Annotated in this window: 57 protein-coding genes (1 of these 57 only partly in view); 24 read left to right on the forward strand and 33 right to left on the reverse strand. The window is 72.9% G+C overall.

Features of this window, described 5'->3' with window-relative positions:
- Positions 1–299: 299 nt before the first annotated feature.
- Both ACGFZF_RS27065 and ACGFZF_RS27070 read right to left on the reverse strand, forming a co-directional pair.
- The gene (locus tag ACGFZF_RS27065; protein WP_393558215.1) at positions 300–1,775 is read right to left on the reverse strand and encodes a DUF3152 domain-containing protein; all 1,476 of its coding nucleotides are present in this window, start codon (positions 1,773–1,775) and stop codon (positions 300–302) included.
- A gap of 8 nt (positions 1,776–1,783) precedes the next feature.
- Positions 1,784–2,797 (reverse strand): alpha/beta fold hydrolase, encoded by a 1,014-nt coding sequence (locus ACGFZF_RS27070; protein ID WP_393558217.1) that lies wholly within the window; start codon positions 2,795–2,797, stop codon positions 1,784–1,786.
- A 136-nt stretch (positions 2,798–2,933) separates the two neighbouring features.
- Here ACGFZF_RS27070 and ACGFZF_RS27075 point away from each other — a divergent pair, with 136 nt between their 5' ends.
- The 4 genes from ACGFZF_RS27075 to ACGFZF_RS27090 all read left to right on the forward strand — a co-directional run bounded on the left by ACGFZF_RS27075 (position 2,934) and on the right by ACGFZF_RS27090 (position 4,753).
- Positions 2,934–3,152, forward strand: coding sequence for a hypothetical protein (locus ACGFZF_RS27075; RefSeq protein WP_393558219.1), 219 nt, complete (start codon positions 2,934–2,936; stop codon positions 3,150–3,152).
- A 146-nt stretch (positions 3,153–3,298) separates the two neighbouring features.
- A complete protein-coding gene (locus tag ACGFZF_RS27080; protein ID WP_393558221.1) occupies positions 3,299–3,958 on the forward strand; it encodes a TetR/AcrR family transcriptional regulator in 660 nt (219 codons plus the stop codon).
- 115 nt (positions 3,959–4,073) lie between these two features.
- Positions 4,074–4,301 carry a DUF3107 domain-containing protein gene (locus ACGFZF_RS27085; protein WP_147981101.1) on the forward strand — a complete coding sequence of 76 codons (228 nt, stop codon included), beginning with the start codon at positions 4,074–4,076 and terminating at the stop codon, positions 4,299–4,301.
- A 182-nt stretch (positions 4,302–4,483) separates the two neighbouring features.
- Positions 4,484–4,753: a hypothetical protein gene (locus ACGFZF_RS27090; protein WP_393558224.1), complete on the forward strand. Its 270-nt coding sequence runs from the start codon at positions 4,484–4,486 to the stop codon at positions 4,751–4,753.
- Between the two features lie 101 nt (positions 4,754–4,854).
- Here the strand turns inward: ACGFZF_RS27090 and ACGFZF_RS27095 are convergent, their stop codons facing one another.
- Complete coding sequence (locus ACGFZF_RS27095; protein WP_356606587.1) at positions 4,855–5,634, reverse strand: ferritin-like fold-containing protein; 780 nt, start codon at positions 5,632–5,634, stop codon at positions 4,855–4,857.
- A gap of 513 nt (positions 5,635–6,147) precedes the next feature.
- Between ACGFZF_RS27095 and ACGFZF_RS27100 the strand changes: the two genes are divergently transcribed.
- Together ACGFZF_RS27100 and ACGFZF_RS27105 are read left to right on the forward strand one after the other, a co-directional pair.
- Positions 6,148–8,340, forward strand: a complete 2,193-nt coding sequence (locus tag ACGFZF_RS27100; RefSeq protein ID WP_393558226.1) for a DEAD/DEAH box helicase — start codon at positions 6,148–6,150, stop codon at positions 8,338–8,340.
- Between the two features lie 98 nt (positions 8,341–8,438).
- On the forward strand, positions 8,439–9,296 hold the full coding sequence (locus ACGFZF_RS27105) for an alpha/beta fold hydrolase (protein WP_393558228.1): 858 nt from the start codon (positions 8,439–8,441) through the stop codon (positions 9,294–9,296).
- 45 nt (positions 9,297–9,341) lie between these two features.
- Here the strand turns inward: ACGFZF_RS27105 and ACGFZF_RS27110 are convergent, their stop codons facing one another.
- Positions 9,342–10,268 (reverse strand): NYN domain-containing protein, encoded by a 927-nt coding sequence (locus tag ACGFZF_RS27110; protein ID WP_393558230.1) that lies wholly within the window; start codon positions 10,266–10,268, stop codon positions 9,342–9,344.
- 174 nt (positions 10,269–10,442) lie between these two features.
- On the opposite strand from ACGFZF_RS27110, the gene ACGFZF_RS27115 reads away from it, so the two are divergent.
- Positions 10,443–10,595, forward strand: a complete 153-nt coding sequence (locus tag ACGFZF_RS27115; protein WP_318103221.1) for a hypothetical protein — start codon at positions 10,443–10,445, stop codon at positions 10,593–10,595.
- A 111-nt stretch (positions 10,596–10,706) separates the two neighbouring features.
- Here the strand turns inward: ACGFZF_RS27115 and ACGFZF_RS27120 are convergent, their stop codons facing one another.
- From ACGFZF_RS27120 to ACGFZF_RS27130, 3 genes are all read right to left on the reverse strand, one after another.
- The gene (locus ACGFZF_RS27120; RefSeq protein WP_356606578.1) at positions 10,707–11,312 is read right to left on the reverse strand and encodes a MarC family protein; all 606 of its coding nucleotides are present in this window, start codon (positions 11,310–11,312) and stop codon (positions 10,707–10,709) included.
- Between the two features lie 236 nt (positions 11,313–11,548).
- Positions 11,549–12,409 (reverse strand): PHP domain-containing protein, encoded by an 861-nt coding sequence (locus ACGFZF_RS27125; RefSeq protein ID WP_393558386.1) that lies wholly within the window; start codon positions 12,407–12,409, stop codon positions 11,549–11,551.
- Positions 12,410–12,642: 233 nt separating this feature from the next.
- Positions 12,643–13,281 carry a DUF6758 family protein gene (locus ACGFZF_RS27130; RefSeq protein ID WP_393558233.1) on the reverse strand — a complete coding sequence of 213 codons (639 nt, stop codon included), beginning with the start codon at positions 13,279–13,281 and terminating at the stop codon, positions 12,643–12,645.
- 303 nt (positions 13,282–13,584) lie between these two features.
- Here ACGFZF_RS27130 and ACGFZF_RS27135 point away from each other — a divergent pair, with 303 nt between their 5' ends.
- Positions 13,585–13,854 carry a hypothetical protein gene (locus ACGFZF_RS27135; protein ID WP_393558235.1) on the forward strand — a complete coding sequence of 90 codons (270 nt, stop codon included), beginning with the start codon at positions 13,585–13,587 and terminating at the stop codon, positions 13,852–13,854.
- A gap of 54 nt (positions 13,855–13,908) precedes the next feature.
- Here ACGFZF_RS27135 and ACGFZF_RS27140 read toward each other — a convergent pair whose 3' ends face one another.
- The gene (locus ACGFZF_RS27140) at positions 13,909–14,493 is read right to left on the reverse strand and encodes a suppressor of fused domain protein (protein ID WP_393558237.1); all 585 of its coding nucleotides are present in this window, start codon (positions 14,491–14,493) and stop codon (positions 13,909–13,911) included.
- Positions 14,494–14,903: 410 nt separating this feature from the next.
- Here ACGFZF_RS27140 and ACGFZF_RS27145 point away from each other — a divergent pair, with 410 nt between their 5' ends.
- Together ACGFZF_RS27145 and ACGFZF_RS27150 are read left to right on the forward strand one after the other, a co-directional pair.
- The gene (locus ACGFZF_RS27145) at positions 14,904–16,031 is read left to right on the forward strand and encodes a magnesium and cobalt transport protein CorA (protein WP_393558239.1); all 1,128 of its coding nucleotides are present in this window, start codon (positions 14,904–14,906) and stop codon (positions 16,029–16,031) included.
- Between the two features lie 113 nt (positions 16,032–16,144).
- A complete protein-coding gene (locus tag ACGFZF_RS27150; protein ID WP_393558241.1) occupies positions 16,145–16,654 on the forward strand; it encodes a hypothetical protein in 510 nt (169 codons plus the stop codon).
- 52 nt (positions 16,655–16,706) lie between these two features.
- Here the strand turns inward: ACGFZF_RS27150 and ACGFZF_RS27155 are convergent, their stop codons facing one another.
- Positions 16,707–17,465 (reverse strand): hypothetical protein, encoded by a 759-nt coding sequence (locus ACGFZF_RS27155; protein WP_393558243.1) that lies wholly within the window; start codon positions 17,463–17,465, stop codon positions 16,707–16,709.
- 208 nt (positions 17,466–17,673) lie between these two features.
- On the opposite strand from ACGFZF_RS27155, the gene ACGFZF_RS27160 reads away from it, so the two are divergent.
- From ACGFZF_RS27160 to ACGFZF_RS27170, 3 genes are read left to right on the forward strand one after another with little or no spacing between them, the layout of a single operon-like run.
- Positions 17,674–18,957, forward strand: coding sequence for a magnesium transporter MgtE N-terminal domain-containing protein (locus ACGFZF_RS27160; protein WP_393558245.1), 1,284 nt, complete (start codon positions 17,674–17,676; stop codon positions 18,955–18,957).
- The gene (locus tag ACGFZF_RS27165) at positions 18,947–19,510 is read left to right on the forward strand and encodes a DUF1003 domain-containing protein (protein WP_393558247.1); all 564 of its coding nucleotides are present in this window, start codon (positions 18,947–18,949) and stop codon (positions 19,508–19,510) included. Before ACGFZF_RS27160 ends, ACGFZF_RS27165 begins: the two co-directional genes overlap by 11 nt.
- A 44-nt stretch (positions 19,511–19,554) precedes the next feature.
- Complete coding sequence (locus ACGFZF_RS27170; protein WP_393558249.1) at positions 19,555–20,688, forward strand: Mrp/NBP35 family ATP-binding protein; 1,134 nt, start codon at positions 19,555–19,557, stop codon at positions 20,686–20,688.
- A 58-nt stretch (positions 20,689–20,746) separates the two neighbouring features.
- Here ACGFZF_RS27170 and ACGFZF_RS27175 read toward each other — a convergent pair whose 3' ends face one another.
- From ACGFZF_RS27175 to sigE, 5 genes are all read right to left on the reverse strand, one after another.
- The gene (locus ACGFZF_RS27175) at positions 20,747–21,376 is read right to left on the reverse strand and encodes a hypothetical protein (RefSeq protein WP_356606558.1); all 630 of its coding nucleotides are present in this window, start codon (positions 21,374–21,376) and stop codon (positions 20,747–20,749) included.
- A gap of 80 nt (positions 21,377–21,456) precedes the next feature.
- Entirely contained in the window at positions 21,457–21,903 is a 447-nt protein-coding gene (locus ACGFZF_RS27180) for a sec-independent translocase (protein ID WP_393558251.1), read from the reverse strand.
- A gap of 91 nt (positions 21,904–21,994) precedes the next feature.
- On the reverse strand, positions 21,995–23,740 hold the full coding sequence (locus tag ACGFZF_RS27185) for a trypsin-like peptidase domain-containing protein (RefSeq protein ID WP_393558253.1): 1,746 nt from the start codon (positions 23,738–23,740) through the stop codon (positions 21,995–21,997).
- A 76-nt stretch (positions 23,741–23,816) separates the two neighbouring features.
- Positions 23,817–24,794, reverse strand: coding sequence for an anti-sigma factor family protein (locus tag ACGFZF_RS27190; RefSeq protein ID WP_393558255.1), 978 nt, complete (start codon positions 24,792–24,794; stop codon positions 23,817–23,819).
- Positions 24,791–25,549 carry an RNA polymerase sigma factor SigE gene (sigE, locus tag ACGFZF_RS27195; RefSeq protein ID WP_393558257.1) on the reverse strand — a complete coding sequence of 253 codons (759 nt, stop codon included), beginning with the start codon at positions 25,547–25,549 and terminating at the stop codon, positions 24,791–24,793. The genes ACGFZF_RS27190 and sigE overlap by 4 nt, the downstream gene beginning before the upstream one ends.
- Positions 25,550–25,691: 142 nt before the next feature.
- Between sigE and ACGFZF_RS27200 the strand changes: the two genes are divergently transcribed.
- Positions 25,692–26,357 carry an O-methyltransferase gene (locus ACGFZF_RS27200; protein ID WP_147981079.1) on the forward strand — a complete coding sequence of 222 codons (666 nt, stop codon included), beginning with the start codon at positions 25,692–25,694 and terminating at the stop codon, positions 26,355–26,357.
- Positions 26,358–26,473: 116 nt separating this feature from the next.
- Here the strand turns inward: ACGFZF_RS27200 and ACGFZF_RS27205 are convergent, their stop codons facing one another.
- Positions 26,474–26,641, reverse strand: a complete 168-nt coding sequence (locus ACGFZF_RS27205) for a DUF3117 domain-containing protein (RefSeq protein WP_006346801.1) — start codon at positions 26,639–26,641, stop codon at positions 26,474–26,476.
- A gap of 290 nt (positions 26,642–26,931) precedes the next feature.
- On the opposite strand from ACGFZF_RS27205, the gene ACGFZF_RS27210 reads away from it, so the two are divergent.
- Entirely contained in the window at positions 26,932–27,735 is an 804-nt protein-coding gene (locus ACGFZF_RS27210; protein ID WP_393558260.1) for an enoyl-CoA hydratase/isomerase family protein, read from the forward strand.
- Between the two features lie 70 nt (positions 27,736–27,805).
- Here the strand turns inward: ACGFZF_RS27210 and ACGFZF_RS27215 are convergent, their stop codons facing one another.
- Together ACGFZF_RS27215 and ACGFZF_RS27220 are read right to left on the reverse strand one after the other, a co-directional pair.
- Positions 27,806–28,387 (reverse strand): DNA-3-methyladenine glycosylase I, encoded by a 582-nt coding sequence (locus tag ACGFZF_RS27215; protein WP_393558262.1) that lies wholly within the window; start codon positions 28,385–28,387, stop codon positions 27,806–27,808.
- On the reverse strand, positions 28,384–28,746 hold the full coding sequence (locus tag ACGFZF_RS27220; RefSeq protein ID WP_393558264.1) for a DivIVA domain-containing protein: 363 nt from the start codon (positions 28,744–28,746) through the stop codon (positions 28,384–28,386). Before ACGFZF_RS27220 ends, ACGFZF_RS27215 begins: the two co-directional genes overlap by 4 nt.
- Before the next feature lie 103 nt (positions 28,747–28,849).
- Between ACGFZF_RS27220 and folP the strand changes: the two genes are divergently transcribed.
- A complete protein-coding gene (gene folP, locus ACGFZF_RS27225) occupies positions 28,850–29,710 on the forward strand; it encodes a dihydropteroate synthase (RefSeq protein ID WP_393558266.1) in 861 nt (286 codons plus the stop codon).
- A gap of 129 nt (positions 29,711–29,839) precedes the next feature.
- Here folP and ACGFZF_RS27230 read toward each other — a convergent pair whose 3' ends face one another.
- Complete coding sequence (locus ACGFZF_RS27230; RefSeq protein ID WP_393558268.1) at positions 29,840–30,589, reverse strand: TIGR00730 family Rossman fold protein; 750 nt, start codon at positions 30,587–30,589, stop codon at positions 29,840–29,842.
- A gap of 90 nt (positions 30,590–30,679) precedes the next feature.
- Complete coding sequence (dapE, locus tag ACGFZF_RS27235; protein ID WP_393558270.1) at positions 30,680–31,771, reverse strand: succinyl-diaminopimelate desuccinylase; 1,092 nt, start codon at positions 31,769–31,771, stop codon at positions 30,680–30,682.
- 29 nt (positions 31,772–31,800) lie between these two features.
- On the opposite strand from dapE, the gene ACGFZF_RS27240 reads away from it, so the two are divergent.
- Together ACGFZF_RS27240 and ACGFZF_RS27245 are read left to right on the forward strand one after the other, a co-directional pair.
- Positions 31,801–32,763 carry a hypothetical protein gene (locus tag ACGFZF_RS27240; RefSeq protein WP_393558272.1) on the forward strand — a complete coding sequence of 321 codons (963 nt, stop codon included), beginning with the start codon at positions 31,801–31,803 and terminating at the stop codon, positions 32,761–32,763.
- Positions 32,764–33,346: 583 nt separating this feature from the next.
- A complete protein-coding gene (locus ACGFZF_RS27245) occupies positions 33,347–33,751 on the forward strand; it encodes an ATP-binding protein (protein WP_393558274.1) in 405 nt (134 codons plus the stop codon).
- Positions 33,752–33,817: 66 nt separating this feature from the next.
- Here the strand turns inward: ACGFZF_RS27245 and ACGFZF_RS27250 are convergent, their stop codons facing one another.
- Both ACGFZF_RS27250 and fdxA read right to left on the reverse strand, forming a co-directional pair.
- Positions 33,818–34,912, reverse strand: a complete 1,095-nt coding sequence (locus ACGFZF_RS27250; protein WP_393558276.1) for a bifunctional succinyldiaminopimelate transaminase/glutamate-prephenate aminotransferase — start codon at positions 34,910–34,912, stop codon at positions 33,818–33,820.
- Between the two features lie 124 nt (positions 34,913–35,036).
- On the reverse strand, positions 35,037–35,357 hold the full coding sequence (gene fdxA, locus ACGFZF_RS27255) for a ferredoxin (RefSeq protein WP_003985062.1): 321 nt from the start codon (positions 35,355–35,357) through the stop codon (positions 35,037–35,039).
- 112 nt (positions 35,358–35,469) lie between these two features.
- Here fdxA and ACGFZF_RS27260 point away from each other — a divergent pair, with 112 nt between their 5' ends.
- On the forward strand, positions 35,470–36,480 hold the full coding sequence (locus ACGFZF_RS27260) for a GNAT family N-acetyltransferase (RefSeq protein ID WP_393558278.1): 1,011 nt from the start codon (positions 35,470–35,472) through the stop codon (positions 36,478–36,480).
- Positions 36,477–37,295 (forward strand): tetratricopeptide repeat protein, encoded by an 819-nt coding sequence (locus tag ACGFZF_RS27265; protein ID WP_393558280.1) that lies wholly within the window; start codon positions 36,477–36,479, stop codon positions 37,293–37,295. Before ACGFZF_RS27260 ends, ACGFZF_RS27265 begins: the two co-directional genes overlap by 4 nt.
- 68 nt (positions 37,296–37,363) lie before the next feature.
- On the opposite strand, the gene ACGFZF_RS27270 is transcribed toward ACGFZF_RS27265, so the two are convergent.
- Both ACGFZF_RS27270 and ACGFZF_RS27275 read right to left on the reverse strand, forming a co-directional pair.
- The gene (locus ACGFZF_RS27270; protein WP_393558282.1) at positions 37,364–38,305 is read right to left on the reverse strand and encodes a hypothetical protein; all 942 of its coding nucleotides are present in this window, start codon (positions 38,303–38,305) and stop codon (positions 37,364–37,366) included.
- A 58-nt stretch (positions 38,306–38,363) separates the two neighbouring features.
- Positions 38,364–39,293, reverse strand: coding sequence for a phosphotransferase (locus ACGFZF_RS27275; protein WP_393558284.1), 930 nt, complete (start codon positions 39,291–39,293; stop codon positions 38,364–38,366).
- A 238-nt stretch (positions 39,294–39,531) separates the two neighbouring features.
- On the opposite strand from ACGFZF_RS27275, the gene ACGFZF_RS27280 reads away from it, so the two are divergent.
- From ACGFZF_RS27280 to ACGFZF_RS27290, 3 genes are all read left to right on the forward strand, one after another.
- Entirely contained in the window at positions 39,532–40,092 is a 561-nt protein-coding gene (locus ACGFZF_RS27280) for a TetR/AcrR family transcriptional regulator (protein WP_393558286.1), read from the forward strand.
- A 187-nt stretch (positions 40,093–40,279) separates the two neighbouring features.
- Entirely contained in the window at positions 40,280–40,504 is a 225-nt protein-coding gene (locus ACGFZF_RS27285; protein WP_393558288.1) for a hypothetical protein, read from the forward strand.
- A gap of 233 nt (positions 40,505–40,737) precedes the next feature.
- A complete protein-coding gene (locus tag ACGFZF_RS27290; protein ID WP_393558290.1) occupies positions 40,738–41,799 on the forward strand; it encodes a hypothetical protein in 1,062 nt (353 codons plus the stop codon).
- A gap of 1,332 nt (positions 41,800–43,131) precedes the next feature.
- On the opposite strand, the gene ACGFZF_RS27295 is transcribed toward ACGFZF_RS27290, so the two are convergent.
- The 4 genes from ACGFZF_RS27295 to ACGFZF_RS27310 all read right to left on the reverse strand — a co-directional run bounded on the left by ACGFZF_RS27295 (position 43,132) and on the right by ACGFZF_RS27310 (position 46,956).
- Positions 43,132–45,213, reverse strand: coding sequence for a hypothetical protein (locus ACGFZF_RS27295; RefSeq protein WP_393558292.1), 2,082 nt, complete (start codon positions 45,211–45,213; stop codon positions 43,132–43,134).
- Between the two features lie 173 nt (positions 45,214–45,386).
- Positions 45,387–45,815 carry a DUF6113 family protein gene (locus ACGFZF_RS27300; protein WP_393558294.1) on the reverse strand — a complete coding sequence of 143 codons (429 nt, stop codon included), beginning with the start codon at positions 45,813–45,815 and terminating at the stop codon, positions 45,387–45,389.
- On the reverse strand, positions 45,812–46,720 hold the full coding sequence (gene mshB, locus ACGFZF_RS27305; protein ID WP_393558296.1) for an N-acetyl-1-D-myo-inositol-2-amino-2-deoxy-alpha-D-glucopyranoside deacetylase: 909 nt from the start codon (positions 46,718–46,720) through the stop codon (positions 45,812–45,814). Before mshB ends, ACGFZF_RS27300 begins: the two co-directional genes overlap by 4 nt.
- 41 nt (positions 46,721–46,761) lie before the next feature.
- Entirely contained in the window at positions 46,762–46,956 is a 195-nt protein-coding gene (locus tag ACGFZF_RS27310; protein WP_137993529.1) for a hypothetical protein, read from the reverse strand.
- Positions 46,957–47,121: 165 nt separating this feature from the next.
- On the opposite strand from ACGFZF_RS27310, the gene ACGFZF_RS27315 reads away from it, so the two are divergent.
- Positions 47,122–49,296: a prolyl oligopeptidase family serine peptidase gene (locus ACGFZF_RS27315; protein ID WP_393558298.1), complete on the forward strand. Its 2,175-nt coding sequence runs from the start codon at positions 47,122–47,124 to the stop codon at positions 49,294–49,296.
- On the opposite strand, the gene ACGFZF_RS27320 is transcribed toward ACGFZF_RS27315, so the two are convergent.
- The 6 genes from ACGFZF_RS27320 to ACGFZF_RS27345 all read right to left on the reverse strand — a co-directional run.
- Entirely contained in the window at positions 49,273–50,214 is a 942-nt protein-coding gene (locus ACGFZF_RS27320; protein WP_393558300.1) for a hypothetical protein, read from the reverse strand. The two genes, ACGFZF_RS27315 and ACGFZF_RS27320, sit on opposite strands and share 24 nt — an antisense overlap.
- A gap of 333 nt (positions 50,215–50,547) precedes the next feature.
- A complete protein-coding gene (locus tag ACGFZF_RS27325) occupies positions 50,548–51,588 on the reverse strand; it encodes an ABC transporter ATP-binding protein (protein ID WP_393558302.1) in 1,041 nt (346 codons plus the stop codon).
- On the reverse strand, positions 51,581–52,564 hold the full coding sequence (locus ACGFZF_RS27330) for an ABC transporter ATP-binding protein (protein WP_393558304.1): 984 nt from the start codon (positions 52,562–52,564) through the stop codon (positions 51,581–51,583). Before ACGFZF_RS27330 ends, ACGFZF_RS27325 begins: the two co-directional genes overlap by 8 nt.
- Before the next feature lie 6 nt (positions 52,565–52,570).
- Positions 52,571–53,566, reverse strand: coding sequence for an ABC transporter permease (locus ACGFZF_RS27335; protein WP_356779022.1), 996 nt, complete (start codon positions 53,564–53,566; stop codon positions 52,571–52,573).
- The gene (locus ACGFZF_RS27340) at positions 53,559–54,482 is read right to left on the reverse strand and encodes an ABC transporter permease (protein ID WP_356606867.1); all 924 of its coding nucleotides are present in this window, start codon (positions 54,480–54,482) and stop codon (positions 53,559–53,561) included. Before ACGFZF_RS27340 ends, ACGFZF_RS27335 begins: the two co-directional genes overlap by 8 nt.
- 76 nt (positions 54,483–54,558) lie before the next feature.
- Position 54,559, reverse strand: a 1-nt sliver of a protein-coding gene (locus ACGFZF_RS27345; protein WP_393558307.1) for an ABC transporter substrate-binding protein. It continues 1,625 nt past the right edge of the window; just 1 of its 1,626 coding nucleotides falls inside the window; its start codon lies beyond the right edge, outside the window; the stop codon is cut by the window's right edge — 1 of its three bases falls inside, at position 54,559.

A 54,559-nucleotide genomic window follows, 5' to 3' on the forward strand; every position in this document is an offset into this window, starting at 1 on the left:
GCCGGCCAGCCCCGCTCGACCCCCCCCCGCCCCGCCGTGCCGGGGCCGGGGGGGGGGGGGGGGGCCCCCCCGGGCGGGGGGGGGGGGGGGGGCGGGCGGGGGGGGGGGGGGCGGGGGGGCCGCCCCGCCACCGGAAGGGGTGAATGCACGTAACTTTCCCCGCCCGATCGCGTTCCGTCGCGGTACGGGCCGAATCGTGCACGGAGAGTCAGGCTGCGGCCAGGTCCCGACGTCGCCGCCGGCACCCCGTCGCGGTCACGACGGGACGGCAGGACGCGGGGCGGGGCCGTGCGCCGGCCTCAACTACCGGGGTGGACCCAGGGGTTGGGGCGGCACTTGATGTCGTCGATGTCCAGCGACTTCGTCTGCTGCTGCATGACCGGGGCGAGCGCGCCCGGCGTCCGGCAGGTCACGTGGCTGTGGCCCAGCCGGTGTCCGACCTCGTGGTTGATGAGCATCTGGCGGTACGCGTGCATCGCCTTGTCGCCGAAGGTCTCCGAACCCTGGGCCCAGCGGTAGGCGTTGATCATGACCCGGGGGGTGGACGCGGAGTCGCAGGACACGTTGTCGACCGTGGTGTCCAGACCGGACTTCGCGCACCAGACGCCGGTGGTCCCGGGGCTCGCGAGGGTGATCACGAACTCGGGCTCCCCGCTGGAGATCCGCTCGAAGGTCATCTCGCCCTTGCCGGCCCAGCTCCGCCGGTCGTTGAGCGTCTTCTGCACGGCCTGCGCGAAGAGGGCGGGGTCGAGCCCGAGCCCCTTCTCCACGTCGACGCGGTAGCGGATCTTGCGCCCCTTGCCCGGCGCCTTGTCGAAGCCGCTCACGGCCTCGAACTCCCCCGAGCCCTTGAGCTTGGGGTCGATGGGGAACTGCCGGGTCATCAGCTGCTCGTAGGTGGGCGGCGCGGCCTGCACGGGAAGGGCGGGGGCCGTCCGCTCGTCGGAGCGCGAGGCGGGGCCTTCGTCCACGGTGCGGTCGGCGGGCTCCTCGGCCGCGTGGGCGAGGGGGCCGCCGGCGTCCCGGTCGGCGACCTGGCCGGCCACGACGACGGCGAGGACGGTGGTGACGGCGGCCGCGGCGATCCCGGTGAAGGCGCGTCCCTTGCCCCCGGTCCTGGCGGGCGGCGTCGGCGGGTCGAGCGGCTCGGGCGCGTCCTGGACCGGCGCGGCGAGCGGGTCCCCGGTGACGGTCTCGCGCCGGGGACCGGGGATGAAGGCGGACTGCGGTGTGGCGGTCCGGGGAGCGCCGGCCTGCCGGTCGCCGTAGCGCTCGGGCCGTTGTCGCGGCTCGAAGAAGTCGGGGTGACCGCCCCGTACGGAGGAGTCGGCGGGTTCGGGGTGGACCGGGGTGCCGTGTGTCGGCGTGTCCCACACGGGCCGCCCCGGCGCGCCCTGTCCGTACCCACCCGGTGCGGCGGGGCCCCGCCCCGCCGCGGGCTGCCCGTACGCGGGCCGCCTGCCCTGGTCCCGCCCGGCCGGGGCCGGTCGGTACGGGTCCGGGCGGTAGGGCTCCTGCCGGCGAGGGGCGTCCGTCCGCCCCGCCCCGTTCCCGGGGACCTCGCGGTAGACGCCGTCGCCGTACGAGCCCTCGCCGTAGGAGGTGTCGCCGTACGAGCCCTCGCGGTACGGATCCGTGCCGTACGCGTCCTGCCCGGGCGTCCGCCTGCGGCGCCCCGTCCCCGTCCCCGCCCCGGGCCCCGCCGTCTCCCGCGGTCCCGCGCCGCCCGTGGGGGCGGGCGCGGGAGAGGGTCCCTTGCGGCTGTGTCGTCCCACGGCCCGGATCAGCTCCCGCAACTGTCGTCTGTGGTGCGTTTGGTGTCCGCGGCCCGCGCCGCGTGTTCGGTGTCCTCGATCAGCTCCCGGACGGCCTGGGCGACCGTCTCCGGGTACTCCATCATGGCGACGTGCCCGGCGTCCGGAAGCGTCAGGAGCCGGGAGCCGCGGAACGCCGCCGCGGCCTTGCGCGCCATCCGGTAGGAGACGAGCTGGTCGCGGCCGCCGTAGACGAGGAGCGTCGGGGCGAGCACCCGCTCGGCCTGCCGCCACAGTCCGTGCTGGCCGCCGAGCGTGTACGCGTCGACGATGCCGCGCGAGGAGCGGGCCATCGCGTCCCAGAAGTAGGGGAGCTCCAGGCGCCGCTCCATCTCCTCCACCGCGTGCAGCAGCCCCTCGTCGGTGACCCGGCCGGGGTCTCCGTAACAGAGGGAGAGGACGCCGCGGACGCGCTGCTCCGGCGTCCAGTCCCGGGTGAGCCGGGAGAAGAGCGGGGCCACGCCCGGCAGCGCGAGCAGCGCCGTCGGCCAGGCGGTGCGCTGCGCGCGCAGCTCGGGCAGCGCCGGCGAGACCAGCGTCAGGGTCTTCACCAGGTCGGGCCGGACGGCGGCGACCCTGGTGGAGACGGCGCCGCCGAGCGAGTTGCCGATCAGGTGGACCGGGCCGCGGCCGGCGGAGTCCAGCAGCCGGATGACGGCGCGGGCGTGTCCGGTGACGGAGTAGTTGCCGTCGTCCGGCGGCGGCGAGTCGCCGAAGCCGGGCAGGTCGACGGCCTCTCCGTCGACGAGGTCCGAGAGCAGCGGCATCAGGGCCGACCAGTTCTGGGACGAGCCGCCGAGCCCGTGGACGTAGAGCGCGGGCGCGAGGCCGGGCGTGTCGCCGGGCCTGGCGCGCACGGTGAGCGTGAGTCCGGGCAGTGCCACGGAGCGCAGCTCCTCGCCTTCGGCGACCCGCACGGCGCGGGCGTGCGACGTGGCGGGGGCTGCGGCGGTCCGGGTTTCCGGCAGCTCGGTCGAGGACATGGCCGCAATATTACGAGACGATCACGCGGCGGCGCGTGTGTGTGGCGTCACAGGCTCGGGTGCGCCGCGGAAGGTGTGCTTCTAGGCTCGTAGGGGAGGGCCATCGGAGAGGACCCGCATGCCGGAAGGAACGCGCATGACTGTCGATCCGACCGAGCCGGACACATTCGCCGAAGAAGAAGAGGACGTCGTGCTCGACCAGGAAATCCCGGAAGCCGACGCGGCCGAGCAGCACACCGACCTCCAGCAGCGTGAGGACGAGGCGCGCACCCACGTCGAGCAGGACTCCGCGAACGAGGCGGACGCCTCGGAACAGGCCCGGGTGGTCAGCCTGGACGAAGACGACTACCGCTGATTTGTTCGGTTTAATCTTGAAGCGCCTATCGCCAGGCGCGTCCGGTCCGTGAAATTCTGCGTCCGCACCGCGCACAGCCGGGTTACCCAAAAGTACGATGGCGGCGCGGCGCCACAGCGCGCATGGATCGATTTTTGGGAGGCGGCGTGACAGCCATCGAGCAGACAGAGGCAGCACGCCCTCGGGGCACGCGCCTGCCGCGCCGCGCCCGACGGAACCAGCTGCTGGGCGCGGCCCAGGAGGTGTTCGTCGCGCAGGGGTACCACTCCGCCGCGATGGACGACATCGCGGAACGGGCGGGCGTCAGCAAGCCCGTGCTGTACCAGCACTTCCCCGGCAAGCTGGAGCTCTACCTGGCGCTGCTCGACCAGCACTGCGAGTCACTGCTCCAGGCGGTGCGCACCGCACTGGCCTCCACCTCGGACAACAAGCTCCGGGTCGCGGCGACGATGGACGCGTACTTCGCGTACGTGGAGGACGAGGGCGGCGCCTTCCGCCTCGTCTTCGAGTCCGACCTGACCAACGAGCCGGCCGTGCGCGAGCGCGTGGACCGGGTCAGCCTGCAGTGCGCCGAGGCCATCTGCGAGATCATCGCCGAGGACACCGACCTGTCCAAGGACGAGTCGATGCTGCTCGCCGTCGGACTCGGCGGCGTCTCGCAGGTCGTGGCGCGCTACTGGCTCTCCAGCGGGTCCTCGATCCCCCGCGACACGGCGGTGTCGCTGCTGACGTCGCTGGCCTGGCGCGGCATCGCCGGCTTCCCGCTGCACCCCACGGACGGACAGCCGATCACCGACGGCCACTGAGCCTGTTCGCTCCTGGCGTTCAGCGGCTGCACCGTACGTGTCCCCTCACCGGGCTAATGTGTGCAGCGTACGGCGCGGTGAACGCGCAACGCTGACCGTTCGGAGGGACATAGCCGTGGAGGTCAAGATCGGCGTGCAGCACGCACCCCGGGAGATCGTTCTGGAGAGCGGGCAGTCCGCCGAGGAGGTCGAGAGCGCCGTGGCCGACGCGCTGGCCGGCAAGGCGCAGCTGCTCAGCCTCACGGACGAGAAGGGCCGCAAGGTCCTGATCCCGGCCGAGAAGATCGCGTACGTCGAGCTCGGTGAGCCGGCCGTACGCCGGGTGGGCTTCGGCGCACTCTGAGACGTACGTCCTCGTGACGTGGATCGGCCCGGCGGACCTGTTCCGCCGGGCCTTTCGCGTGCCCTGCGGCCTCGGGGCCGGTCCACGTGCGGGCGTACCGGGAGGGTTGCTTTCCGGGCGCCCCGGGTAGGACGGCCTCAGACCGATTTGCCCGCCCCGCACCGCACGCGAGGTGATTCGCCGTGTTCCTGGAAGTCCTTGGCTCCGCTCTGCTCGGACTCGCCCTGGCCTGGGCGGCCGTGCACCGGTTGCCCGAACGCCTGCCCGCGCGCGGGGCCGTCCTCGTCACGGGAGCGCTCGGGGCCGTCTTCGGCGCCCTGGTGACCCACGGAGCACTGGGCCCCGGCCACGCCCTGGCCACCCTGATCGGCGCCGCGGCCGTCGCGACGGTCCTGCTGTCACTGCTGATCCGCCCGGAGTCGCGCCGGTTGCGCCGATCAGCGGCGGCGTGAACAGCGCCGCCGCCACCGCCGTCCCCGCGAGAACGCCGGGCCCCGCGGGGCCCGGCGCACCTGAGACCGGGACTCCCTCGCCGTGAGTCGCGCCGCTGGGATCAGGCGGCCAGGCCCAGTGCGGCCATCCGCTTGGTGTGGGCCTCGGTGATCCGGGAGAACATCCGGCCGACCTCGGCCAGGTCGAAGCCGGCGGCCATGCCGTCGACCCCGCCGACCAGCATCGTCGAGAGCGCGTCCCGCTCGGCCACCACGCGCTGCGCCTGGGAGAGCGCCTCGCCCATCAGCCGGCGCGCCCACAGCGCGAGCCGGCCGCCGACCCGCGGGTCGGCCTCGATCGCGGCGCGGACCTTCTCCACGGCGAAGTTGCCGTGACCCGTGTCGTCGAGGACCGACAGGACGAGGCGACGGGTGTCGGTGTCCAGACGGGCCGCGACCTCGCGGTAGAAGTCGCTGGCGATGGAGTCGCCGACGTAGGCCTTGACCAGGCCCTCCAGCCAGTCCGACGGGGCCGTCAGGCGGTGGAAGTCGTCGAGCGCCTTGGCGAACGGCTCCATCGCGGCCGTCGGCTCGGCGTCCACGGCGGCGAGGCGGTCCCGCAGCTGCTCGAAGTGGTGGAACTCGGCGGAGGCCATCTTCGCCAGCTCCGCCTTGTCCCCGAGGCTCGGAGCGAGCTTGGCGTCCTCGGCGAGCCGCTCGAAGGCCGCCAGCTCGCCGTAGGCCAGCGCGCCGAGCAGATCGACGACCGCGGCGCGGTACTGCGGCACGGCGGATGCCGTGGCCCAGTCCTGGGCGGCGATCCCGGTGGGCTCTCCGGCGGCGTTCTCAGCGGCGTTCTCGGTGCCGTTCCCGGCGTCCGTGGCGTTGTCAGGCGTCTCCATGAAGCGCACAATAGCCCGCCCTCAGGTCGGCGTACGGCCCTGGTCAGTCACTGTGACGGCGCCCTCATCGCGATTTCTCCCAACACACATGCGCGATTCCGGGGTACAGTGGTAATGCGCCTGCTGAGTATGCGGACATGCTTTCGCACGTTCGGACGTATCCGGTGGGCCATCTCATGAATGAGGATGCCCGGTCGGTGGCCCGATCGGCTCCGACCTGACAGCCCTCACCGCGCCCCCGCGGGAGGGTCCCTCAGCGGCACGACGCTCGAGCGACGGCAGTGGTCCCGCGCCACCCGGCTGTGATCGTCTCGATCCGGGATCTCCACGATCCGGGATCACGATCCGGCCGGAAGTGATCCGGCACGGTACGACCCCCAGCGTTCGCCTCGCGCCGCGTCTCACAGAAGAGGCAGCACCCTGACTACGACTTTCCGAGAGCTCGGGATCCTTCCCGAGACGGCCGAGGCGCTCGAAGCCGTCGGCATCGTGTCCCCCTTTCCCATCCAGGAGATGACCCTTCCGGTCGCCCTCTCCGGCACCGACGTCATCGGCCAGGCCAAGACCGGCACCGGCAAGACCCTCGGTTTCGGTCTTCCCCTCCTGGAGCGCGTCACCGTCCCCGCGGACGTCGAGGCCGGCCGGGCCAGGCCCGAGCAGCTGACCGACGCCCCGCAGGCCCTGGTCGTCGTCCCCACGCGCGAACTGTGCACCCAGGTCACCAACGACCTGCTGACCGCCGGCAAGGTCCGTAACGTCCGCGTGCTCGCCATCTACGGCGGCCGGGCGTACGAGCCCCAGGTCGAGGCGCTCAGGAAGGGCGTCGACGTCATCGTCGGCACCCCGGGCCGCCTGCTCGACCTGGCCGGCCAGCGCAAGCTGGACCTGTCCCACGTCAAGGCCCTCGTCCTGGACGAGGCCGACGAGATGCTCGACCTGGGCTTCCTGCCCGACGTCGAGAAGATCATGAACATGCTTCCGGCGAAGCGTCAGACCATGCTGTTCTCGGCCACCATGCCGGGCGCGGTCATCGGTCTGGCCCGCCGCTACATGTCGCAGCCGACGCACATCCGCGCCACCTCGCCCGACGGCGAGGGCGTGACCGTCGCCAACATCAAGCAGCACGTCTTCCGCGCGCACTCGATGGACAAGCCGGAGATGGTCTCCCGCATCCTGCAGGCCAACGGCCGCGGGCTCGCGATGATCTTCTGCCGTACGAAGCGCACGGCGGCCGACATCGCCGAGCAGCTGCAGCGTCGCGGCTTCGCCTCCGGCGCGGTCCACGGCGACCTCGGCCAGGGCGCTCGCGAGCAGGCGCTGCGCGCCTTCCGCAACGGCAAGGTCGACGTTCTCGTCTGCACCGACGTCGCCGCCCGCGGTATCGACGTCGAGGGCGTCACGCACGTCATCAACTACCAGTCGCCCGAGGACGAGAAGACGTTCCTCCACCGCGTCGGCCGCACCGGCCGCGCGGGCAACAAGGGCACGGCCGTGACCCTGGTCGACTGGGACGACATCCCGCGCTGGCAGCTCATCAACAAGGCGCTCGGGCTGGACTTCCACGAGCCGGTCGAGACGTACTCCAGCTCCCCGCACCTGTACGAGGAGCTGGACATCCCGGCGGGCACCAAGGGCGTCCTGCCCCGCGCCGAGCGGACCCGCGCGGGTCTGGGCGCCGAGGAGCTGGAGGACCTGGGCGAGCCCGGCGGACGCCGCGGCAAGAAGGCGGCCCCGGCCGTCGAGGAGAGCCCGGCCCGCACCCGCACGCCGCGCCAGCGGCGCCGTACCCGCAGCGGTTCCACGGTCGACGAGACCGCGGCCGAGACCACGGTCGTCGAGGCATCGGCTCCGGCCGCCGCCGCGGTCGCCCAGGAGCAGCCGTCGGAGACGCGCACCCCGCGCCGCCGTCGTCGTACCCGCTCCAGCGGCTCGGGCGCCGCGCCTGCCGCCGCCGCTCCGGCCGCGCAGGCTCCGGCCGCGCAGGCTCCGGCCGCGCAGGCGGCGCCGGTCAGGCAGGCCGTTCCGGCCGCCAAGGCCGCTCCGGTCGCCGCGGAGAAGGTCGAGGAGGCCCCGAAGGCTCCCCGCCGTCGCCGCGCCCGCATCATCCGGCCCGAGGCCGAGACCGTCACCTTCCAGACCCCGGAGAGCGCGGCGGCCGCGGCGGCCGCTGCCGCCGCTGCCACCACGGTGGTCGAGGCCCCCGTGGTCGTCGAGGAGGCGCCCAAGGTCCCGCGTCGCCGCACGGCCAGGAAGGCCGTCGCCGCCGAGGCCCCGGCCGCCGTCGAGACGGTCGAGGAGGCGCCGAAGGTCCCGCGTCGCCGCACGGCCAGGAAGGCCGCCGTGGCCGAGGCCCCGGCCGCCGTCGAGGCCCCGGCCGTCGCCGAGACCGTCGAGGAGGCCCCCAAGGCCCCCCGCCGCCGCACGGCCAAGAAGGCCGTCGCCGTCGCCGAGGCCCCGGCCGCCGTCGAGGCCCCGGCCGTCGCCGAGACCGTCGAGGAGGCCCCCAAGGCCCCCCGCCGCCGCACGACGAAGAAGGCCGTCGCCGAGGCGCCCGACGCCTCGGAGCCGAAGACGACCACGCGTCGCCGTACGGTCAAGAAGGCCACCGCCCCGGTCGAGGCCGGCGCGTCGGCCGAGCCGGCCGAGGCCCCCAAGGCCCCGCGTCGCCGCACGACGAAGAAGGCGGCGGCCCAGCCGGAGAGCTGACACCCCCCGGCAGCACCCGCGCAGCGGCCCACCCCCTCCCGGGGAGTGGGCCGCTGCCGCGTCCGGGCACGGCCGCTGCCTGCGGCTACGCTCCCCTTATGAGCAAGCCCCGGTCCCTGGAACTCCCGCCCCGCACCCGCGCCCGCCGGCTGCGGACCGCCCGCGGTGACTTCGCCGTCCTGGACACGGCGCCCCGGGGCGAGATCCGGGGGACGGCCCTCCTGCTGCCCGGCTACACCGGCAGCAAGGAGGACTTCCTGGCCCTGCTCGGGCCGCTGAGCGACGCCGGGTACCGCGCGGTGGCGGTCGACGGGCGCGGTCAGCACGAGAGCGCGGGGCCACGGCACCGGGGCGCGTACACCCGGCGGGCGCTCGCGCTCGACGTCGTCGCGCAGGCGGCGGCGCTCGGGGAGGGCCCGGTGCACCTGCTGGGGCACTCCTTCGGCGGGCTGGTGGCCCGCGCGGCCGCGTCGCTGGCGCCGGAGGCCTTCCGCTCGCTGACGCTGCTGTCCTCGGGGCCCGGCCGGGTCGCCCGACCGCAGCGGGTCCGGGTGCGCGCGCTGCGGGCCGCTCTGGCGCTGCTGTCCAAGGAGCGGGTCTGGCGGACGACGCGCTGGCTGGACAGCCGCGGCGAACAGCCGGGCGCGGGCGACCCGCCGGAGATCGTGCTCTTCCTGCGCCGCCGGTGGATGCGCACCCGGATCGTCCAACTGGCGGCCACCGGACGGCTGTTGAACCGGGACCCGGACGGCACCCTCCAACTCGCCGGGCTCGGGATGCCGTTGCACATCGCCTACGGGGACGAGGAGACCGTCTGGCCGGTGGAGGAGCTGGCCGCCGCCGCGCACCGCACGGGGGCCCGCCACACGGTGGTGACGGGCGCGGGCCACTCCCCCAACGTCTCGCACCCCCAGGAGCTGGCGGACCGCCTGACGGCGTTCTGGGACCTCTGCTGAGGGCCCTCCGGGCGGGCCCGGACGCCGGGCCGGCCCCTGCGGAGGTCAGAACTGGGCGCGGAGGTGCTGCCAGAAGCCGTCCCGCAGCGCCCGGCGCAGCACCGCGTGGCCCCGCAGGGAGCGGCTCAGCAGTTTCTCCCCCTCGATGAGCAGGTCCTGGTCGACCGGACCCGGCAGGTACGGGTGCCCCGGCAGCAGCTCGGCCAGCGCGTCCGGGCCGCGCTCGGCGAGCCAGGTGGCGGCGATCTGCGCACCGACGAAGCGGACCTCGTCGCGCGACGGGGGCGGCTCGCCCTCGTTCTCGTAGGTCGTGACGGGGCGGCGGGTGACGTAGGGGCGCCAGAAGTCGAGGTCGAAGGTGCGCTGGCTGTCGACCTCCCAGAGCAGCGGCTCGGCCTGGTTGCGCCCTTCGGATGCCTCGATGCCCCAGAGGTGGACGCGGGCGCCGTAGCCCTGGGCGGCCTCGACGGCCGAGACGAGGTCCTCGTCGCCGCCGACGAGGGCCGCGTCGCTGATGGCGCGGTGCCGGGCGAGGGACTCCAGGTCCGAGCGGATGAGGGAGTCGACGCCCTTCTGCTGGTTGTTGGCGTTCAGGTTGCCGAGGCGCACCTTGACGTCGGGCAGTTCGGCGATCGACTGCTGCTCGGCGGTGTGGATGCGGCGCCGGGCGCCGTCGTACCAGTACACGCGCAGCAGGCGGCTGTCCGCGAAGATCGTGCGGGCCTTGTCGATGAATGCCTCGATGAGCCCCTCGGCGTCGAGGTCGAAGGAGCGCCGGTCCTCGGTACCCGCCACCAGCAACCCGGCCGCAGCATAGACGTAACCTGCGTCGACGAAGATGGCGTGGGTCGAAGGGGTCTTGGCCACCTCGGCCAGCATCCGCTGGAGGAGCTCATTGGTGCGCTCCAGGCGGGCGCCGAGCTCGTGGACCGGGTCGCCGGACGGTGTCTGAGGGTTCTCTGCGTCGTTCATACGGGCCTCATTGTCCGCCGCCGCCGACCCTCCCGACAACGTCGCCTACCTGCTAGTAGTTAGGCATCCAAAAAATTTCCTTAGCGTAGGGAATGTTTGCAGGGTGCATCCCGTTGGACCCCTTGTAACGCAGTTCTCCATCAGGAGGATCAACTCAGACGAAGGGAGAAGCCCGTGCGCTTCGAAATCCTGCGACTCGACGACATCGACGGCACGCCCGTCGACCGGACCGTCGTGGACGCCGCCTCCGTCAACCGGATCGTGCAGCAGGCCGCTTCGATCGGTCAGCGCATCTGGATCCGCCCGGCAGACACCACGGCCTCGTAACGCCGTAGGGCCTGAGGGCACTCACTCACGCACCGCGCCCCCGCACGGACTCCGTCGCAACGGAATCCGTACGGGGGCGCAGTGGCGTCCGGGGGCCCGGGGGCCGGGACCCTAGGAGCCCTGGATCACCTGGGTGACGCCGTTGATGATCTGCTGCACAGCGATGGCCGACAGCATCATGCCGGCGAGCCGGGTCACCAGCACGACACCGCCGTCCTTGATGACGCGGATGATCACCAGCGAGTAGCGCATGGTCAGCCAGAGCACGACGTGCATGGCGGCGATGGCCGTCCAGACGGAGACCTGCGCGCCGACCCCGTCGGCGTGCTGCACCGCGAGGATCACCGACACGATGGCGCCCGGCCCGGCGAGCAGGGGCATCCCGAGGGGGACCAGCGCGACGTTGACGTCCTTGGTCTGCTTGGGCTCGTCGGTCTTGCCGGTGAGCAGGTCGAGCGCGATGAGCAGGAGCAGCAGTCCACCCGCGATCATCAGCGCGGGCACGGAGACGTGCAGGTAGTCGAGGATCTGCTGCCCGAGGATGCCGAAGACGGTGATGACACCGAAGGCCACGGCGACCGCCTGCCAGGCCATGCGGCGCTGGACCTTGGCGGGCCGGCCGGAGGTGAGGGCGAGGAAGATCGGGGTGATCCCGGGGGGATCCATGATCACAAAAAGGGTCAGAAAGAGCGAGCCGAAGACGGCGACGTCGAACACGGTGAGCCTTGCAAGTCGGGATGTACGAGGGGTGTGGGACTGGGGAGAGTCGCACGGGGCGGCACGATGCGGCGCGGCGCGTGCGTGACCACGCGGGCAGCCGTCCGCGACGAGAACGCCGCGGAGAGACCGACGGCGACCGTCCGTCGAGGAGGTGTTCCGTCGGGGTGACCGCCCTCAGCGAGGACTGGGGCCTGCCGATCAGTCCGGCACGATCGGCGAGGCGGCCCCTGGGGTCAGGCGCGTCCCCCGGCACCCGGAACCGGGAAGGCTCCGGCCGCGCGGCGGGTGATCTCGCCGTAGATCTCGGGGTCGGTGGTGTACTCGCCGAGCCGGCAGGTCTTGCGGCTGCCGTGGTAGTCGCTGGAGCCCGTGCCGAGCAGCCCGAGCTCGCGGGCGAGGCCGCGCAGCCGGGCGCGGGTGGGCTCGTCGTGGTCCATGTGGTCGATCTCGATGCCGTCGAGGCCGGCCGCGGCGAGCCGGGCGATGGCGGCCTCCGGCACGACCTCGCCGCGCTTGACGGCGAGCGGGTGCGCGAAGACGGTGACGCCGCCGGCCGCCTTGACGAGCCGGATCGCGTCGAACGGGTCGAGTTCGTGCTTCTCCACGTACGCCCGGCCGCCGTCGGCGAGCCACTGCTGCGTGAAGGCGCCGGAGACGTCGGGGACCACACCCAGTTCGACGAGGGCCTCGGCGATGTGCGGGCGGCCCACCGAGCCGTCCCCGGCGATGCGGGCGACCTGCTCCCAGGTCACGGGCACGCCCAGCTCCTGGAGCTTGCCGACCATCGCCTGCGCGCGGGGCACGCGGTCGTCCCGTACCAGCTCGCGCTCGGCGGCGAGTTCGGGCTCCTCGGGATCGAAGAGGTACGCCAGCATGTGCAGTCCGATGCCGTCGATCCGGCAGGACAGCTCGGCCCCGGTGACGAGCGTGAGCCCCTCGGGCAGCGCGGCGATCGCCTCGGCGTGACCGCGGGTGGTGTCGTGGTCGGTGAGGGCGACGACGTCGAGCCCGGCGGCGGCCGCGTTGCGGACCAGCTCGGCGGGGGTGTCCGTACCGTCCGACGCCGTGGAGTGGGTGTGCAGATCGATGCGCACGACGCGGTACTCCAGGGGGCTCGGAACGGACAAGGGGGCCGCTCCAGCATAACGGGCGTATCGAACACCCGGTCCCGTTCCGCGGACACCGGTGGCGATCACCCGGCGCCGTCCGGGGCGGGCACCCGGACCCGGCCGTCCGAATCCGATCGGCGGAGGCGGCCGGGTGCGCCGGTCACGCCCTCGGGGAGGGCGCCGCGCCCTCTCGCGCGGGGCCCACCGGAAGGCGCCCGTCAGCCGAGCAGACGGGGCGTCAGCGCCCCGCAGGGCAGCAGCTCGACCTCAGCTCCCGCGTCGCGCAGGTCGGTCAGCACCAGCTCGTCGTACATCAGCAGGCCCGACTGCTCCGGCCAGACGATCGCCCACAGCCAGAGGCCGCGCGCCTCGCCCGCGAAGACCGCGCGGTCGTGCGGGGTTCCGGTGACATGCCAGAGCGGGGTGGGGCGGCCGGCGGCGAGCACCTTGGTCTGCGGCGGTTTGTCGATGGAGATGCCCGCTCCGGGATCGGGGCCGTCGATCCCCGCGTAGCGCGCTCCGAGGCCCACGCCGAGCTCCTCGGCGATCAGCAGCAGCTCGCCGATGCCCCCGAGCGGGCCCGGCCCCGAGCAGGCGACGGCGGTCGCGCGTCCACCGCTGCGGTCGTCACCGGCATAGGCGACCCCGGTGAAGAGCCAGCCGACGGGCAGGGGCCACGGCATCCACACCGGCACCTGGGCCCGGTGCACGACGACACCGAGGGATTCGACGCTGGGCGGGATCACGGGTTGCATAGGGTGCACCGAGCCGTGCACGTCGCACTGCCAGGAATCGGCAAACAGTCCGGGCGCCCTGACCCGGCCACCGCACTTCGGGCAACTGGGTTCGCCCCTCATAGGGCCCAACGGTCCTACCCCGTCGCGCTCGCGTCAAGGACGATCACCCGTCCGGCCCGGACGGTTCACCCGCCGCAGTAGATGTATCCTGCATTTATTAGATCGCCTCACTTGTTCCGTGCACCGCACAACCATCCGTCGGACGCCGTGGCGGGCACGCCCGCGGCCGCCCCGTACCTCGCGCCGACGATCGAGGAGTGGGGCGGCACCCCGTCACGCCACCGAGGACGGGATGGAGGTGTTCGCCGGCTGAGGCCGCGTCATGGCCGGTTTGCCATGGCGGGCACGGGCAAAACGGAGCCCATGAGAGGCATCGACTCCGTCATAAGAACCATCGCGCACGTCCTCGCGGGCATCCTGGCCGTCTGGATCGTCATGGACCTGCTCGACGCCAACCGGGCGAACACCCTCGTCGACTGGTTCCACACCGCCGCCGACTGGCTCGCCGCCTGGTCGATCGGGCTCTTCGACGTCTCCCAGCACACCCTTCAGGTGCTGCTCGACTACGGCATCCCCGCGGTCGTCTACGTGGTCATCGCCGACCTCGTCGCCCGCAGGACCGTCGCGCGCTGACGTGGACCGGGGACCGTCGCGCCGACGGTCCCCGGTCCCGGGCCGTACGCGTCCTCAGTCCAGCGGCACGGACCCGCGCAGCGGATCGCGCAGGTCCGTGCCGCGGGCCAGCCAGCGCTCCTCCAGGGCCTTCGCTCCGTGCACCCGCTTCCAGGCCGCCTCGTTCGGCGTCATCGGCAGCAGCGGCAGGAAGCGGACCGGGTCCATCGGCTCGTCCAGCTCCAGGTCCTCCACCAGGCCGCCGGGCTCCGCGACGAGCACGGAGGTGAACGAGGCCCCCGGCCACAGGGGTTCACCCACGTCGAGCGAGGCCCCGGCGGCCACCACCACACCCTCCACCTGAGGCGTCGAGGCGAGGACCGCGAGCGGGCGCAGCACCTTGTCGGTGTCGGCGAGACCGCCGCGCACCGACAGCACCAGCTCCGCGCGCGGGCCCTTCACCGGGTCCGCGAGCGCCGCCGTCGGGTCGGCCATCGGTTGGGCGGACATCCCGAGCGTCGCGTAGCGCACCACGTCGCCGTCGGTGAAGCGCAGCACCTCGATCCGGTCCGTGCCGAGGAACGTCACCGCCGCCCGCGCGTCCGGTTCGCCGAGCGCCGTACGCAGCCGTGCCTCGACCAGAGCAAGAACTTCTCCCATGCAGTGAGCATAAAGCGCGTATGGAACGGGCAAAGGAAGGGATTGACCCTCAGTCGGCTGATAGTCTTGGCCGCTGGTCGGGACTCCCGACTACTCGTCATCCCCCAAGGGGGACCGGCTGGAGGAGGTGGGGCTGCGTGGATCGAAGTCGATCGGGCAGTACCAACCGCTCTTCCGCCCCGCACCCCGGCCCGGTGCATCTTTTCCGGTGACCTGAGGACCTTTCCCGTCCCCGTCACCCGGCTGCTCGCACGACGGAAGAGCATTTCGCCTTTGCCTGTCTGTAGCGAACGCCGTCACCGCGATCCCGCGGTGCCGCCCGCTTTGCGGACGTAGGACGTCAGGTCCACGCCCCCATTCCGGGCTGTGCCACGCATCGCCGACGGCTTCTCCGTGAAGGAGCATGCCGAATGTCGATGATCCGTGACCTGCGCGCCGCGGTCCGTCCCACCCTGCGGCCCAGCCTGCGCAAGACCCCCACCGTCTACACCGCCTACGACCCCACCCGCGACCCGTCCGCGTCCAGCGCGGTCGTCGACTGCGCCGTCTACCGCGACGGCCGCCGCGTGGACGACCGCGACTGCCTGACGCCGCGCGGCGCGATGCGCCAGGTGCGCGAGAGCGGCGGCTTCGCCTGGATCGGCCTGCACGAGCCGACCGAGGCCGAATTCGCGGGCATCGCGGCCGAGTTCGGGCTGCACCCGCTGGCCGTCGAGGACGCCGTGCACGCCCACCAGCGGCCCAAGCTGGAGCGGTACGACGACACCCTCTTCACCGTCTTCAAGACGATCCACTACGTCGAGCACGCCGAACTCACCGCCACCAGCGAGGTCGTGGAGACCGGCGAGGTGATGTGCTTCACCGGCCCGGACTTCGTCATCACCGTCCGGCACGGCGGCCAGGGCTCCCTGCGCAACCTCCGCCACCGCCTCCAGGGCGAGCCGGAACTGCTGGGCAAGGGCCCCTCGGCCGTGCTGCACGCCATCGCCGACCACGTCGTCGACGGCTACATCGCCGTCGCCGACGCCGTCGAGCTGGACATCGACCAGATCGAGATCGACGTCTTCTCGCCGCCGGCCAAGGGGTCGACGCGCGGCACGGACACCGGCCGGATCTACCAGCTCAAGCGCGAGGTGCTGGAGTTCAAGCGGGCCGTCACCCCGCTGCTGCGCCCGATGCAGCTGCTGAGCGAGCGGCCCATGCGGCTGGTCGACCCGGACATCCAGAAGTACTTCCGCGACGTCGCCGACCACCTGGCGCGCGTGCAGGAGCAGGTCGTCGGCTTCGACGAACTGCTCAACTCCATCCTCCAGGCCAACCTGGCGCAGGCGACCGTCGCGCAGAACGAGGACATGCGCAAGATCACCTCCTGGGCGGCGATCGTGGCCGTCCCGACGGCGGTCTGCGGCGTGTACGGCATGAACTTCGACCACATGCCGGAGCTCCACTGGAGGTACGGCTACCCGATGGTGCTGGTCGGCATCACGGCGATCTGTTTCACCATCCACCGCACGCTGAAGCGGAACGGCTGGCTGTAGGAGGTGTCCTGCCGATCACACCGTGGGCCCGGCCCGATCGGCAGGACACCTCCTGGCCCGCGTCGCGCCGGTCCGGCATCGTCCGCGAGGCGCCCGCTGGATAGGCTGCGGGCATGACGGAATCGCTGCTCGGCCCCGCGCTCGTCGAGGAGGCCACCAAGAAGTCCGGCCTCATCTGGGTCCGCGGCGAGGCCCCGGCCGCCCGGGCCCTGTGGCACGTCTGGTTCGACGGCGCCGCCCACGTCGTGGGCGACGGGCCCGGCGAGCAGCCCCTGCCCGGACTCGCGGCCGGTGCCACCGCCGAGGTGACCGTCCGCAGCAAGGACAAGGGCGGCCGGCTCGTCGCCTGGACCGCCGCAGTACGGGAGCTGCCCGCCGGCTCGCCCGAGTGGGACGCGGCGGTGGCCGAGCTGAAGGGCAAGCGCCTGAACGCGCCGGACGGCGAGGCCATGCCGGAGCGCTGGGCACGCGAGTGCCGGGTGCTGCGGCTGGAGCCGGTCGGCTCGACGACGGACCTGCCCGACGGCTCCCTGGCGGCCGTGCCGCAGCCCTCGGACGCGATCACCCGGCGGCCCGTACCGGCCGCGCTGCCCCGGCTGCTCCTGCGGCGCCGCAAGCGCTGACACCCCGCCCGCACGGCCCCGGGCCCGCCCGGGACGCCCGCGTGCCCGTGGTTCAGGTGCGGGGCAGCTGCTTGCCGTAGTCCAGCGTCTGCTCCTTGGCGGGGGCCTTCAGCGGGAAGTCCTTGTCCCACTCCGAGAGCACCACCACGCCCGCGCCGCCGCCCCGCGCGAAGCGGAGCGGGAACGGCGTGCCCTCCAGCGAGACGTCCAGCGTGCCGCCCTCGCCGTCCTCGCCGCCCTTGACCTTGACCGTCCGCAGGCCGCCGATCTTGTCCCGGTCGCCCTTGACGACGTCCCCGTGCAGGCCGATGAGCCCGTCGAGGAGCACGTCCATCTCGGTGAAGCCGCGCAGCTGCTTGTACGAGGGGTCGTCCTGCGGGATCTTCACGTACTTGTCGTCGAGCGTGTCGGCCGCCTCGGTGTCGGCGTCGCTCGGCGTCTCGGCCGCCTTGTCGTCGTGCGCCCAGAAGCCGGCGTCGGCCTTGAGGTAGAGCGTCTCGTCGATCCGCAGCAGTTCGAAGGTGCTGTTCTTCGTGGTGACCGAGCCGCTCGCGCCGTTCTGCTTGAGCCGCATGTTCAGCTTGTACGTGCCGCCCTTGCTGACCAGCGTCCCGGCCAGGCGCACCGCCTTCGCCGCGTCCGCCGCGGACTGCGCCTTCTCCTCGATGGCGGTCGCGGTCAGCTTCCCGACCCCGTTGGTGCCCTCGTCCGGGTCGGAGGCGCAGGCCGTGAGACCGGCCGCCAGCCCGGCGCAGAGCGCCACGGGCAGGACGACCCTGCGGATACGCGATGCCGGAGTACGAACGGTCACCTGCGCTGCCTCTCGTGTTCTTCGGGCCGGTGGGGGCGACCACGTCGGTGGGGGGACGGCAGCTCGCAGCGTACCCGGGGCGGTCACCGCCCCCTGCAGGCAGCCGTACGGGCGCTCTGCCGAAGCGGCACGGAGGGCCACGGGCTAGCCTGAATCCGGCATCCCCCGGCAATCACACCGATCCGGCGGCAGTGAGGAGGCGCAGGGCATGGCGGCAGGCGCCCCACGGATCTTCGTCTCGCATCTCGCCGGAGTCCCCGTCTTCGACCCCAACGGCGACCAGGTGGGCCGGGTCAGCGATCTCGTCGCCATGCTCCGGGTGGGCCGCCGGCCGCCGCGGCTGCTCGGCATGGTCGTCGAGATCCATCTCAGCCGCCGCCGGATCTTCCTGCCGATGACCCGGGTCACCGGCGTCGAGTCCGGCCAGGTCATCACCACGGGCGTGGTGAACATGCGCCGCTTCGAGCAGCGGCCCACGGAGCGGCTGGTCCTCGGCGAACTCCTGGACCGCCGGGTGAAGCTGGTGGGGCACGACGCGGACGGCGAGGAGGTCACCGTCCTCGACGTCGCGATCCAGCAGCTGCCGGCCCGCCGCGACTGGGAGATCGACAAGGTCTTCGTCCGGCGGGGCAAGGCCGGGGCGCTGCGCCGCAAGGGCGAGACGCTGACGGTGGAGTGGTCCGCGGTGACCGGCTTCTCCCTGGAGGAGCACGGGCAGGGCGCCGAGAGCCTGCTCGCCACCTTCGAGCGGCTGCGCCCCGCGGACCTGGCGAACGTGCTGCACCACCTCTCCCCCAAGCGGCGCGCCGAGGTGGCCGCCGCCCTCGACGACGACCGGCTCGCCGACGTCCTGGAGGAGCTGCCGGAGGACGACCAGATCGAGATCCTCGGCAAGCTGAAGGAGGAGCGGGCCGCCGACGTGCTGGAGGCGATGGATCCCGACGACGCGGCCGACCTGCTCTCGGAGCTGCCGGAGGAGGACAAGGAGCGCCTCCTGACCCTGATGCAGCCGGACGACGCCGCCGACGTGCGGCGGCTGATGGCGTACGAGGAACGGACCGCGGGCGGCCTGATGACCACCGAGCCGATCGTGCTGCGGGCCGACGCCACGGTCGCGGACGCACTGGCCCGGGTACGGCAGCAGGACCTCTCCCCCGCGCTGGCGGCGCAGGTGTACGTGTGCCGGCCCCCGGACGAGACGCCGACGGGCAAGTACCTGGGCACGGTGCACTTCCAGCGGCTGCTGCGGGACCCGCCGTTCACCCTGGTCGGTTCGCTGGTGGACAGCGACCTGCCGCCGCTCGCCCCGGACACGCCGCTGCCGGCGGTCACCAGCTATCTCGCCGCGTACAACATGGTCGCGGCGCCCGTCGTGGACGAGAGCGGTTCGCTGCTGGGGGCGGTCACCGTCGACGACGTCCTGGACCACCTGCTGCCGGAGGACTGGCGCGAGACGGAGTTCCACGTGGAGGGGGCGCCGCATGGCGGCTGAGCGCACGCAGGAGCGGGAGCGGACCGGCCCGCGCATCCGCCTCGACCTCCCGCGCGAGCGCCGGGCGAGGCTGCTGCCGGAGTACGACCCGGAGGCCTTCGGACGGCTCTCGGAGCGGATCGCCCGCTTCCTGGGGACCGGGCGTTTCCTCGTCTGGATGACCCTGACGATCATCGTCTGGGTGCTGTGGAACATCTTCGCGCCGACGTCGCTGCGGTTCGACGAGTACCCCTTCATCTTCCTGACCCTCGCGCTGTCGCTCCAGGCCTCCTACGCGGCACCGCTCATCCTGCTCGCCCAGAACCGGCAGGACGACCGGGACCGGGTGAACCTCGAACAGGACCGCAAGCAGAACGAGCGGTCGATCGCGGACACCGAGTACCTGACCCGGGAGGTCGCGGCCCTGCGGATGGGGCTCGGCGAGGTGGCCACCCGGGACTGGATCCGCTCCGAGCTGCAGGACCTGCTGAAGGAGATGGAGGAGCGCCGCGACGGGCACCGGGATCTATTCCCCCCGGGGGCCGACCACAGAAGTGACGTACCCGACCGCTGACGGGTCTTTCCGGGGTCGGTGGTCGGCGCCGTACCATCGTCGGTATGGCTACGGAAGACGCGGTGCGTGAAGCACTGGCGACGGTGAACGACCCCGAGATCAACAAACCGATCACCGAACTCGGCATGGTGAAGTCGGTGGAGATCGGATCCGACGGCAGGGTCGCCGTCACGGTCTATCTCACCGTCTCCGGCTGCCCGATGCGCGACACGATCACCCAGCGCGTCACGGACGCCGTCTCCCGGGTCGAAGGTGTCACCGGTGTCGACGTCTCGCTCGACGTGATGAGCGACGAGCAGCGCAAGGAACTGGCCACCGCCCTGCGCGGCACCACCGCCGAGCGCGAGGTGCCGTTCGCCAAGCCCGGCTCGCTGACCCGGGTGTACGCGGTCGCCTCCGGCAAGGGCGGCGTCGGCAAGTCCTCCGTGACGGTCAACCTCGCGGCCGCGATGGCCGCCGACGGGCTGAAGGTCGGCGTGGTCGACGCCGACATCTACGGCCACAGCGTGCCGCGCATGCTGGGCGCGGACGGCCGTCCGACGCAGGTCGAGAACATGATCATGCCGCCGTCCGCGAACGGCGTGAAGGTCATCTCCATCGGCATGTTCACCCCGGGCAACGCGCCGGTCGTCTGGCGCGGCCCGATGCTCCACCGCGCGCTGCAGCAGTTCCTCGCCGACGTGTACTGGGGCGACCTCGACGTGCTGCTCCTCGACCTGCCCCCGGGTACCGGCGACATCGCGATCTCGGTGGCCCAGCTGGTGCCGAACGCGGAGATCCTGGTCGTGACGACCCCGCAGCAGGCGGCGGCCGAGGTGGCCGAGCGGGCCGGATCCATCGCGGTCCAGACCCACCAGAAGATCGTCGGCGTGGTCGAGAACATGTCCGGGCTGCCGTGCCCGCACTGCGACGAGATGGTCGACGTGTTCGGCACGGGCGGTGGCCAGAAGGTCGCCGACGGCCTGACGAAGACCACGGGCGCCACGGTCCCGGTCCTCGGCTCGATCCCGATCGACGTCCGCCTGCGCGAAGGCGGCGACGAGGGCAGGCCGGTCGTGCTGACCGACCCCGAGTCCCCGGCGGGCGCCGCCCTCCGTGCCATCGCCGGCAAGCTCGGCGGCCGGGCGAGGGGCCTGTCGGGCATGAGCCTGGGCATCACCCCGCGCAACAAGTTCTGACCCGTCACACGGCGAAGGGCGCCCCTTCGGGGGCGCCCTTCGCCGTGTCGCGTGGCCGTCAGGCGTACGCGTCGAGGTCCTTGACCGCGGAGAACCCGAGACCGTAGGCGCTCATCCCGCGGCCGTACGCGCCGAGGTGGACACCGGCCTGCGTGGCGCCCGCGAGCACCCAGCCGAACTCGGACTCCCGGTAGTGGAAGGGCATCGGCACGCCGTCGACCGGCAGCGACAGGGTCGACCACTCCGGCCCGTCGAGGTCGTCCGCCAGCTCGAACGCGGTCTCCGTCTGCTGGTCCAGCCAGTCGTTGCGCAGACCGTGGTCCAGCTGCGCCGGCCACGTGTAGGCGAGCAGGCCCGAGCCGGCCAGCCAGGCCGCGGAGGAGACCGTGGTGGCGTCCAGCACCCCCGTGCCGTCGCCCGTGCGCCGTACCGGGCTCGCGGCGACCGTCACGACGACCGCGAAGCGCTCCTTCTCGGCGCCGCTCGCGTCGGACTTTATCGACGGCTCGTCGCCGTGCCCCATCGATCCGTGCTGGACGGTACCGTCCGCCGCCGTGCCGACCTGCATCAGCCAGCGCGCTCCGGCGAACGCGTCGTCAAGGCCGTACCAGGCGAAGGACGCCGCCAGATAGCCCTCGGCCGTGCGCCGGGACGCTGGACCCCCGTCCACCCGACTCGTCGTCTCCATCTCGGCCGCCTCCTCGATCCGTCATGCCCGCGTCGGCGGACAACAGATGGAGGATAGCCACCGGGTCGCACCCCGTGGTGTCAGGTCGCGTCGGAGTCGTACGGCGGGCGGTCGTCGCCGGCCGGCTTGTCCTGCTTCTTCAGCAGGTCGGGAGCGGCCGAACCGTTGACCGCCGCGGGTACGGAGGACGACGCCGACTCGCGGCCGTGCACCGCGTCGGCGACGTCGTTCATCTCCTTCTTGAGGTCGAAGCTGCCGCGCAGGTCCTTGAGTTCCCTGAGGTCCTCGTTGCCCTCCAGCTGCTTGCGCAGGAAGGTCTTCGGATTGAGGTCCTCGAACTCGAAGTCCTTGAACTCCGGACCGAGCTCGGTGCGGATGTCCTGCTTCGCGCTCTCGGAGAAGTCCCGGATCTTGCGGATGAAGCCCGAGACGTCCTGGATGACCTTCGGCAGCTTGTCCGGACCGAAGATGAGCACGGCGAGGACCACGAGCGTCACGAGCTCGAGTATGCCTAGGTCGTTGAACACCTTGCTGCTCCTCACGCGGGGTCCGGGGCCCGCTCCACGGTACCCGCCGAAACTGCCGGGCGGGTACCTCGTGGCGTCCGCGGAATGGCGCTCAGGTGCCCTGGGAGGAACCGAGCGTCAACGTCTTGGTCTGCTCTTTGCCGGCGCGGACCACGGTCAGCTCCAGCTTGTCGCCCGGACGGTGGGCGCGGATCTTCACGATCAGCTCCTCGCCGTTGTGGACCCGCTGGCCGTCGACCTTGGTGATGACGTCTCCGGGGCGGATGCCGGCCTTGGCGGCGGGGCCGCCCGGGGTGATCGAGGCGGAGCCGTCCTTGCCCTTCTCGCCGACCCGGGCGCCGTCGCCGCTGAACTGCATGTCGAGGCTCACACCGATGACGGGGTGGGTCGCCTTGCCGGTGTTGATGAGCTCCTCGGCCACGCGCTTGCCCTGGTTGATCGGGATGGCGAAGCCGAGGCCGATCGAGCCGGCCTGGCCTCCCTCGCCGCCCGTACCGCTGTCGGCGGCCCGGATGGCGCTGTTGATGCCGATGACCCGGGCCCGGGAGTCGACCAGCGGGCCGCCCGAGTTGCCCGGGTTTATCGGGGCGTCGGTCTGGAGGGCGTCGACATAGCTGACGTCGCTGCCGTCGCCCTTCTCGCCGCCGGCGGTGATCGGGCGCTCCTTGGCGCTGATGATGCCCGAGGTGACGGTGTTCTGGAGGTCGAAGGGCGCGCCGATGGCGACGACCGGATCGCCGACCCGGACGTCGTCGGAGTTCCCGAGCGGCAGCGGCTTGAGGTTCGAGACGCCGGTGACCTGGACGACGGCCAGGTCGTAGCCGGTGTCCTTGCCGATGAGCTTCGCGCTCGAGGTCTCGCCGCTGCTGAAGGTGACCGAGATGTCGCCGGCGGAGGAGGCCGCGTCGACCACGTGGTTGTTGGTCAGGATGTGGCCGCGGGTGTCGAGGACGAAGCCGGTGCCGGTGCCGGAGGAGCCGCCGCCGCTGACGTGGATGGTGACGACGCTGGGCAGGGCGCTGGCGGCGATCCCGGCGACGCTCTCGGGAGCGCGCACGGTGTCCCCGGATCCGGCCTGCGGCAGCTCGATGGTGGTGAGGCCGCCGTTGCGCTCGACGTAGGAGCCGATCACGCCGCCGAGGACGCCGGTGACGAGGGCGAAGGCCAGGACGCCGGCGAGCGCCAGGCCGCGGCTGCGTCGGCGGGGCTTGGCCTGCGGTTCGGCGACGACGCTGAGCGGGGCTCCGTGCGAGGTCCAGGGGTCGTACTGCACCCATTGCGCGGGCGTCTGCTGCGGCGCCGGCAGGGGCGCGGGTGCGTGCGGAGCGGGGCCGTGCGGCAACGGCTGCGTCTGCTGCTGCGGCGCCTGGGGGGCGGGTGCGTGCGGCTGGTGCGGCGGGGCGGGTGCGCCGTGGGCCGCGGAGGCGACCGGATGCTGCACGGGCGGGGCGGGCGCCCACGGCCCGGGACCGCCGTACGGCGGGGTCCGGTACTCGTCGGGCTCGTGCAGCGGCCGGGCCTGCTGCGGTACGGACGGGGTGACGGGCAGCTCCGCCGTCTCCGCGCCGTCGGCGACGGCGATGCCGGTGACACCGATGTCGGTGGTGTCGGCGGCCTGCGGGGGACCCGCAGGCACCGAGGGGTCCTGCGCCGTCGCGGCCTCCGGGGCCGTTCCCGTGGTCTGCGGGGCCGCGGGCGCGGCGAGGGTGAAGTCACCCTCGCCCGCGGCCGGGTCCGCCGCCTCGTACGCGACCGGCCGGTGCGGCGCCGGCAGCGGCGTACTCGCCGGCCGGCTCCACCACTTCGGCTTCCGGTCGGTGGGCTTCCCGTCGTTCATGCTCTCCCCGCCACAGCTGACCTGTCCGCGCCCCTGTGTCGGAGCGCCCCTGCGGGGGATTCAACCAGGTCCGCGGTCAGCGGTGGGCGGTGAGCGTGTTCGGTGAGGGGCTGGGGGTGCCGAGGGAGGCCGGGACGGGGGCGGACGGCGAGCTGCTCGGCGCTCCGAGCCCGGGCCCGAACGTCAGGTGCAGGGCCGTGCCCGAGGGCCGTATGAACGGGGAGACCTCCGTCAGCGACCGGGTGGCCGGAACCTGACGCTGAAGGGAGACCACGGGCAGCGCGGACGTGGGCGTCGCGGCTCCCGGGACCAGCGGACCCGTGACGACCGTGCCGGGCGTCGACGTGACACCGCCCGCCGTGGCCAGGGTCGCCGGGCCGGACCGCTCGCCCGCGCGCTCGCCCCACCGTGCTCCGCGCCCGGTGGGCGTGCCCACGTTCGTCGCCGTGCCCGTGCCCGCGGGAGTGCCGGTGCCGGTGGCCGCGGAGCGCAGCGGGGTCACGTTGTTGCCCGTGCCGTCGCCGCGGGCGCCCGCGTTCACGCTCGCTTCCAGCGGAAGGGCGCCGCCGAGCGCGATGGCGGCGAAGGAGACCGCGCTGGCCGCCACGAAGGCGAAGCGGCGTCCGCGGCCGGCGGAGCGGTCCTGCTCGGGCCGGCCGCTCACCGCGTGGATGCGGAAGCCGGAGTGCGGGGAGACGGGTGAGGCCGTGGCGAAGCCGTCGGACCTCACCGCGCCGACGCCGCCGCTCATCTCGAAGAGGCCGTCGAAAGGTCCCCCCCGGCGGTAGTCACCCCCCGGATCGCCCGGTCCCCCGGGCAGCCCCTGGAGGCGGGCGAGGAGCCCTTCCGAGGGCGGAGGAGGCGCGGTGGAGGCGAAGACGCTCTTCAGCGTGCGCTGGGCGTCGGCCTCCGCCTTGCATTTGGCGCAGGTCGCGAGGTGGGCGAGGACCCGATCACGGGCGTCGTGGCCGAGTTCGCCGTCCACGAGGGCGGCAAGCCGGTCCCCGAGGTGGTGCTCCGCGGGGGTCGGGCCGACAGGGCTGGTTCCGGTCACGCCGTTCCGCCCTCCCAGCCGACGGCCGCGAGCCCACGCTCCGCCCGGGCCTCGGGAGAGCGGTGCTTCAGCGCCTTGCGCAGGTGCGAGCGTCCGCGGTGGATACGGCTACGGACCGTGCCGAGCTTCACGCCGAGCGTCGCGGCGATCTCCTCGTACGAGAGTCCTTCGATGTCGCAGAGCACGACCGCGGCCCGGAACTCGGGCGCGAGGGTGTCGAGGGCCTGCTGGACGTCGGCGTCGAAGTGGGTGTCGTTGAACACCTGCTGCGGCGAGGGCTCGCGGCTGGGCAGCCGCTCGGCCGCGTCGTCGCCGAGCGCGTCGAAGCGGATCCGCTGCTTGCGGCGGACCATGTCCAGGAAGAGGTTGGTGGTGATGCGGTGCAGCCAGCCCTCGAAGGTGCCCGGCGTGTACGTCGACAGCGAGCGGAAGACGCGGACGAAGACCTCCTGGGTGAGGTCCTCGGCGTCGTGCTGGTTTCCTGTCAGCCGGTAGGCGAGGCGATAGACCCGGCCGCTGTGCGTGCTGACGATCTCCTCCCAGGTGGGCGGAGTCCACACCTGCGATTCGGCATCCGATGCGAAGGTCGCGGTGGTGGGTGCGGCGTCGGTGGTGTGGATTCGGTCAGCGGTGTCGGTCACGGATTTCGGCTCACCCGCCGACCTGAGAAGACGCCGAAGCACTCCTCCCCGATCCCCAGGCGCAGCCGCACCTCCCCTGTCGGCTCTGGTGGTGTCCAGTGGAGCCCCTACCATAGCCACCTCGCCCGTTAGCTCCGGATAAGAATCTTTACGCGAATTTGGGGCCGGCCTCGGCCACCGCCGCGTGTCGTCCCACACCCTCTCTGAACGCCCGGTCCCATCTGCGGGTTCCCGTGCGCAGCGGATACAGTCACCGTTGCGCCAACTAAGGGGACAGGAGAGGGCCATTACCGCCAACCGGCAGACGAGCTGGGCGTTCGCCGACGCCTTTGTCGCCGAGGACGAAGCGCTGCGTTGGGCCCGTGACCGGGCCCGGGAGGCAGCGCTGCCCTCGGTGTCACCGGGCACCGGCGCCGCTCTGCGCCTGCTGGCCGCCACGGCCGACGCGAAAGCCGTGGCGGAGATCGGTACCGGCACGGGCGTGTCCGGCATCTATCTGCTGTACGGGATGCGGCCGGACGGCGTCCTGACGACCGTGGACCTGGAGCCGGAGCGCCAGCAGTTCGCGAAGACGGCCTTCCGCGCCGCCGGTTTCGCCGGGAACCGGGCCCGGTTCATCCCCGGGCGCGCCCTGGACGTGCTGCCGCGACTCGCGGACGGCGGCTACGACCTCGTCTTCTGCGACGGGGACCCGCTGGAGTCCCTGGACTATCTCGCTGAATCGTTGCGCCTGCTCCGACCTGGGGGTCTGGTCTGCTTCGAGGGCGTCTTCGCGGACGGCCGCACGGTCGACTCCGCGGCGCAGCCGGCGGAGGTCCTCAAGATCCGGGAGCTGCTCCGCGCGGTGCGCGAGAGCCAGGAGCTGCTGCCGTCGCTGCTGCCCGTGGGCGACGGCCTGCTGTGCGCGGTACGCCGGGGCTGAGCGCCCCTCACCCGGCCGTACGGGCCCGCCGCGGCCCGCGCCGGCCCCGGGAACACCTCTGCCCCGGCGCGGTGCTCACCGTGCCGGGGCAGAAGCGGAAAACCGGGTTTGTCGCGTCAGCCGACTACCTGCTTCAGGGCGTCGCCGAGGGCTTCGGCCTCGTCCGGCGTCAGCTCGACGACAAGCCGACCGCCGCCTTCGAGCGGAACGCGCATGACGATGCCCCGCCCCTCCTTGGTCACCTCGAGCGGGCCGTCGCCCGTCCGCGGCTTCATGGCCGCCATGCTCGTTCCCCTTCCTGAAACCAGCTCATCGTCAGCCGACGGCCCCTGAAGAGGGACACACGTCACCGGCATCGAACACATTGCTTCCAGGTCATTATCCCGCATCACAGGACCCGATGACCAACATCGGACTGCATCGCTTCCGCAACGCGCTTTCGCAAAACCGTCCATTTCGGCGATCGTCCTGCGATACTTCGCCGCCGCCCTTTGATGCAGGTCACATGTGCGCGGGGGGTGATGTCCGCCATGCTGAGCGGGTCAACGACGCAAAGACGCGAAGGGAAGCCGTGATGGCCGACACCGTGCTGTACGAAGTGAGCGACGGACTCGCCACGATCACGCTCAACCGGCCCGAGGCCATGAACGCGATGAACGTCGAGGCGAAGGTCGCGCTGCGGGACGCGGTGGAGGCTGCGGCGGCGGACCCGGCCGTACGGGCGGTGCTGCTGACGGCGGCGGGCGACCGGGCCTTCTGCGTGGGCCAGGACCTCAAGGAGCACGTGGGGCTCCTGATCTCGGACAAGGAGTCCGGGACGCAGCACACCATGAACACCGTCCGGGACCACTACAACCCCATCGTCCGGGCGCTGACGGGCATGGCGAAGCCGGTCGTGGCGGGCGTCAACGGCGTGGCGGCGGGGGCGGGCTTCGGCTTCGCCCTGGCGGCGGACTACCGGGTGGTGGCCGACACGGCCGCCTTCAACACCTCGTTCGCGGGAGTCGCCCTGACCGCCGACTCGGGCATGTCCTGGACGCTGCCGCGCCTCATCGGCGCGAGCCGGGCGTCGGACCTGCTGCTCTTCCCCCGTTCGATCACCGCGCAGGAGGCGTACGAGCTGGGCATCGTGAACCGGCTCGTGCCGGCCGCCGACCTGGCCGAGGAGGCCGCGAAGGTGGCACGCGCCCTGGCGGAGGGCCCGACGGTGGCGTACGCGGCGCTGAAGGAGTCCCTGGCCTACGGGGCGGACCACTCGCTGGCCGAGACGCTGGAGAAGGAGGACGAGGCCCAGACCCGGGCCGGGGCCTCCGAGGACCACACGATCGCGGTCCAGGCGTTCCTCTCGAAGGAGAAGCCGAAGTACGTGGGGCGCTGACCCCTCTCGGAAGCACGAGGAAGCCCCGTCCCGAACACCCGGGTCGGGGCTTCCTCGCGATCGGGTGCGATCAGGCGCCGCGGGACACGCAGTCCCGGAGGTGGTCGTCGACCAGCCCGCACGCCTGCATCAGCGCGTAGGCCGTCGTCGGGCCGATGAAGCGCAGACCCCGCTTCTTCAGGGCCTTGGAGAGCGCCGTGGACTCGTCGGTGACCGCCGGCACGTCGGCCGTGGTCACCGGCGCCGGACGGGTCGCCGCGTCGGGGGCGAAGGACCAGATCAGCGTGTCCAGTTCACCCGGCTCCCACTCCGCGAGCACCCGGGCGTTGGCCATCGTGGCATCGACCTTCGCACGGTTGCGGATGATCCCCTCGTCGGCGAGCAGCCGCTCGCGGTCGGCCTCCGTGAACCGGGCCACCCGGGCGATCTCGAAGTCCGCGAACGCCTTCCGGAAGCCCTCGCGGCGCCGCAGGATCGTGATCCAGGACAGTCCCGACTGGAAGGCCTCCAGGCACAACCGCTCGAACAGGGCGTCGTCCCCGTGGACCGGGCGCCCCCACTCCTCGTCGTGGTAGGCGACGTAGTCCTCGGTCGACAGGCCCCACGGGCAGCGCAGCCCGCCGTCGGGTCCCGGCACGGCCGCGCCGGTCATCGGCCCTCGTCCTTGCGCAGCGAGGGTCCGCTCCCGGTGGGTCCGGTGTCCCCGGCGGGCCGGCCCGCCGCGCCGGCGAGCTCCGCCCGGAGCTCCGCGATCTGCTCGTCGCGCTCGGCGAGCTCCGCACCCAGCCGGCCGAGGACGTCGTCCACGTCGGCCATCCGGTAGCCCCGGACCGCGACGGGCAGCCGGAGCGCCTCGACGTCCGCCTGCTCGACCCGGCGCGTCGCCGGCAGGGGGTCGATCAACTGCTCGGGCGCCGCCTCCGGCAGCACCTCGCTGTCACCACCGCCGACCACCGCCAGCGTGACCGCGGCCACGACCACCACCATCGCGATCAGCAAGAACCAGAACACCAGCGCGCCTCTTCCAGGAGTGGAAAACGTCCCGTGCCGATCGTGCCACGTGCCACCGACAGCTAGGGTCGCAGGCGAACGGACGCGAGGGAGGACAAAAGGGATGCTGCGCTTGGGACGGCGTGAATTCGGGCCGCACGAGCCGGTGATCATGGCGATCGTGAACCGGACCCCGGACTCCTTCTACGACCAGGGCGCCACCTTCCGCGACGAGCCCGCGCTCGCCCGCGTCGAGCAGGCGGTCGCCGAGGGCGCCGCGATCGTCGACATCGGCGGGGTCAAGGCGGGCCCCGGCGAGGAGGTGACCGCCGAGGAGGAGGCGCGCCGCACGGTCGGATTCGTCGCGGAGGTACGGCGCCGGCATCCGGACGTCGTCATCAGCGTGGACACCTGGCGCGCCGACGTCGGGGAGGCGGTCTGCGAGGCCGGCGCGGACGTCCTGAACGACGCGTGGGGCGGCGTGGACCCGGCACTCGCGGAGGTCGCCGCCCGCTACGGCGCCGGGCTCGTGTGCACCCACGCGGGCGGCGCGGAGCCCCGGACCCGGCCGCACCGGGTCGTGTACGAGGACGTGATGGCCGACATCCTGGAGGTGACGGTCGGGCTGGCCGAGCGGGCGGTCTCGCTGGGCGTACGCCGGGACGGGATCATGATCGATCCGGGTCACGACTTCGGGAAGAACACCCGGCACAGCCTGGAGGCGACCCGCCGGCTCGGCGAGATGGCCGACACGGGGTGGCCGGTGCTGGTGTCCCTGTCCAACAAGGACTTCGTCGGGGAGACCCTCGACCGACCGGTGAAGGAGCGGGTGCTGGGCACGCTCGCGACGACCGCGGTCTCGGCCTGGCTCGGCGCACAGGTGTACCGCGTCCACGAGGTGGCCGAGACCCGGCAGGTCCTCGACATGGTGGCCTCCATCGCCGGCCACCGGCCGCCCGCGGTGGCGCGCCGCGGCCTGGCATAGGGGCTGTCCTGCCGGGAACGCCGCGGGGCGCCGGGCGGAAGCCGCCCGACGCCCCGCATGACATCCCCGACAGGGCCCAGGGGGCGCCTTGTCGATCTGGCCCTACCGGCGCTCCTTTGAAGACAGGCCCTAGCGGTTGACCTCCTTGGTCACCAGCGCCACGGCCTCGTCCACGTCGTCCGTCACGTGGAACAGCAGCAGGTCCCGCTCCGAGGCCTTGCCGCCCGCGACCACCGAGTCGCGGAGCCAGTCGACCAGGCCCCGCCAGTACTCCGTGCCGAAGAGCACGATCGGGAAGCGGGTCACCTTGCGCGTCTGGACGAGGGTCAGCGCCTCGAACAGCTCGTCCAGGGTGCCGAGGCCCCCCGGCAGGACCACGAAGCCCTGCGCGTACTTCACGAACATCGTCTTGCGGACGAAGAAGTAGCGGAAGTTCACGCCGATGTCGACGTGCGGGTTGAGCCCCTGCTCGAAGGGAAGCTCGATCCCGAGGCCCACCGAGATGCCCTTGGCCTCCCGGGCGCCCTTGTTGGCCGCCTCCATCGCACCCGGGCCACCGCCCGTGATGACCGCGAAGCCCGCCTCGACCAGGGCGCGGCCGAGCCGCACGCCGGCCTCGTACTCGGGCGAGTCGGGCTTGGTGCGGGCCGAACCGAAGACGCTGATCGCGCTCGGCAGTTCGGCGAGGGCGCCGAAGCCCTCGACGAACTCGGACTGGATGCGCATGACCCGCCAGGGGTCGGTGTGCACCCACTCCGAGTCGCCCTCGGTGTCCAGCAGACGCTGATCCGTGGTGCCCGGCTGAACCTGGTCCCGCCGCCTGAGCACCGGCCCCAGCCGCTGCTCCTCCGGCTTGGCCGCTCCCTCGGGGATACCCATGGCCTGCTCCCTCCACCGACGATCCATCGATCCGACGATCGATCTTCCAGTCCGGTCAGGGTAGGTCCAGAGACGTGACAAAAAGCGAAATTACGCCTGTCCGTCAGTGAGCCAGTCGCGGAGACGTGCCTCGCACTGGTGGATCCGGTCCACCACGACGTGCTCGTCGCGCTTGTGCGCGTACAGCGGGTCACCGGGGCCGTAGTTCACGGCGGGCACGCCGAGGGCGCTGAAGCGGGCCACGTCCGTCCAGCCGAACTTGGGCAGCGCGCTGCCGCCGACCGCCTTCATGAAGGCCGCGGCGGCCGGGTGGGAGAGACCGGGCAGGGCGCCGGCGGAGTGGTCGTCGACCACGAACTCGGTGACCCCGCAGTCGGCGAACACCTCGCGGACGTGGGCCTCCGCGTCCTCCATGGTGCGGTCGGGGGCGTAGCGGAAGTTCACGACGACGGTGCAGGCGTCGGGGATGACGTTGTTGGCGACGCCGCCCTCGATCCGCACCGCGTTGAGGCCCTCGTGGTACTCCAGGCCGTCGATGACCGGCCTGCGCGGCTCGTAGGAGGCCAGCCGGGCGAGGATCGGGGCGGCGGCGTGGATGGCGTTGGAGCCCATCCAGGAGCGCGCGGAGTGGGCCCGCTCGCCCTCCGTGTGCAGCAGGACCCGCAGGGTGCCCTGGCAGCCGCCCTCGACCTCGGCGTTGGACCCTTCCAGCAGGATCGCGAAGTCGCCCTCCAGCCAGTCGGGGTGGGCCTCCGCGACCTTGCCGAGGCCGTTGAGGTGCGCGGCGACCTCCTCGTTGTCGTAGAAGACGAAGGTGAGGTCGCGGTTGGGCTCGGGGACGGTGGCGGCGATGCGCAGCTGGACCGCGACGCCGGACTTCATGTCGGAGGTGCCGCAGCCCCACAGGACGCCGTTGCCGTCGAGCCGCGAGGGCACGTTGTCGGCGATCGGCACGGTGTCGATGTGGCCGGCCAGGACGACCCGCTCGGCGTGGCCGAGGTGGGTGCGGGCGACGACGTTGTTCCCGTGGCGCTCGACCGTGAGGTGCGGCAGGAGACGCAGCGCCTGCTCGATCGCGTCGGCGAGGGGCTCCTCGCTCCCGCTGACGGAGGGGAAGTCGACGAGCGCGGCGGTGAGCGCGGGCCCGTCCATCGTGAGGTCCAGGGGAGCGTGGTCAGCCATGTGCCGACCCTAACCCGGCCTCCAGTACGGTGGGCCCCGTGTCCGAGTCCGCCTCCCTCCCCGGTCGAGACCGCAGCCGAAGCCGGCGCGGTCGCCCCGCCCGCTTCGCCGCGGCCTTCGCCGCGCTGCTCGGGCTGGCCGCGTACGTCGCCGTCCACCAGGTCACCGGCAGCATGGGCACGCCCCAGTGCACCGTCGGCAGCGGCGGGACCGTCTACGAGTTCACGCCGGAGCAGGCGTCGAACGCCGCCACCATCTCCGCCGTCGGCACCACCCGCGGCATGCCGGAGCGCGCGGTCACCATCGCGCTCGCGACGGCGCTCCAGGAGTCGGCGCTGCGCAACATCCGGCACGGCGACCGCGATTCGCTGGGCCTGTTCCAGCAGCGCCCCTCGCAGGGCTGGGGCACACCCGAGCAGATCCTGGACCCGGTCTACTCCTCGGGGAAGTTCTACGACGGGCTGGCCAAGGTCCCGGGCTATTCACGGCTGCCGCTGACCGTGGCGGCGCAGAAGGTGCAGCGCAGCGGCTTCCCGCAGGCGTACGCGAAGCACGAGCCGGACGCGGCGCTGCTGGCGGCCGCGCTGACCGGCCGGTCGCCCGCCACCCTGTCCTGCCGGACGGGCACGCCCGGCGGGACGCAGGAGGCGCGGGCGGGCGATCCGGCGAAGCTGCGGGCGGAACTGCTGCGCGACTTCGGCCCCCGGATCGCCCCGAAGGCGGTCACGGGCGGCGCCGGCAGCGCCGGTGCGCACGCGGGCGGCGGCGACGCCGTGATCTCCGTGCCGGTCCGGGCGACCACCGGCACGGAGGCGCAGCGGGGCTGGGAGGTCGCGCACTGGGCGGTGGCGCGGGCCGAGGCGCTACGCATCGAGGAGGTCGCGTTCGCGGACCGGGTCTGGCGCGCGGGTGACGCGGCGGGCGCGTGGGCGAAGGCGCGGACCGCGACCGCCGGGGACGCCGGCACCGTCCGCATCCGGCTCGCCCGGTAGGACCCGGCCGCCCCCGCCACGGCGGACGCCCCCGCCGGGCCCCGAGCCCGCACCCGGCCGTCCCCGCACCGGCCCGATCCCCGGCACGCCGGCCCCAGGCCCCGTCCCCACTCCGACACGCCGCGGAGGGACGTCCGTCGTGGACCCGGCGCGCCGCCGAGGCACCCGGCCGTCGTGAATCCGGCCGTCCGTGAATCCGGCGCGTGCGCCGGCCGCCCGCGGTGGTCCGCGTTTTCCGGCGGCCCTCTCCGCACGCCACGCGATTCGCACACCGGTCGCGCATCCGTCCGGGAATTCACTCGGCCGAGGCACTCGCCGCCCTTCCGCACGGGGAATTCGACGACGGTTCGCACGCCCCGTCGACGGGATGGCCATCTGAGGTCAATTCCGTTGCCCAGTAAGGGAAGTGACGGTTCGCCAGGTGTTGTCGCAATGGCTTGTTCGCCCGTTTTCCTCCCCACCCGACAATACGACGCATGACCAACTCTTTACCTTCGGTCGCCGCAACCTCTCCCTCCCCCCGGCCGGTTGTCACTGCGTCCGAACGCCGGACAAGCAAACGTCCCCTCGTCGAAGGAGCACCATGTCCCTCCCCCTGACCCGTCGGATCGCCCGCGCCGCCCTGCTCATCGCGGCCGGAGCAGCCCCCGTGGTCGGTGCGGCCGGCTCCGCGAGCGCCATGGACCACAACCTCGCGCCGACCGGCGCCCTGCCCATCTCCACCCTCGACAGCGCCGGTCTCGGCGGCACCGTCGACAGCGCCTCGCAGACCGCGACCGGTGTCGCCGGCGGCACCGGCAGCAAGGCCGTCGGCAAGGCGGTCCCGGCCGCGGGCAAGACCGTCGACACCGCCGGCAAGGCAGGCGACGTGCTCGGCAGGACCGCGGGCGCCGCCACCGAGAGCGCCGAGGGCCCGGCCGCGGGCGCGCTCGGCGGTCTGCCCACCAAGGGCCTGCCGCTGGGCGGCGGGCTGCCGATCGGCGGCTGACCGGACCGGAACGCGGGAGGGCCCGGGAGCGGATGCTCCCGGGCCCTCCCGCGTGTCGGCCGGCCGTCAGCCGAGGCGCTTGACCGCCGCCTCGACCCGCTCGTCGGTGGCGGTGAAGGCCACGCGCACGAAGCGCTCCCCCGCCGTCCCGTAGAACTCGCCGGGCGCGACCAGGATGCCCAGCTGTGCCAGGTACGCCACCGTGCCCCAGCACGGCTCGTCCCGGGTCGCCCACAGGTAGAGGCTGGCCTCACTGTGCTCGATCCGGAAGCCGTGCGCCTCCAGGGCCGTCCGCAGGGCCGCCCGGCGCGCCGCGTAGCGCTCGCGCTGCTCGGCCACGTGCCCGTCGTCGCCGAGCGCGGCGACCGTCGCGGCCTGCACCGGGGAGGACGTCATCATGCCGCCGTGCTTGCGGATGAGCAGCAGCTCCGCGAGGACGGCCTCGTCGCCCGCGACGAAGGCGGCACGGTAGCCGGCCAGGTTGGAGCGCTTGGAGAGCGAGTGGACGGCGACGATGCCCTCGTACGAGCCGCCGCAGACGTCCGGGTGCAGCACGGAGACCGGCTCGGCCTCCCAGCCCAGCTCCAGGTAGCACTCGTCGGAGAAGACCAGCACGCCGTGCTCACGCGCCCAGGCCACGATCCGGGTCAGCTCGTCCTTGTCCAGGACCCGGCCCGTGGGGTTGGACGGGGAGTTGAGCCACAGCAGCTTGAGCCCGGCCGGGTCGAGTTCGGTCGGGTCGTCGTACACGACCGGCTCGGCCCCGCAGAGCCGTGCGCCGACCTCGTACGTCGGGTAGGCCAGCCGCGGGTAGGCCACGCGGTCCCCGGCGCCGAGACCGAGCTGGGTCGGCAGCCAGGCCACCAGCTCCTTGGAACCGACGACCGGCAGGACGTTGCGGTGGGTGAAGCCGACCGCGCCCAGGCGTCGCTCGCACCACCCCGTGAGCGCGTCGCGCAGCTCGGTGGTGCCCCACACCGTGGGATAGCCCGGCGAGTCGGCCGCCGCGACCAGCGCCTGCCGGATCAGCTCCGGCACCGGGTCGACCGGGGTGCCGACGGACAGGTCCACGATGCCGTCCGGGTGGGCGGCCGCCGTCTTCTTGTACGGCTCCAGGCGGTCCCAGGGGAAGACGGGCAGGCGCGAAGAGACTGCGCTCACGGGTTGGCTCACTTCCTCGTACGTACGGGGTGACGCGCGGGGCGGGCGTGTCGCGGAGACCCGCCGGGCAAACGCGTCGGTCCCGTACAGCGGGCGAGGCCGTACGGGACCGAGGGCGGTTCGATCAGCCGTTCTGCGGCGGCAGAGCGGCGATGAAGGGGTGGTCGCGCTCGATCAGGCCGAGCTTGGAGGCACCACCGGGCGAACCGAGCTCGTCGAAGAACTCGACGTTCGCCTTGTAGTAGTCCTTCCACTCCTCCGGGGTGTCGTCCTCGTAGAAGATGGCCTCGACCGGGCAGACCGGCTCACAGGCACCACAGTCGACGCATTCGTCCGGGTGGATGTACAAGGACCGAGAGCCCTCGTAGATGCAGTCGACGGGGCACTCCTCGATGCATGCCTTGTCCTTGACGTCGACACAAGGCTGCGCGATGACGTAGGTCACGCTGTCGTTCCTCCTCGATAGGGCTGGTCTGCGCGGGAGCGCGGCGTCGTCGATGCCCGCCCCTAGTATCTCCGTTCTTGGGGACGATCCGAACAGGAGGGGCGGAGAAGCTGTGGAATTCACCGCGGGAGGGCGCCTTGAGGTGCGAATCACCCACTCTGACGTGGGAAAACGCGTCTCGGTTCGGTACGTGACGGACTCGTCCGCACCCGGCGCGAAGTTCACCGACGCGGTCGGCGTTCTCACATCGTGGGACACCGGTGTGCTGCTGATCACACGCCGGACCGGTGAGAGCGTCCGGATCGCGGAATCCGCCCTGGTCGCGGGCAAGGTCGTCCCCGCCGCCCCGGCCCGTCGGCGCGGCCCCGCCGCCTCCTTCGAGGAGCTGGCCCGGGTGACCGCGCGCGCCTGGGAGCCGGTGGAGAGCGAACCGCTCGGCGAGTGGACGCTGCGCGCGTCGGCCGGCTTCACCCGGCGCGCCAACTCGGTCCTGCCGCTCGGCGATCCCGGCCTCCCGCTCGACGAGGCGCTCACCCGGGTGCGGTCCTGGTACGCGGCCCGCGATCTGCCGGCGTACGTGCAGCCGGCGACCGGCGCCGAGGGCACCCAGGAGCTTCTCTGCGCGGAGCTGGAGCGGCGCGGCTGGCGCCGGGAGGTCTCGGCGGAGGTGCGGACCGGCGGTCTCGCGGCGGTCGGCGACCTGGACGCGGACGTCTCCGAGGTCCGCCTGTCCGGCTCGGTGGACGAGCCGTGGCTCCGGCGCTACCAGCGCTCGGGCGAGCCCGGACCGCACGTGCTGAAGGTGCTGGGAAGCGGCCCGCGTGTGTGGTTCGCCTCGATAGCGGGCACGGGAGACATACCGGCGGCGATCGGGCGCTGTGTGGTCGACGGCCGCTGGGCCGGCTTCATGGCGGTGGAGGTCGACCCCGCGTACCGGCGCCGGGGCCTGGCCAAGGCGGTCATGACGGCACTCGCGCGACGGGCGCTCGACGAGGGCGCGTCGGCGGCCTGGCTCCAGGTGGAGACGGACAACGACGGCGCCCGGGCGCTGTACGAGGTGATGGGCTTCGCGGTCCACCACCACTACCACCACTACCGGCACCACGGATCGGCGGAGGCGTGACGGACTGGCGGCAGGAGTTCGCGGAGGAGGCCCGGGCACGGCGTCCGGACCTCGCCCGGCTCTGCCTGCTCGTCGGCGCGGTGGCGGACCCTGCGGTGACACGGCACGACCTGGACGCGGCGGAGATCGAACTGGACCGGCTGGCCGGACTCCTGCCGTACGGCGTCCACGGCGCCGACGCCTGGCGTACGGCACTCGGAGAGCTGCTCGGCCGCCGCGAGGGCTTCCAGGGCGTCCCGGCCGACTACCAGCGGCTGGAGTCCTCGCTGCTGCACGAGGTCCTGCGGCGGCGCCGGGGCCTGCCGATCCTGCTGTCGGTGGTCTGGATGGAGGTCGCCCGCCGGGCCGGGGCGCCGGTCTACGGCCTCGGTCTGCCCGGTCACTTCGTGATCGGCTTCGGCGACCCCGCGGAGCAGGTCCTCGCCGACCCGTTCGCCGGCGGCCGGGCGATGACGAGCGCCGACGCCGAGCTGGTGGTGGCGGGCGCGACGGGCGAACACCTCGACCCCACGATGCTGCGGCCCACGAACCCGCTGGAGATCGTCCTGCGCGTCCTGAACAACATCCGCGCCTGGGCGGCGCCCCGGCCGGAACGCTCGGCGACGGCGCTGTGGGCGGTGGAGCTGTCCCTGCTCCTGCCCTCCCACCCGGCCCGCCTGCGCTACGAGCGCGCCGAGCTGCTGGTGCAGCGCGGCGAGTTCCTGACGGGCGCGGCCGAGATGGAGGCGTACGCCTCGGTGGTGGCCGCGGTGGAGCCGAGCGCGGCGGCCACGATCCGCAACCGCGCGGCGGCGGCCCGGGCACTCCTGAACTGACCCGCGCGCTCCTGGACCGACGGCCTCCCCGCTCCCGAAGTCACGGCGGCCAGGGCCGGCCGGCGCGCTCAGCCCTCGCCGTCCGCCCGGAAGACCCCGCCGTCCACGACCTCGTCCTCGTCCTCGTCGGGCTGCCAGGGCGGGATCGTCCAGCGCAGGACCGTGCCGCCGCCACGTGGTTCGAGGGTCGCCGGATACACCTGCCCGTAGGCCCGTTCCCCCCGGTGCCGCATGGAGTGGTCGCCCGGGTCCCAGCCGATGCCCAGCACGGCGAGGCCGTCCAGGTCGATGAGCCCCTGCAGGAGGGGATGGGGCCAGGCGGCGCGCTGCAGCAGATGGAAGTGGTTGTGCGGTTCGACCGACCACACGAGCCCCTTGCCGGGCCCCTCCGCCAGCCAGGTCGCGAGGCGGGCCTCGCGCTCCCGCGCCTCGGCCAGGGGCAGGTCGAGCCAGCCGCGCGGGCCGTCGCCCCAGGCCGTCTGCGGGATCCGTTCACCGCCCAGGACGGCGTGCGCCTCGTCCTCGTACAGGCCCCAGTAGGTGAGGTCGGCCAGCCCGTCGACGGACTCGCCGCCGATGCCGACGAACGAGTCCAGAACCACGGCGTCCGCGAGGACCATCCCGCACCGGTCGACGGGGAGGTCCCCGAGCGCCACCGGCGCGGGGGCGCGCTCCCCGGGCCACGGCAGGCCGAGATCCACCTCCAGGACGGAGATCGTCGGCTCGTCGTCGAAGGGCGACGGGGAGGTCAGGGCCCGGACGGGCAGCGGCCGGTCGGACGCTGCGGGCACGACGATCGCCTCGCCGTGCTCCGAGCCGGATTCGCCCTCGTCCGGGCCCGTGAGATGGCCGCCGGTCGGGGGCAGTTCACCGGCGCGCTCGGCGAGGGGCCGGCCCACCCGGGACCACCCGTCGATCCAGCCGGCCATTCCCAGCACGAGCAGGCCCGAGGGGGCGGTCACCTCGCCGAGCGCGGTGAAGCTCCCGTCGGCCGCGGAGTCTTCGGTCATGCACCGCATTGAACCCCACGCCTCCGACACTCCTCGCGGGAGCCTGTCGAGCGCGCGCTCAGAGAACCCGGAGGTCCCGCTCCACCGAGGCGACGAAGCCCACCATCTCCCGGTGGTGGTCGGCGAGGGCCGGGTCCGGGCGGTGCACGGTGTGGCGCCGGTAGCGGTGGAAGGCGATGATCAGCGCCGCGTGGACGATCTCCAGCGGCAGCAGGGCGAGATCCTCCGCCGAGAGCGCCGCCGTCTCCTGGTAGCCGTCGAGCAGGGCCCGCAGCCGCTCCGGGTCCAGGGCGCCGTCCACCCGGGCCAGCCCGACGGCCGCCATCCCGAGGTCGAGCAGCGGATCGTCGAGGGACACGGTCTCCCAGTCCAGGAAGGCGAGCCGGTCGCCCCGGACGAGGACGTTGTCGTCGAAGAGGTCGCCGTGCACGATCACGGGCATCCGCTCCCGGCCCGCCTCGCCGGCGCGCACCCGAGCCAGCCGGCCGACCGTCCACGCGGCGAACTCCCGGTCCGCGAAGCCGGAGATCAGCGCCTCGTCATCCGGCGTGAGCCGCCGCGTGCCCACCGGCAGGTCCGCCAGCCCCGGCACCCCGGCCGGCAGGGCGTGCAGCCGCGCCAGAACGCGGCCGGCCTCGGGCAGCAGCGCGAGCGGCAGCGGACGGCGGACCTCGCCCTCGATCCACTCCTTGAGGAGCACGGGCCGCTCACCGGGGAAGGCGACGAGGGACCCGTCGGTGGTCGGCACGACCGTGCAGGTGGGCACACCGAGCCGCCGCAGGGCCCGGGTACGGGCGGCGAGTCGGCCGGCGCTCACGGCGTCGTGGTCGTCCAGGACGGTGAGGACGTACTCGTCCGAGGCGGTGGAGAGCCGGAAACTGGAGTTGGCCGCGCCACCGGCGAGCGGTACGAGCCGCAGAGGCTCGATGCCGTAGGCCCGGGCCACCGCGGGCACGTCGATCTGGTCCACTGCGGTGTACGTCGCCACGCTGTTCGTTCCCCTCGGGTCCCGGCCGCCTCCGCGGGCGCCGCTCCTGCCGGCGGCTGTGCAGCGCGCGGCGCCCCAGTGTGCGGGCCGGCGGCCGCGCCCGTCCAGGCGATTGCGGGAGGCCGGGGACCCTCCTGAACAGGAACTCCGTCTATACGATGCCGTACGGACAGCGGGCCGGCACCCGGCCCCGCGACGGCCGCGGGGATGCCGGCCGGGCCGAGGGGAGACACGGATCATGGGCGCGACCCGCACGCCGCGCGGCAGGTGGATCGAGGAGGGACTGCGGGCCCTCGCCGCGGGCGGTCCCGAGGCCGTCCGGATCGAACCGCTGGCGCAGTCCCTCGGGGTCACCAAGGGCGGCTTCTACGGCTACTTCGCGAACCGCGACGCCCTGCTCGGCGAGATGCTCGACACCTGGGAACGCGCCGTCACCGAGGCGGTGATCGAGCAGGTCGAGAGCGGCGGCGGCGACGGCCGGGCCAAGCTGGAGCGGCTGTTCACGATCGTCGCCACCTCCGGCGACGAGCCGATGCGGGGCATCGCGATCGACCTCGCGATCCGCGACTGGGCCCGGCGCGACGAGGCGGTCGCGGAGCGGCTGCGGCGTGCCGACAACCGGCGCATGGAGTACCTGCGCACCCAGTTCCGCACGTTCTGCCCGGACGAGGCCGATGTCGAGGTGCGCTGCATGCTCACGTTCTCGGTGCGCCTCGGCAGCCGGCTCATCGCCGCCGAGCACGGCGACCACAGCCGCGCGGACGTGATGGCGCTGACCCGCGAGTGGCTGTTGCGCTGACGCCACGGGCGCGAGGCGAGTGGGCGGGACGGGGGCGAGGCGGCGGGGACGAAGCGGGGGTGGGCCGGGTGCGGCGGCCAACTCCCCCCGTGTGCCGGTCGCGTTGTCGCCGCGCGAGCCCCTACCGAGCGTAACGTGACCCACGCCACTGTGTGACCGGTTCCCCACACAGAGCGAAAGGCGCGCAATGGACACACCTCACGGCCCGGGCAGCTTCGTCGCCCACACCGGCACCGACGTCTACGGCCCCGGCAAGGTCATCGGTTCCGACGGCACCCACCGGCGGGTGCGCTTCGTGCACTTCGTCGCGACCGTCCGCGTCGACGACCTCCGAGCCGCCTCACCTGGCGAGACGCGGGAGATCCAGGAATGGCTGCGGGCGAAGAGGCAGCGTTACGGAGGCGACTGGTGACGGCGCCGCCGACTCGGCGCGGGGGTACGCGGACCCGGACCGCGCCCTGGGGTCCGCGCCGGGCCGTCCGCTCCCCGTGCGCGCCCTTCTCGCGCCCCCCACGGAGGGTGCCTGTCACACGAAGTGACCGTCCGACTACCGGAGTTGCTGTACGGTGAGCGCAAAGCGGCCCCCGAGCCGGTTGCAGCCGGCGCCGAGGGCCTTCACTTCGAGTGCTCTTGGAGGCACCCGGAATGCTTCGCCATGCTATCCCTCCGGCGGCGCGCTTCAGTCAGATCCCGAACGAGATCCTGCGCCATCCGCACCTCAACGCGGACGCCGTCCGCCTCCTGGCCTGGCAGCTCTCCCTGCCCGACGGCGTCGACGAGCCGCTGTCGCGAACAGCCGGACGGGCGGGTCTCGGAAAGCTCGCCTTCCTGCGCGCCAAAGGCCAGTTGAAGGCGACGGGATACGTCCACGAGTGGCGCGAGCAGGTCGAGCGGGGGCGCTGGCACACCCGGCAACTCGTCTCCAACGTGCCGCTGAGCCCGGCGGAGGCGGCACTCGTCCGCTCCCCGGAGGGCGGGAGGGTCCGACCGGGCGAAGCGACACCGGCGGACCCCACGACCGACGGAACCCCGACGGACCACACCGCCGGCCTCCCGCTCCCCGTCGATCCACCCCTGCCGACCTCCGCACCCGCGCCTGTGCCTGCCCCTGCGGGAACCGTTCGCCCGACACCCGCCCCTCCGGGGGCCGTTCCTCCGGGGCCCGTCCCTCCGACGGCCGATCTCCCGGCCGCCGGTGCGCCGATGGCCCGGTCCGTCGGCCGTCATCCGAAGAAGACCTCCGGAGGAAACACCTCCCACCCTCCCGCGCCCCCCGAGGCGCGACGGGCCGTCGAGCAACTGACCTCCCTGGACCCCCGACTGCGGATGACACCCCGCGCGATGGTCCCCGAACTGGCCGCACTTGCCGCCCGCTGGCTGGCGGCGGGCCACTCGGCCGAGTCGCTGCGCGGCGCCGTCGCCCGCTCCCTGCCCGCACGGGGCGAACCGGTGCACCACCCCGGTGGCCTGCTGCGGTACATCCTCCGCGAGGTCCCGCCACCGTCCGCCCCGGCCACGCCTCCGCCGCCCACGGTCGCCGCGATGCGGGAGTGCACGGGGGCCCGGCACGTCCAGCCGATGCTGTTCCGCCCACTGGCCGAGGAGGAGCTGTGCGGCCCCTGCCGCACGGAACCCCCCACGCCCCCCACCCACTCCCCCGGCGCCACCCTGGCCAGAACGGCCCTGCGCACCGCCACGGGGACGTGACCGGGGCGGGGGGAGGGGTGGGGGCAGGGGTGGACGGCCTGCGGGCGCACGGGGACGGCAGGGCGGGTACGGCGGGCCAAGCGGGTACGGCGGGGCGCGAGCAGGGGCTCATGGGGCCGGGCAACGGCGGGAGCGACTGGCAGGGGCGACGGTCGGGCAGGCAGCAACGGGAGGAGCCGGCAGGGGCGACGGTCGACCGGGCGGCAGCGGGGCGAGGCACGGACGGAACGGCCGACGAGGGGGCGAGGCGGCGATGGCGGCACAGGGCCTTGCGGGTGGGGGCCTGGGGTCTTGGGCTGCTGGGTCCCCGTTTGTTTCTGGTGGCTGGCCGCCCTCTCTCCGAGTGTGGCGGGTTACGGCGCCGCATCAAGGGCGCTCCTCGTTCCTCGTCGCGTCGCTGCGCGATGGCCTGGCGGCCACCCTTGACCCGTCGCCTTCACCCGCCTTTTCACACTCGGAGGGCGGCCCGGGGGGGTGGGCCCAGGCGGGGGGCCGGGGGCGCGCAGCGCCGTCGGCCCGCGTCGGGTCCGGGGGTGGTTCAGCGCAGCCATTGAATGGGGCAGTCGGGCACGGCTTAGCGGGTGCCACTCGTCTCTCGGCGGAGATTCATGCCCCGCTGGTCAATGCCCGATGGGGCGAAGCCGAATCCGCCGCCGTCATCGCCAGCTCGGGCCAGGGCGGATCCCATCCACCCCACCCGTCCCAACGCCCGTCTGGGATCGGCTGCCCGATGACGCTACGGCGTACATTAAGCACGCCGAGAGTCCGATATGCCCCGTGAAGTCCCATATCCCGCCCGGTTACCGCAAGTAATGTACGTCGTAGCGTCATTCGGGATGACTCCCCCTGCCGGACAGACCGGAGCGGGTCGAATCGGCCGGGCCGGACGGGATGGCGGCCGGCTTGAGACGTCGACCCTTCCAAGGGCTCGAGGACCCGGCTTCACCCCCACCGGAGAATGACCAGCGGGGCATGAATCTCCGCCGAGAGACGAGTGGCACCCGCTAAGCCGTGCCGGGTCACCCCATTCAATGGGTGCGGGAAGCCACCCCAGACAGACGGACGCCTACGGCGCCCGGGGCACCCCGAACCCCCCGCCTGGACCCCCTCCCCGGGCCGCCCTCCGAGTGTGAAAAGGCAGCCGGGACCGGGCGGTCAAGGGTGGCCGCCAGGCCATCGCGCAGCGACGCGACGAGGAACGAGGAGCGCCCTTGAGGGCACGGACCCGGCTGCCACACTCGGAGAGAGGGCGGCCAACCACCAGAAACCAACGGGGACCGCCCGGCCCCAAGACCCCCAAGCCCTCCGCCCCCAAGACCCCCCGGCTCGGGCTCAGCCCTGGCCGTTGAGGTCGATGACCTTCGTGCGCTCCGCCGGGGTCTTGCCGAGCAGGGCCTCGCGCATCGCGAAGGCCACGTCGTCGGCGGAGACCTGGTGCTTCTTGCCGTCGCCCTTGGTGATCATGATCCCGTCGAAGACGCCGTCGAGGAGGCCCTCGATCGCCTTCTTGTCGTAGACCTCCACCAGGCGGCCGTCGACCGCCTTCATGGAGAGGATCTTCGGCAGGGACTTCGCCGGGCCGAACTTGATCTCCTTCGAGCCCGCCTTGATCGTGACCAGGCCGGACATCGCGGGCTCGGCGAACTCCTTCATGGCCCGGTCCAGCTCGGCCTTGGTGATCGTGGGCTCACGGCTGACGACCGGCAGCTCGACGACGGACGCCTTGCCCGTCTCGACCTGGGCGCGGTACGCGTCCCGGACGGAGACCACCGAGCGCGCCACGTCCAGGCCCTTGCCCGGCTTGCCCTCCACGGCGGTGACCTTGCCCGGCGAGAAGACGATCGTGCCGTCTGTCGCCGAGCCGGACGCCCCGGCCACGTCGGCGAGCGCGGCGGCCAGCTTCTCCTGGTCGACCGGGAGCTTCGGTTCGGCGACGCGCTCGCCGCCGAACAGGGAGCCGATCACGGAGACGGGGTTGTAGTCGCTGCCCGCCGCACCGCGGACGGTCTCCTGGCTGTCGAGGGAGAGTCCCGCCTTGTCCGGCGCGAGCTCGACCTCCTTGCCGCCGACGTCGAGCCTCAGCGGGGCGTGGGCCCGCTTGCCGAGGGCGGAGTCCAGCCGGTTGACGGCCTCCTCCTTCGTGCCACCGCCGATGTCGACGCCGAGGACCGTGGTGCCCTTGGGTACCTCGGAGTGGTTCAGCAGCAGGCCGGCGCCGTATGCGACGCCGAGGAGGCCGACGACGCCGACACCCGCGAGGACCAGCTTGGAGCGGCCCTTCTTCGCCGGGGCCGCCGGGGCGGGCCGGGGCGCGGGGCGGGGGGCCGCCGGGGCGGCGGGGCCGCGGTCGGGGGCGGTCCGCTCGGGGGTCCGGGGTGCGAGGTCCGGGCCCGCGGGGACGACGGGGATGCCGCTGGTGAGCGTGTCGCCGGAGATGTGGGCGGCGCCGTCGCCCGGTGCGACGGGGCCGGCGCTCTGCGGCGTCAGGATCGCGGTGTCGTCGGACATGCGGGGGGCGCCGCCGAACGGGTCCCCGGCGAAGGGGTCACCCGCGAAGGGGTGGCCGGCCAGCGGGTTGCCGGCCACGGGACCGCCCATCGGGGCGCCGGCCGCCGGGTTGCCGGCGACCGGGCCGGTAGGTGCGCCGCCGACGGGGCTGCCGCCGGTGACGGGGCCTCCGGTCGGGCCGGCCGGCGGCTTCGGGCCGCGCGGGGAGAAGGGGTCGCCGTCGGGGCCGTAGGCGCTCTCGTCCTTCGGCGTGCTGAGGAACATCGGCGTGCCCGACGCGGGGGTGGCCGAGATGGAGGGTCCGGCGACCCTGGGGATCGAACCCGTCGCGGGGCCGGCGAAGCCGGATCCGTGGGCCTGGGAGCCGCCCTGGGACGGCGTCCCGCCCTGGACCGGGGGTGCCGGCCGGGTGGGGGGCGTCGCCGGTCCGGCGCCCGCGGGGGCCGCGGGTGCCTGCGGGGCGGCGCCACCGGGGGCCGGGGCCGACGGCTTGCGCGGGGCGAACCAGTCGCTCGTCTTCTCCTCCGCCTTGGGAGGCTCCGGCACCGGGGCCGGGTCCGGCTCCGGTGCGGCCTGCGGCTCCGCCGCCGGCTCGGCGGCCGGAGCGGGCGCGGCGGAGGCGCCGGAGTCACCCATCGGCTTGCGGACCACGACCGGCGGGATCGGCCGCGAACCCGGGATGTTGATCCGGATCCGGGTCGTCAGCGTGGTCTCGGTCTTGGGCTCCTCCGGCTGCGGCGGCTTGGGCGCGGCGGGGGCGGCATCCTCGGGCGCGTCCTGCGTCGGGTGGAGCGACGGATACTGACGGGATCCGTACGGCGGTGTACCCGAGGGGTAGGCGGCTCCACCGCGCCCCTGGGCGCCGGAGGACGAAGTGTCAGTCTCTCGACCAGTTTCACGACTCAAAGCAGGATCTCCCGGTTGGCTCCACCGCCCGCTCTTGCTGGTGCTCGTGTACCGGGCGGCTCGGCGGCGCGCACCACCATACTGGCCGCCGCCGACTCGTACCCGACCGCCGGTGGCTCTGCGACGGGCATTCCGGCCGAAGTCCGGGCAGTGATCGGCTCAAGTCGGCCTGCTCACGGGGCCGGAGGCGACAGCCGGGGCAGGGTGGCGCAGATCACAGCGATCGCCATGCCTCCGAGCAGGTAGATCATTTCCGCGACTCCGCCGCCGAATGCGCCGTCCCCTTCCGCCCGTCCGAAGCTGAGCAGCACGATCGCGACGAGCCAGCCCGCTCCCGAGGCGACGACGCCGAGTTGCGTGCCGGTGGCGCGCAGGCCGCCGTAGAACACCCCCGCGGAGGCGAGCAGCGCGAGGATCAATCCACCGGGGAACCAGGCGCTTTGGACGAAAGAGCCCGCCGTTCCGACCAGCGCCCCGAGGACGAAGAGGAGTACGTACCAGGCGGCGCGGGCGTTCAGCCGCGGGCCGGACGAGGGGGCGGGCGGGGTGCCGGGGCGGCTCTCGGGCCGGGCGCCGGGGCTGTTTTCGGGGCGGGGGCTCACGGCGTCACCACGCCGGCGAAGAGGTCGCCCTCGCGCTCGCCGCGGGGTGCGCCGGGCTCGCCGTGGACCAACTGGTAGTACTCCGTGGTGAAGATCGGCTGCCCGAGGTCGTTGGAGAGGGCGAAGTAGGGCCCGTCCACGGCGATCTGCGTGGCGTGCGCCTCCATCGCGGCGGTCTTGCGCGCCGTCGCGTCCGCCCCGCCGTCGATCGCGGTGGTGATCAGGGAGTCGTCGACCACGCCCGGGACGTCGTCGATGTCCGCGATACCCGGGAAGTCGGGTGCCGCGGCGCGCAGCTGGGCGAAGCCGGCCTCGGCGACCGATCGGGGGACGCGGTTCCAGTAGGTCTTGTCGATCCGGTGGGCGGGGCCGAGCTCGGGACGGTAGTCCGGGTCCGCGGCCAGCTCGGCGGCCCGGGTGGCGACGCGGTGGGCCTGGATGTGGTCGGGGTGGCCGTAGCCGCCGTCGGGGTCGTAGGTGACGAGGACCTGGGGGCGGGTCTCCCGGATCACCGCGACGAGGTGGGGTGCGGCGTCGTCGACGGCGGTGTTCCAGAAGGCGCCCTCACGGCGGTTCTGGTCGGCGCCCATCATCCCGGAGTCGCGGAAGCGGCCCCGGCCGCCGAGGAAGCGGTGGTCGGTGACGCCGAGCTCCTTCATCGCGGCGGCGAGTTCGGCGACGCGGTGGTCTCCGAGCCGGTCCTCCCGGTCGGGTGCGAGATGGGCGAGTTCGGCCGGAATGACCTCGCCCTCCTCGCCGAGGGTGCAGGTCACGAGGGTGACCTGGGCGCCCTCCGCCGCGTACCGGGCCATGGTCGCGCCGTTGTTGATCGACTCGTCGTCGGGGTGCGCGTGCACCAGGAGGAGACGACGGGCTGGGCGGTCCGCCGCGGGGAGATCGGTCATGGCCCCACCCTACGAGGCGGGGCCGCGGTCGGTTCGCGAGGTCAGAACTTGAGTCCGCCGATCATGCCCGCCACGTTCGTGGTGAGCGTGCTGATCGACGGGGCGATGGACGAGCTCGCCAGGTAAAAGCCCAGGAGCGCGCAGACCGCCGCATGTCCAGCCTTCAGCCCGGATTTCCGGATCAGCAGGAAGACGACGATCGCCAGCAGCACCACCGCCGAAATCGAGAGTGCCACGGCGGTTCACCTCCACACTTCTTCGGTCGGATATTCGGACGGTCAGTTCGGCGAGCATGTGCAGGTGTCCCTTACCCACCTAGCGCTACGGATCATAACTATGTGTGGCTCCGCATCGATGGTGTACGGGGGCACAGGGGGGCGCACGGCGCTAGGTTCGGCGGCATGACCTCCAGGCAACAGCGGTCGGTACCGCTCTCGTTCCCTCGCCAGTACGCCCGGACTCAGCGCTTCACCCTGGGCGTTCCCCGTTCCTTCACGGTCTCTCCGGGCGGTGGGCGGGTGGTGTTCCTCCGCTCGTCCTCCGGCACGGACCTCTCACACGCCCTGTGGGTCCTGGACCTGGACGGGCCCGCCGGTGAGCCGCGGGAGCGGCTCGCGGCCGACCCGGAGACCCTGCTGGCGGGCGCCGCGGAGGAGTTGTCCGCCGAGGAGCGGGGGCGGCGCGAGCGCAGCCGGGAGGGCTCGGGCGGGATCGTGGGCTACGCGACGGACGGGGCCGTGGAGTTGGCGGCGTTCGCGCTGTCGGGTCGGCTGTTCGCCGCGGAGCTCCGGGCCGGGACCGCGCGCGAACTGCGGGCGCCGGGGCCGGTGATCGACCCGCGGCCGTCGCCGGACGGGCGGCACATCGCTTATGTGGCCGGTGGGGCGCTGCGGGTGACGGGCGTGGACGGGGAGGGCGACCGGGCGCTCGCGGAGCCCGAGGACGGGGACGCCACGTACGGCCTGGCGGAGTTCGTGGCGGCCGAGGAGATGGGGCGCAGCCGCGGATTCTGGTGGTCGCCGGAGTCGGACCGGCTGCTGGTGGCGCGGGTGGACGACCGGCCGGTGCGTCGGTGGTGGATCGCGGATCCGGCGCACCCGGACCGGGAGCCGCAGGGGGTGGCGTATCCGGCCGCGGGGACGCCGAACGCGGACGTGCGGCTGTACGTGGTGGATCTGGCCGGCGGGCGCACGGAGGTCGGGTGGGACCGGGAGCGGTATCCCTACCTGGCCCGGGTGCACTGGTCGGCGGACGGGGCGCCGCTGCTGCTCGTCCAGGCTCGTGACCAGCGCGTCCAGCTGCATCTGGCGGTGGATCCGGCGACGGGGGCGACCCGGACCGTGCACGTGGACGAGGACCCGGAGTGGCTGGAGTTGCTGCCTGGGGTTCCGGCGTGGGCCCCCGACGGGCGGCTCGTGCGGATCGCGGACGAGGGCGGTGCACGGGTGCTCGCGGTCGGGGACCGGGCGCTGACGGGAGCGCGGCTGCACGTCAGGGCCGTCCTCGACGTGGCGGACGGCGATGTCCTGGTGTCGGCGTCGGCCGGCGAGGCCGCGGCGGAGCCGGAGATCGGCGAGATCCACGTGTACCGGGTCGGCGAGCGGGGTGTGGAACGCGTGTCGGAGGGCATCGGAATTCACTCGGCCGTGCGCTGCGGGGAGGTGACGGTGCTGTCGTCGGCCCGCCCGGACGCGCCGGGGAGCGTGACGCGGGTGCTGCGGGCGGGCGAGCAGGTGGCGGTGGTCGCCTCGTACGCGCAGACGCCGGTGCTGTCGGCCCGGGTGCGTCTGGTGGAGGGGGGCGCACGGCGGATTCCGTGCGCCGTCCTGCTCCCCTCGGGGTACCGGGAAGGTGACGGACTTCTGCCGGTGCTGATGGACCCCTACGGCGGACCTCACGGTCAGCGTGTGGTCGCCGCACACAATCCGCATCTGACGTCCCAGTGGTTCGCCGACCAGGGCTTCGCGGTGATCGTCGCCGACGGGCGCGGGACGCCGGGCCGGTCGCCGGCCTGGGAGAAGGCGATCCGCCGTGACCTGACGCCGACGCTGGACGACCAGGTCGAGGCCCTGCACGCGCTGGCGCGGGAGTTCCCGCTCGATCCGGACCGGGTGGCGATCCGCGGCTGGTCGTACGGCGGCTACCTCGCCGCGCTCGGCGTCCTGCGGCGTCCGGACGTGTTCCACGCGGCGGTGGCGGGGGCTCCGGTGACGGACTTCCGGCTCTACGACACCCACTACACGGAGCGCTATCTGGGGACGCCGCAGGACGACCCCGCGGTGTACGCGGCGAACTCCCTGGTCACCGACGACGGTCTGTCGGCGCCGCGGGGCCCGGCCCGGCCGTTGATGATCGTCCACGGCCTCGCCGACGACAACGTGGTGGTGGCGCACAGCCTGCGGCTGTCCTCCGCGCTGCTCGCCGCGGGGCGGCCCCACGAGGTGCTGCCGCTGACGGGCGTGACCCACATGACGCCGCAGGAGCAGGTGGCGGAGAATCTGCTCCTGCTCCAGGTCGACTTCCTGCGGCGGTCGCTGGGGCCGGCCCCGGCGTCACCAGCCGGGGGGCCTCGGTGACGGCGGGGCCGGGGGCAGGGCCGGCAGGCCCTGCGGGGCGGCCGCGACGCGCCGCTCGCCCGGTCCCGCCAGCACGACGACCACGGTGGCGCCGGCCAGCAGGTCGAACAGGGCCGACGCGAGGACGAGCTGCTCGACCGGCGCCATGTCGGGGAGCCGCACGAACAGGTCGTGGCGGAAGGCCGTGGCGAGGCCCGTCAGGCCCCAGCCGCCCAGGAGCGCTCCGGCGACCATGCCGAACGGCCGGGAGTACGGCGGCCGGACGACCGCGGCGGCCGCCGCGGTCAGCAGCAGCAGGACGAGGACGAGGAGCAGCCAGCCCGGCGGGGGCGCGAGCGTCGCCGCGACGACGGACCGGCCTCCGATGTACCGGTCGACGATGACCTCGGACGGGAAGGCGCGCAGCAGGCGGACCTCCCAGAGCACCTGGAGGAGGCCGCCGGTCAGCAGCAGGACGCCCGCGGTCACGGCGGGGCCGCGGCGGGGGCGGGCCGGGACGGGTTCGTACACGGAGCGGACCGGCCGGCGGCCGAGGGCGGCGGTGGCCAGGAGCGCGGCGGCCAGGCCGAGCACGAGGAGCGTGGTCACCAGGGCGGTGGCGCCCGAGGTCGCCCACAGTCCGGGGAGCCGTAGGCCGAGCGTCACCACGCCGGCGGCGGCGAGGGCGGACGCGGCGCCCGGGGAGCGCAGGGCGGCGACGGTGGTGACGGCGTAGACGAGGAACAGGACGGGGTCGAGTCCGAAGGTGGCGAAGCGCTCCCGGACCGCGAGGCGGTGGTCGCCGGCCCAGTACCAGAGGAGGTCGGCGGCCGACCCGTCGGCGAGGACGAGGTCGCGCAGGATCCAGCCTGCGGTGACGAGTGCGAGCGCGCCGGCGAGGGCGGCCCCGGTGAGTCGAGCTGCTCCCGTGACGGTCACGAGGCCGATCCTCACGGTCACCGAGGAGCGAAACAAGGGATTCCGCCCCGACTCCCCACGAGTTCGGCAAGTCGGGACGCCGAGGCCGGGAGGGCCTCAGGGGCGAGGAACGCGGGGCCCTCGCGGCGGCGGCCCGGTGACGGAGGGGGCCGGTCCGCGGGGGCGGCCGGCCGGGACGACATGGCGCGTCCCGGCCGGCCTACGGCACCCGCACGGCCGTACGCTGTCGAGCCTGCCGCGTTCGCATATCGGAGTGAAGTCGCCCGGGTTGCCTGCGCGTTAACGCGGTCGGCGGCTTCCCCGGGGTTCCGTCCGCAGTTGCGGCGACCGCCGTCACTCCTCGTCGTCCTCCCCCGGGACGACGTGCTTCTCCTCCGCGAAGTGGCAGGCCGAGTCGTGCTTCGCCGGGCTCTCCGTGAGCCGGAAGACCGCGGGGACGGCGAGTTCGGGGACCTCCAGGGTGCAGCGTTCCTGGGCCTTCCAGCAGCGGGTGCGGAAGCGGCAGCCGGAGGGGACGTTGGCCGGGGAGGGGACGTCACCGCTGAGGATGATGCGTTCGCGGTGGGCGCGGGCCTCGGGGTCCGGCACGGGGACGGCGGACAGCAGTGCCTGGGTGTAGGGATGGGTCGGGTGGTCGTAGATCGCGGCGTCGGTGCCGATCTCGACGATCCGGCCGAGGTACATGACCCCGACCCGGTCCGAGATGTGCCGCACGATCGACAGATCGTGGGCGATGAAGACGTAGGAGAGGGAGAACTCCGCCTGGAGCCGGTCGAGGAGGTTCACGACCTGTGCCTGGACCGAGACGTCCAGGGCCGAGACCGGTTCGTCGGCGACGATGACCTCCGGCTGGAGCGCGAGGCCGCGGGCGATGCCGATGCGCTGGCGCTGGCCGCCGGAGAACTGGTGCGGGTAGCGGTTGATGTACTCGGGGTTCAGGCCCACCACGTCGAGGAGGTCCTGGACCTTCTGCCGGCGCGAGCCCTTCGGCGCGACCTCGGGATGGATCTCGTACGGCTCGCCGATGATGTCGCCGACGGTCATCCGCGGGTTCAGCGAGGTGTACGGGTCCTGGAAGACCATCTGGATGTTCCGGCGGACCGCGCGCAGGCCCTTCGCGGACATCTTGGTGATGTCCTCGCCCTTGTACGAGATGGTGCCGGAGGTCGGGCGCTCCAGGTTCACCAGCATCTTCGCGACGGTCGACTTGCCGCAGCCGGACTCGCCGACGATGCCGAGCGTCTCCCCCGCCGCGAGGTCGAAGGAGACGCCGTCGACGGCCTTGACCGCGCCGACCTGCTTCTTGATCAGGATGCCCTGGGTCAGCGGGTAGTGCTTGTACAGGTCCCGGACCTCGAGAATCGCCTCAGGCATGCAGGCACTCCTTCCAGAAGTGGCAGGCGCTGGTGCGCGGCACCGGGGACTCGGTCACGTCGTACAGCGGCGGCACGTCGGTGCGGCAGACGTCCTGCGCCATCGGGCAGCGCGGGTTGAAGGCGCAGCCGGGCGGAATGGCGAGGAGGTTGGGCGGCAGGCCCTTGATCGCGTAGAGCTCCTGGCCCTTCTGGTCCAGGCGCGGGATCGAGTCGAGCAGGCCGCGGGTGTACGGGTGGGCGGGCGCCTTGTAGATCTCGTGGACGGGGGCCGCCTCGACGATCCGCCCGGCGTACATCACGGCGATCTTGTCGGCGACGTCGGCGACGACGCCGAGGTCGTGGGTGATGAGGATGAGCCCCATGTGGAGCTCCCGCTGGAGTTCGGCGAGCAGGTCCATCACCTGGGCCTGCACGGTGACGTCCAGGGCGGTGGTCGGCTCGTCGGCGATGATCAGCTCGGGTTCGAGGGCGAGCGCCATGGCGATCATGATGCGCTGGCGCATGCCGCCGGAGAACTGGTGCGGGTACTGGCCGACGCGTTCCTTGGCGGCCGGGATGCGGACCCGGTCCATCAGCTCGACGGCCTTGGCGCGGGAGTCCTTCCGCGACATCCCGCGGTGGACCTGGAACATCTCGCCCAGCTGGTCGCCGACGCTGATCACCGGGTTCAGGGAGGACAGCGCGTCCTGGAAGATCATCGCCATCTTGGCGCCGCGGATCTTGCGCCGCTCGTCCTCCTTGAGCTTGAGGAGGTCCTGGCCCTTGAAGAGGATCTCGCCGCCGGAGATCTTCCCGGGGGGCACGTCGAGGATGCCCATGACGGCCTGCGCGGTGACGGACTTCCCGGAGCCGGACTCGCCGAGCACGGCGAGCGTCTCGCCCGCGTCCACCGAGTAGTCGACGCCGTTGACCGCCTTGGCCACCCCCTCACGGGTGTGGAACTCCACGTGCAGGTCGCGCACTTCGAGCAGCATGGGCGTCTACCTCAGCTTCGGGTCGAGGGCGTCGCGCACCGCGTCGCCGAGCATGATGAACGCGAGGACGGTGATGGCGAGCGCGCCGGCCGGCCAGAGCAGCATGTGCGGGGCGACGCGGATGTACTGCGAGGCCGCGGAGATCTCGATGCCCCACGAGACGGTCGGCGGCTTCAGGCCGACGCCCAGGTACGACAGGGTCGCCTCGAGCGCGATGTACGTGCCCAGCGCGATCGTCGCCACGACGATCACCGGGGCGACCGCGTTGGGGGTGATGTGGCGCAGCAGCATCCGGGAGTTGGACGCGCCGAGCGCCCGGGCCGCCTGCACGTAGTCGTTCTGTTTGACGGTGATCACCGAGCCTCGGGCGATGCGCGAGATCTGGGGCCAGCCCAGCAGGACCATGAAGCCGATGACGGGCCAGATGGTGTTGCTGGTGACGACCGACAGCAGGACGAGTCCGCCGAGGACGACCGGGATGGCGAAGAACACGTCGGTGATCCGCGACAGGAAGCCGTCCCAGCCTCCGCCGAAGAAGCCGGCCAGACCGCCGAGGAGGGAGCCGAGCAGGGCGACGCCGAGGGTGGCGAGGACACCGACCGAGACGGAGGTCCGGGCGCCGTACACGGTGCGGGTGTACACGTCGCAGCCCTGGCCGTTGAAGCCGAACGGGTGGCCGGGCTGGGAGCCCTCCTGCGCCTTGGCAAGGTCGCAGTCGAGGGGGTCACCGGAGGTGATCAGCTGGGGCCAGATCGAGATGATCACCAGGAAGAGGATCACCAGCGAGGAGATGATGAAGACCGGGTTGCGCCGCAGGTCGTACCACGCGTCGGTCCACAGGGAGCGCGGCTTGTTCTCCGGCCCGGTGCCTCGGGGGCCGCCCGGAGTCTTCTCCAGCGTCTCGCCCTCTTCCATGGCGAGATCGGTGCCGCCGCCCGCACCGGTGTGGTCGATGGCACGTCCGTCGTCGAACGGCGCGTGCGGCTCAGGCTGCTCAGGCATAGCGGATCCTCGGGTCAAGGACGGCGTACAGGAGGTCGACGAGCAGGTTGGCGACCAGGAACACCAGCACCAGGACGGTCACGAATCCGACGACGGTCTGCGTGTTCTGGCGGATGATGCCCTGGTAGAGCTGGTAGCCGACGCCGTGGATGTTGAAGATCCGTTCGGTGACGATGGCACCGCCCATCAGGGCGCCGATGTCGGTGCCGATGAAGGTGATGACCGGGATGAGCGAGTTGCGCAGCAGGTGGCGGGTGGTGACCCGGCGGCGCGGCAGTCCCTTGGCGACGGCGGTGCGGACGTAGTCGGCCTTCTTGTTCTCGGCGATGGAGGTCCGGGTCAGCCGGGTGACGTAGGCCAGGGAGACGGACGCGAGGACGAGGCCGGGCACGATGAGCTCGCTGAACGGCGCGTCGGGCGAGACGGCCGGCTTGATCCAGCCCCATTTGACGCCGAGGAGCAGCTGGAGCAGGAGGCCGGTGACGAAGGTCGGGATGGAGATCACGACCAGGGTCAGCACGAGGACGCTGGTGTCGACGGGGCTGCCGCGTCGCAGGCCCGTGATGACGCCGAGGGTGATGCCGATGACGATCTCGAAGAAGATCGCGACGATGGTGAGCCGGATGGTCACCGGGAACGAGCTGGCCATCAGCTCGGTGACCGGCTGGCCGTTGAAGGCCGTGCCGAAGTCGCCGGTGAAGACGTTGCCCATGTAGGTGAGGTATTGCTGCCAGACGGGCTTGTCGAGGCCGAACTCCTTCTCCAGCTGGGCGGCGGTCGCCGGGTCGCACGCGCGGTCGCCGCACAGGCCGGCGATGGGGTCGCCCATCACGTTCACCATCAGGAAGATCAGCAGCGTGGCGCCGAAAAAGACCGGGATCATCTGCAGCAGACGTCGGATCACATAACGACCCATGAGGGGCTCCGGGGGGTGGGGAAGGCGTACGGCCCGGCGCGGGAGGGAACGCCGGGCCGTGCGCAGCCGACCTGCGT

The sequence above is a fragment of the Streptomyces sp. NPDC048338 genome (assembly GCF_043201055.1).
GTDB lineage: Bacteria > Actinomycetota > Actinomycetes > Streptomycetales > Streptomycetaceae > Streptomyces.

Excerpts from the sequence above, each read along its gene's own strand:
- ACGFZF_RS27150 (WP_393558241.1), top strand. The coding sequence starts at position 16,145 with ATGACGGAATCGCTGCTCGGCCCCGCGCTCGTCGAGGAGGCCACCAAG.
- ACGFZF_RS27185 (WP_393558253.1), bottom strand. The coding sequence starts at position 23,740 with ATGAACGACGGGAAGCCCACCGACCGGAAGCCGAAGTGGTGGAGCCGG.
- ACGFZF_RS27130 (WP_393558233.1), bottom strand. The coding sequence starts at position 13,281 with ATGAGGGGCGAACCCAGTTGCCCGAAGTGCGGTGGCCGGGTCAGGGCG.
- ACGFZF_RS27270 (WP_393558282.1), bottom strand. The coding sequence starts at position 38,305 with ATGACCGAAGACTCCGCGGCCGACGGGAGCTTCACCGCGCTCGGCGAG.
- ACGFZF_RS27135 (WP_393558235.1), top strand. The coding sequence starts at position 13,585 with ATGAGAGGCATCGACTCCGTCATAAGAACCATCGCGCACGTCCTCGCG.
- sigE (WP_393558257.1), bottom strand. The coding sequence starts at position 25,549 with ATGGTAGGGGCTCCACTGGACACCACCAGAGCCGACAGGGGAGGTGCG.
- ACGFZF_RS27325 (WP_393558302.1), bottom strand. The coding sequence starts at position 51,588 with ATGCCTGAGGCGATTCTCGAGGTCCGGGACCTGTACAAGCACTACCCG.
- ACGFZF_RS27215 (WP_393558262.1), bottom strand. The coding sequence starts at position 28,387 with ATGACCGGCGCGGCCGTGCCGGGACCCGACGGCGGGCTGCGCTGCCCG.
- ACGFZF_RS27105 (WP_393558228.1), top strand. The coding sequence starts at position 8,439 with ATGAGCAAGCCCCGGTCCCTGGAACTCCCGCCCCGCACCCGCGCCCGC.
- ACGFZF_RS27160 (WP_393558245.1), top strand. The coding sequence starts at position 17,674 with ATGGCGGCAGGCGCCCCACGGATCTTCGTCTCGCATCTCGCCGGAGTC.
- dapE (WP_393558270.1), bottom strand. The coding sequence starts at position 31,771 with ATGGCTGACCACGCTCCCCTGGACCTCACGATGGACGGGCCCGCGCTC.
- ACGFZF_RS27315 (WP_393558298.1), top strand. The coding sequence starts at position 47,122 with ATGACCTCCAGGCAACAGCGGTCGGTACCGCTCTCGTTCCCTCGCCAG.
- ACGFZF_RS27245 (WP_393558274.1), top strand. The coding sequence starts at position 33,347 with ATGTCCCTCCCCCTGACCCGTCGGATCGCCCGCGCCGCCCTGCTCATC.
- ACGFZF_RS27280 (WP_393558286.1), top strand. The coding sequence starts at position 39,532 with ATGGGCGCGACCCGCACGCCGCGCGGCAGGTGGATCGAGGAGGGACTG.
- ACGFZF_RS27075 (WP_393558219.1), top strand. The coding sequence starts at position 2,934 with ATGACTGTCGATCCGACCGAGCCGGACACATTCGCCGAAGAAGAAGAG.
- mshB (WP_393558296.1), bottom strand. The coding sequence starts at position 46,720 with ATGACCGATCTCCCCGCGGCGGACCGCCCAGCCCGTCGTCTCCTCCTG.
- ACGFZF_RS27205 (WP_006346801.1), bottom strand. The coding sequence starts at position 26,641 with ATGGCGGCCATGAAGCCGCGGACGGGCGACGGCCCGCTCGAGGTGACC.
- ACGFZF_RS27095 (WP_356606587.1), bottom strand. The coding sequence starts at position 5,634 with ATGGAGACGCCTGACAACGCCACGGACGCCGGGAACGGCACCGAGAAC.
- ACGFZF_RS27340 (WP_356606867.1), bottom strand. The coding sequence starts at position 54,482 with ATGGGTCGTTATGTGATCCGACGTCTGCTGCAGATGATCCCGGTCTTT.
- ACGFZF_RS27100 (WP_393558226.1), top strand. The coding sequence starts at position 6,148 with ATGACCCTTCCGGTCGCCCTCTCCGGCACCGACGTCATCGGCCAGGCC.
- ACGFZF_RS27110 (WP_393558230.1), bottom strand. The coding sequence starts at position 10,268 with ATGAACGACGCAGAGAACCCTCAGACACCGTCCGGCGACCCGGTCCAC.
- ACGFZF_RS27230 (WP_393558268.1), bottom strand. The coding sequence starts at position 30,589 with ATGGGTATCCCCGAGGGAGCGGCCAAGCCGGAGGAGCAGCGGCTGGGG.
- ACGFZF_RS27145 (WP_393558239.1), top strand. The coding sequence starts at position 14,904 with ATGTCGATGATCCGTGACCTGCGCGCCGCGGTCCGTCCCACCCTGCGG.
- ACGFZF_RS27210 (WP_393558260.1), top strand. The coding sequence starts at position 26,932 with ATGGCCGACACCGTGCTGTACGAAGTGAGCGACGGACTCGCCACGATC.
- ACGFZF_RS27140 (WP_393558237.1), bottom strand. The coding sequence starts at position 14,493 with ATGGGAGAAGTTCTTGCTCTGGTCGAGGCACGGCTGCGTACGGCGCTC.
- ACGFZF_RS27335 (WP_356779022.1), bottom strand. The coding sequence starts at position 53,566 with ATGCCTGAGCAGCCTGAGCCGCACGCGCCGTTCGACGACGGACGTGCC.
- ACGFZF_RS27285 (WP_393558288.1), top strand. The coding sequence starts at position 40,280 with ATGGACACACCTCACGGCCCGGGCAGCTTCGTCGCCCACACCGGCACC.
- ACGFZF_RS27170 (WP_393558249.1), top strand. The coding sequence starts at position 19,555 with ATGGCTACGGAAGACGCGGTGCGTGAAGCACTGGCGACGGTGAACGAC.
- ACGFZF_RS27165 (WP_393558247.1), top strand. The coding sequence starts at position 18,947 with ATGGCGGCTGAGCGCACGCAGGAGCGGGAGCGGACCGGCCCGCGCATC.
- ACGFZF_RS27070 (WP_393558217.1), bottom strand. The coding sequence starts at position 2,797 with ATGTCCTCGACCGAGCTGCCGGAAACCCGGACCGCCGCAGCCCCCGCC.
- ACGFZF_RS27330 (WP_393558304.1), bottom strand. The coding sequence starts at position 52,564 with ATGCTGCTCGAAGTGCGCGACCTGCACGTGGAGTTCCACACCCGTGAG.
- ACGFZF_RS27290 (WP_393558290.1), top strand. The coding sequence starts at position 40,738 with ATGCTTCGCCATGCTATCCCTCCGGCGGCGCGCTTCAGTCAGATCCCG.
- folP (WP_393558266.1), top strand. The coding sequence starts at position 28,850 with ATGCTGCGCTTGGGACGGCGTGAATTCGGGCCGCACGAGCCGGTGATC.
- ACGFZF_RS27175 (WP_356606558.1), bottom strand. The coding sequence starts at position 21,376 with ATGGAGACGACGAGTCGGGTGGACGGGGGTCCAGCGTCCCGGCGCACG.